The 56128-nt window shown below is 44.2% G+C and carries 62 protein-coding genes (2 of these 62 only partly in view); 42 read left to right on the top strand and 20 right to left on the bottom strand.

Annotated features, from left to right (window positions below; all coding sequences use genetic code 11):
- Both R7Z47_RS17990 and R7Z47_RS17985 read left to right on the top strand, forming a co-directional pair.
- A protein-coding gene (locus tag R7Z47_RS17990) for a sensor histidine kinase (protein WP_170890282.1) crosses the window boundary here: on the top strand, positions 1-1109 show its 3' portion. 511 nt of this gene lie to the left of the window's left edge; only the last 1109 of its 1620 coding nucleotides appear in the window; the start codon falls outside the window, past its left edge; it ends in the stop codon at positions 1107-1109.
- The gene (locus tag R7Z47_RS17985) at positions 1106-1792 is read left to right on the top strand and encodes a response regulator (protein WP_167415241.1); all 687 of its coding nucleotides are present in this window, start codon (positions 1106-1108) and stop codon (positions 1790-1792) included. Before R7Z47_RS17990 ends, R7Z47_RS17985 begins: the two co-directional genes overlap by 4 nt.
- Positions 1793-1883: 91 nt before the next feature.
- Here R7Z47_RS17985 and R7Z47_RS17980 read toward each other — a convergent pair whose 3' ends face one another.
- Positions 1884-4019 (bottom strand): TonB-dependent siderophore receptor, encoded by a 2136-nt coding sequence (locus R7Z47_RS17980; protein WP_170890281.1) that lies wholly within the window; start codon positions 4017-4019, stop codon positions 1884-1886.
- Positions 4020-4118: 99 nt separating this feature from the next.
- Positions 4119-5084, bottom strand: coding sequence for a helix-turn-helix domain-containing protein (locus R7Z47_RS17975; protein ID WP_033906176.1), 966 nt, complete (start codon positions 5082-5084; stop codon positions 4119-4121).
- A gap of 537 nt (positions 5085-5621) precedes the next feature.
- On the opposite strand from R7Z47_RS17975, the gene zwf reads away from it, so the two are divergent.
- From zwf to R7Z47_RS17955, 4 genes are all read left to right on the top strand, one after another.
- The gene (gene zwf, locus R7Z47_RS17970; protein WP_017634563.1) at positions 5622-7124 is read left to right on the top strand and encodes a glucose-6-phosphate dehydrogenase; all 1503 of its coding nucleotides are present in this window, start codon (positions 5622-5624) and stop codon (positions 7122-7124) included.
- On the top strand, positions 7121-7837 hold the full coding sequence (pgl, locus tag R7Z47_RS17965) for a 6-phosphogluconolactonase (protein WP_017634562.1): 717 nt from the start codon (positions 7121-7123) through the stop codon (positions 7835-7837). The genes zwf and pgl overlap by 4 nt, the downstream gene beginning before the upstream one ends.
- A 38-nt stretch (positions 7838-7875) precedes the next feature.
- Positions 7876-9324: a decarboxylating NADP(+)-dependent phosphogluconate dehydrogenase gene (gnd, locus tag R7Z47_RS17960; protein WP_005377160.1), complete on the top strand. Its 1449-nt coding sequence runs from the start codon at positions 7876-7878 to the stop codon at positions 9322-9324.
- Positions 9325-9550: 226 nt separating this feature from the next.
- Positions 9551-10078, top strand: a complete 528-nt coding sequence (locus R7Z47_RS17955; protein ID WP_033906174.1) for a hypothetical protein — start codon at positions 9551-9553, stop codon at positions 10076-10078.
- 10 nt (positions 10079-10088) lie between these two features.
- Here the strand turns inward: R7Z47_RS17955 and R7Z47_RS17950 are convergent, their stop codons facing one another.
- On the bottom strand, positions 10089-10292 hold the full coding sequence (locus R7Z47_RS17950) for a hypothetical protein (protein WP_005377162.1): 204 nt from the start codon (positions 10290-10292) through the stop codon (positions 10089-10091).
- A 578-nt stretch (positions 10293-10870) separates the two neighbouring features.
- Here R7Z47_RS17950 and R7Z47_RS17945 point away from each other — a divergent pair.
- Positions 10871-11008: a hypothetical protein gene (locus R7Z47_RS17945; protein WP_005377165.1), complete on the top strand. Its 138-nt coding sequence runs from the start codon at positions 10871-10873 to the stop codon at positions 11006-11008.
- Between the two features lie 61 nt (positions 11009-11069).
- Here R7Z47_RS17945 and R7Z47_RS17940 read toward each other — a convergent pair whose 3' ends face one another.
- The gene (locus R7Z47_RS17940; RefSeq protein WP_318130352.1) at positions 11070-12836 is read right to left on the bottom strand and encodes a sigma-54-dependent Fis family transcriptional regulator; all 1767 of its coding nucleotides are present in this window, start codon (positions 12834-12836) and stop codon (positions 11070-11072) included.
- A 239-nt stretch (positions 12837-13075) separates the two neighbouring features.
- On the opposite strand from R7Z47_RS17940, the gene R7Z47_RS17935 reads away from it, so the two are divergent.
- Positions 13076-14596, top strand: a complete 1521-nt coding sequence (locus tag R7Z47_RS17935) for an aldehyde dehydrogenase family protein (protein WP_005377169.1) — start codon at positions 13076-13078, stop codon at positions 14594-14596.
- Between the two features lie 126 nt (positions 14597-14722).
- On the opposite strand, the gene exsE2 is transcribed toward R7Z47_RS17935, so the two are convergent.
- On the bottom strand, positions 14723-15028 hold the full coding sequence (exsE2, locus tag R7Z47_RS17930; RefSeq protein WP_005377171.1) for a T3SS regulon translocated regulator ExsE2: 306 nt from the start codon (positions 15026-15028) through the stop codon (positions 14723-14725).
- Positions 15029-15036: 8 nt separating this feature from the next.
- Positions 15037-15483 carry a type III secretion system regulatory chaperone ExsC gene (exsC, locus tag R7Z47_RS17925; RefSeq protein ID WP_005377174.1) on the bottom strand — a complete coding sequence of 149 codons (447 nt, stop codon included), beginning with the start codon at positions 15481-15483 and terminating at the stop codon, positions 15037-15039.
- A 388-nt stretch (positions 15484-15871) separates the two neighbouring features.
- On the opposite strand from exsC, the gene R7Z47_RS17920 reads away from it, so the two are divergent.
- From R7Z47_RS17920 to R7Z47_RS17825, 20 genes are all read left to right on the top strand, one after another.
- Entirely contained in the window at positions 15872-16285 is a 414-nt protein-coding gene (locus tag R7Z47_RS17920; RefSeq protein WP_318130350.1) for a YscW family type III secretion system pilotin, read from the top strand.
- Between the two features lie 609 nt (positions 16286-16894).
- Positions 16895-17755: an AraC family transcriptional regulator gene (locus tag R7Z47_RS17915; RefSeq protein ID WP_005377191.1), complete on the top strand. Its 861-nt coding sequence runs from the start codon at positions 16895-16897 to the stop codon at positions 17753-17755.
- A gap of 148 nt (positions 17756-17903) precedes the next feature.
- Positions 17904-18884, top strand: a complete 981-nt coding sequence (locus R7Z47_RS17910) for a T3SS regulon anti-activator ExsD domain-containing protein (RefSeq protein WP_005377193.1) — start codon at positions 17904-17906, stop codon at positions 18882-18884.
- A 12-nt stretch (positions 18885-18896) separates the two neighbouring features.
- Positions 18897-19325, top strand: coding sequence for a YscB family type III secretion system chaperone (locus R7Z47_RS17905; protein ID WP_318130348.1), 429 nt, complete (start codon positions 18897-18899; stop codon positions 19323-19325).
- Positions 19322-21196, top strand: a complete 1875-nt coding sequence (gene sctC / locus R7Z47_RS17900; protein ID WP_064353990.1) for a type III secretion system outer membrane ring subunit SctC — start codon at positions 19322-19324, stop codon at positions 21194-21196. Before R7Z47_RS17905 ends, sctC begins: the two co-directional genes overlap by 4 nt.
- A gap of 5 nt (positions 21197-21201) precedes the next feature.
- Positions 21202-22503, top strand: coding sequence for a type III secretion system inner membrane ring subunit SctD (sctD, locus tag R7Z47_RS17895; protein ID WP_169629060.1), 1302 nt, complete (start codon positions 21202-21204; stop codon positions 22501-22503).
- Positions 22490-22693 (top strand): EscE/YscE/SsaE family type III secretion system needle protein co-chaperone, encoded by a 204-nt coding sequence (locus tag R7Z47_RS17890; RefSeq protein ID WP_005377198.1) that lies wholly within the window; start codon positions 22490-22492, stop codon positions 22691-22693. The genes sctD and R7Z47_RS17890 overlap by 14 nt, the downstream gene beginning before the upstream one ends.
- An 18-nt stretch (positions 22694-22711) precedes the next feature.
- Positions 22712-22960 carry a type III secretion system needle filament subunit SctF gene (gene sctF, locus R7Z47_RS17885; RefSeq protein WP_005377199.1) on the top strand — a complete coding sequence of 83 codons (249 nt, stop codon included), beginning with the start codon at positions 22712-22714 and terminating at the stop codon, positions 22958-22960.
- Positions 22961-22963: 3 nt separating this feature from the next.
- Positions 22964-23323, top strand: a complete 360-nt coding sequence (locus R7Z47_RS17880; RefSeq protein ID WP_017634556.1) for a YscG family type III secretion system chaperone — start codon at positions 22964-22966, stop codon at positions 23321-23323.
- Complete coding sequence (locus R7Z47_RS17875) at positions 23320-23955, top strand: YopR family T3SS polymerization control protein (RefSeq protein ID WP_054575039.1); 636 nt, start codon at positions 23320-23322, stop codon at positions 23953-23955. The genes R7Z47_RS17880 and R7Z47_RS17875 overlap by 4 nt, the downstream gene beginning before the upstream one ends.
- Positions 23956-23963: 8 nt before the next feature.
- Positions 23964-24308, top strand: a complete 345-nt coding sequence (sctI, locus tag R7Z47_RS17870) for a type III secretion system inner rod subunit SctI (RefSeq protein ID WP_005387149.1) — start codon at positions 23964-23966, stop codon at positions 24306-24308.
- Positions 24308-25054, top strand: coding sequence for a type III secretion system inner membrane ring lipoprotein SctJ (gene sctJ / locus R7Z47_RS17865; protein ID WP_086012989.1), 747 nt, complete (start codon positions 24308-24310; stop codon positions 25052-25054). Before sctI ends, sctJ begins: the two co-directional genes overlap by 1 nt.
- Positions 25047-25712: a SctK family type III secretion system sorting platform protein VscK gene (gene vscK, locus R7Z47_RS17860; protein ID WP_137282060.1), complete on the top strand. Its 666-nt coding sequence runs from the start codon at positions 25047-25049 to the stop codon at positions 25710-25712. The genes sctJ and vscK overlap by 8 nt, the downstream gene beginning before the upstream one ends.
- A complete protein-coding gene (locus R7Z47_RS17855; protein WP_005387146.1) occupies positions 25691-26329 on the top strand; it encodes an HrpE/YscL family type III secretion apparatus protein in 639 nt (212 codons plus the stop codon). The genes vscK and R7Z47_RS17855 overlap by 22 nt, the downstream gene beginning before the upstream one ends.
- A 185-nt stretch (positions 26330-26514) precedes the next feature.
- Positions 26515-26946 carry a type III secretion system chaperone gene (locus tag R7Z47_RS17850; RefSeq protein ID WP_239939239.1) on the top strand — a complete coding sequence of 144 codons (432 nt, stop codon included), beginning with the start codon at positions 26515-26517 and terminating at the stop codon, positions 26944-26946.
- 3 nt (positions 26947-26949) lie between these two features.
- The gene (locus tag R7Z47_RS17845; protein ID WP_239939240.1) at positions 26950-28113 is read left to right on the top strand and encodes a VopS family T3SS effector adenosine monophosphate-protein transferase; all 1164 of its coding nucleotides are present in this window, start codon (positions 26950-26952) and stop codon (positions 28111-28113) included.
- Between the two features lie 255 nt (positions 28114-28368).
- On the top strand, positions 28369-28815 hold the full coding sequence (locus R7Z47_RS17840) for a type III secretion system chaperone (RefSeq protein WP_033906168.1): 447 nt from the start codon (positions 28369-28371) through the stop codon (positions 28813-28815).
- A 10-nt stretch (positions 28816-28825) separates the two neighbouring features.
- The gene (gene vopR, locus R7Z47_RS17835; protein ID WP_054579503.1) at positions 28826-29803 is read left to right on the top strand and encodes a type III secretion system effector VopR; all 978 of its coding nucleotides are present in this window, start codon (positions 28826-28828) and stop codon (positions 29801-29803) included.
- 230 nt (positions 29804-30033) lie between these two features.
- A complete protein-coding gene (locus tag R7Z47_RS17830; protein ID WP_005387141.1) occupies positions 30034-30492 on the top strand; it encodes a CesT family type III secretion system chaperone in 459 nt (152 codons plus the stop codon).
- A gap of 9 nt (positions 30493-30501) precedes the next feature.
- Complete coding sequence (locus R7Z47_RS17825) at positions 30502-31980, top strand: cation transporter (protein ID WP_104979257.1); 1479 nt, start codon at positions 30502-30504, stop codon at positions 31978-31980.
- An 89-nt stretch (positions 31981-32069) separates the two neighbouring features.
- Here R7Z47_RS17825 and R7Z47_RS17820 read toward each other — a convergent pair whose 3' ends face one another.
- The 10 genes from R7Z47_RS17820 to vscN form a co-directional block, all read right to left on the bottom strand.
- Positions 32070-32972: a DMT family transporter gene (locus R7Z47_RS17820; protein ID WP_411913055.1), complete on the bottom strand. Its 903-nt coding sequence runs from the start codon at positions 32970-32972 to the stop codon at positions 32070-32072.
- A 106-nt stretch (positions 32973-33078) separates the two neighbouring features.
- Positions 33079-33789, bottom strand: coding sequence for a helix-turn-helix domain-containing protein (locus R7Z47_RS17815; RefSeq protein ID WP_239945629.1), 711 nt, complete (start codon positions 33787-33789; stop codon positions 33079-33081).
- Between the two features lie 102 nt (positions 33790-33891).
- Positions 33892-34941, bottom strand: coding sequence for a SctU family type III secretion system export apparatus subunit VscU (gene vscU / locus R7Z47_RS17810; RefSeq protein ID WP_005387129.1), 1050 nt, complete (start codon positions 34939-34941; stop codon positions 33892-33894).
- Between the two features lie 15 nt (positions 34942-34956).
- The gene (sctT, locus tag R7Z47_RS17805; RefSeq protein ID WP_031778955.1) at positions 34957-35742 is read right to left on the bottom strand and encodes a type III secretion system export apparatus subunit SctT; all 786 of its coding nucleotides are present in this window, start codon (positions 35740-35742) and stop codon (positions 34957-34959) included.
- On the bottom strand, positions 35739-36005 hold the full coding sequence (gene vscS / locus R7Z47_RS17800; protein ID WP_005377227.1) for a SctS family type III secretion system export apparatus subunit VscS: 267 nt from the start codon (positions 36003-36005) through the stop codon (positions 35739-35741). Before vscS ends, sctT begins: the two co-directional genes overlap by 4 nt.
- Positions 36006-36018: 13 nt before the next feature.
- A complete protein-coding gene (gene vscR, locus R7Z47_RS17795) occupies positions 36019-36669 on the bottom strand; it encodes a SctR family type III secretion system export apparatus subunit VscR (protein ID WP_005377232.1) in 651 nt (216 codons plus the stop codon).
- The gene (gene vscQ, locus R7Z47_RS17790) at positions 36666-37634 is read right to left on the bottom strand and encodes a SctQ family type III secretion system cytoplasmic ring protein VscQ (protein ID WP_025768125.1); all 969 of its coding nucleotides are present in this window, start codon (positions 37632-37634) and stop codon (positions 36666-36668) included. The genes vscR and vscQ overlap by 4 nt, the downstream gene beginning before the upstream one ends.
- Positions 37631-38842: a type III secretion system needle length determinant gene (locus R7Z47_RS17785; protein WP_256903287.1), complete on the bottom strand. Its 1212-nt coding sequence runs from the start codon at positions 38840-38842 to the stop codon at positions 37631-37633. The genes vscQ and R7Z47_RS17785 overlap by 4 nt, the downstream gene beginning before the upstream one ends.
- A gap of 9 nt (positions 38843-38851) precedes the next feature.
- Complete coding sequence (locus R7Z47_RS17780) at positions 38852-39313, bottom strand: type III secretion protein (RefSeq protein ID WP_258479985.1); 462 nt, start codon at positions 39311-39313, stop codon at positions 38852-38854.
- Positions 39310-40632, bottom strand: coding sequence for a SctN family type III secretion system ATPase VscN (gene vscN, locus R7Z47_RS17775; RefSeq protein WP_054575030.1), 1323 nt, complete (start codon positions 40630-40632; stop codon positions 39310-39312). The genes R7Z47_RS17780 and vscN overlap by 4 nt, the downstream gene beginning before the upstream one ends.
- Positions 40633-40817: 185 nt before the next feature.
- On the opposite strand from vscN, the gene sctW reads away from it, so the two are divergent.
- The 14 genes from sctW (at position 40818) to R7Z47_RS17705 (ending at position 52429) form a co-directional block, all read left to right on the top strand.
- Positions 40818-41711 (top strand): type III secretion system gatekeeper subunit SctW, encoded by an 894-nt coding sequence (gene sctW, locus R7Z47_RS17770; RefSeq protein WP_064376729.1) that lies wholly within the window; start codon positions 40818-40820, stop codon positions 41709-41711.
- Positions 41692-41976, top strand: a complete 285-nt coding sequence (locus R7Z47_RS17765; protein WP_170893405.1) for a TyeA family type III secretion system gatekeeper subunit — start codon at positions 41692-41694, stop codon at positions 41974-41976. The genes sctW and R7Z47_RS17765 overlap by 20 nt, the downstream gene beginning before the upstream one ends.
- Positions 41963-42337, top strand: coding sequence for a type III secretion chaperone SycN (sycN, locus tag R7Z47_RS17760; protein ID WP_005377240.1), 375 nt, complete (start codon positions 41963-41965; stop codon positions 42335-42337). Before R7Z47_RS17765 ends, sycN begins: the two co-directional genes overlap by 14 nt.
- Positions 42334-42711 (top strand): type III secretion system protein VscX, encoded by a 378-nt coding sequence (vscX, locus tag R7Z47_RS17755; protein ID WP_167415228.1) that lies wholly within the window; start codon positions 42334-42336, stop codon positions 42709-42711. Before sycN ends, vscX begins: the two co-directional genes overlap by 4 nt.
- 5 nt (positions 42712-42716) lie before the next feature.
- Positions 42717-43058 carry a type III secretion system chaperone VscY gene (gene vscY / locus R7Z47_RS17750; protein WP_005377248.1) on the top strand — a complete coding sequence of 114 codons (342 nt, stop codon included), beginning with the start codon at positions 42717-42719 and terminating at the stop codon, positions 43056-43058.
- Entirely contained in the window at positions 43042-45168 is a 2127-nt protein-coding gene (gene vcrD, locus R7Z47_RS17745; RefSeq protein WP_086013006.1) for a SctV family type III secretion system export apparatus subunit VcrD, read from the top strand. Before vscY ends, vcrD begins: the two co-directional genes overlap by 17 nt.
- Complete coding sequence (locus R7Z47_RS17740) at positions 45168-45581, top strand: LcrR family type III secretion system chaperone (RefSeq protein WP_053304394.1); 414 nt, start codon at positions 45168-45170, stop codon at positions 45579-45581. Before vcrD ends, R7Z47_RS17740 begins: the two co-directional genes overlap by 1 nt.
- Positions 45582-45641: 60 nt before the next feature.
- The gene (locus R7Z47_RS17735; protein ID WP_005395092.1) at positions 45642-45926 is read left to right on the top strand and encodes an LcrG family type III secretion system chaperone; all 285 of its coding nucleotides are present in this window, start codon (positions 45642-45644) and stop codon (positions 45924-45926) included.
- Between the two features lie 10 nt (positions 45927-45936).
- Entirely contained in the window at positions 45937-47760 is a 1824-nt protein-coding gene (locus tag R7Z47_RS17730) for a virulence-associated V antigen (RefSeq protein ID WP_318130344.1), read from the top strand.
- Positions 47761-47772: 12 nt separating this feature from the next.
- On the top strand, positions 47773-48258 hold the full coding sequence (gene vcrH / locus R7Z47_RS17725) for a SycD/LcrH family type III secretion system chaperone VcrH (RefSeq protein WP_005377258.1): 486 nt from the start codon (positions 47773-47775) through the stop codon (positions 48256-48258).
- 7 nt (positions 48259-48265) lie between these two features.
- Positions 48266-49465 carry a type III secretion system translocon subunit VopB gene (gene vopB, locus R7Z47_RS17720; RefSeq protein ID WP_005377260.1) on the top strand — a complete coding sequence of 400 codons (1200 nt, stop codon included), beginning with the start codon at positions 48266-48268 and terminating at the stop codon, positions 49463-49465.
- Positions 49466-49475: 10 nt separating this feature from the next.
- Positions 49476-50480, top strand: coding sequence for a type III secretion system translocon subunit VopD (gene vopD, locus R7Z47_RS17715; protein ID WP_262606991.1), 1005 nt, complete (start codon positions 49476-49478; stop codon positions 50478-50480).
- A 353-nt stretch (positions 50481-50833) separates the two neighbouring features.
- Positions 50834-51199, top strand: a complete 366-nt coding sequence (locus R7Z47_RS17710) for a hypothetical protein (RefSeq protein ID WP_062730563.1) — start codon at positions 50834-50836, stop codon at positions 51197-51199.
- Between the two features lie 258 nt (positions 51200-51457).
- Positions 51458-52429 (top strand): TAXI family TRAP transporter solute-binding subunit, encoded by a 972-nt coding sequence (locus R7Z47_RS17705; RefSeq protein ID WP_005388171.1) that lies wholly within the window; start codon positions 51458-51460, stop codon positions 52427-52429.
- Positions 52430-52722: 293 nt separating this feature from the next.
- Here R7Z47_RS17705 and R7Z47_RS17700 read toward each other — a convergent pair whose 3' ends face one another.
- The 4 genes from R7Z47_RS17700 to R7Z47_RS17685 form a co-directional block, all read right to left on the bottom strand.
- Positions 52723-53493, bottom strand: coding sequence for a sulfite exporter TauE/SafE family protein (locus R7Z47_RS17700; protein ID WP_047102688.1), 771 nt, complete (start codon positions 53491-53493; stop codon positions 52723-52725).
- A gap of 81 nt (positions 53494-53574) precedes the next feature.
- A complete protein-coding gene (locus tag R7Z47_RS17695; RefSeq protein WP_054728525.1) occupies positions 53575-54090 on the bottom strand; it encodes an adenylate kinase in 516 nt (171 codons plus the stop codon).
- A gap of 279 nt (positions 54091-54369) precedes the next feature.
- Positions 54370-55896 (bottom strand): tripartite tricarboxylate transporter permease, encoded by a 1527-nt coding sequence (locus R7Z47_RS17690; RefSeq protein ID WP_005388177.1) that lies wholly within the window; start codon positions 55894-55896, stop codon positions 54370-54372.
- 19 nt (positions 55897-55915) lie between these two features.
- Positions 55916-56128, bottom strand: the 3' end of a protein-coding gene (locus R7Z47_RS17685) for a tripartite tricarboxylate transporter TctB family protein (protein ID WP_170890265.1). It continues 282 nt past the right edge of the window; 213 of the gene's 495 nt are visible here — the last part of the coding sequence; its start codon lies off the right edge, out of view — the gene reads right to left on this strand; the stop codon is at positions 55916-55918.

Here is a 56128-nt window from a genome sequence, read left to right as displayed (position 1 = left end):
TGGCCTTTTTGATTTTAATGGTCATCGTAGTTGTCGTCGCTAATGCCATTGTATCCAATTATGCGTCGAGAAAGTTTCAGCGCGCCATTTTAGGCTTTGAGCCTGAAGAGATAGGGCGGTTGTACGGCGAATTAGAAGTGACGATGAGCACCATCAAAGAGGGCGTGTTAAGCATTGATGCCCAAGGGATACTTCGCTCGATAAATCGTAGTGCCTGCCAGATTCTCGGTATTGATAGAGAATCAGCGCTCAATAAACCTTTGACTGACACGCTGCGTGATAGCGATCTATATACAGTATTAGAAAGCGGGCAGGAAGATCATGATATTGAAATATTCCTTAATCATAAGCGCCTGATTGCAAATCGCTCTCCAATTTATGTTGATGGAAAAATCGTGGGGGCGGTATCGAGTTTCCGTTTAAGGGATGAAATTAATGATCTAACCGAGCAGCTATCACAAACCAAGGAATATGCAGATTTGTTACGTTCGCAAACCCATGAGCATCGAAATAAGCTCAACACCATTAGTGGGCTAGTACAAATGGGTGAGCTTGATGCGGTGCAAAAGTTAATTGGACAAGAAACCGCACACTATCAAGCAATGATTGAGTTTTTAAGAGATACCGTTAAGGACCCGCTAATTGCAGGTATGTTGCTTGGAAAAACTGAACGTGCTCGCGAGTTAGGCTTACAACTGGTGGTTGAGGAAGGCAGTCGTCTGGAGCCCCTACCTGAGTGGCTAAATTCGGAAGACCTTGTCACAATTTTGGGTAATTTGATTGATAACGCTTTCGATGCCACGTTAACTTCAATTCGCGATGAATCAAATGTTGCGTCAGAACGCAGAAACATTGATGTGTCCGTTAGCGATTACGGAAATGAAGTGATACTTGAGGTGATAGATCATGGCTGTGGCCTCCCAAAAACAGTGGATCCACAAACATTATTTACAAAAGGCGTTTCGACGAAATCTCGTCAAAATCGAGGTGTTGGGTTACACCTTGTCAATCAGCTTGCTACTCGATATCACGGCCATGTTGAGATGATACCCAATACAAATTATGGGACAAGAATAACGGTGTACTTACCCAAGGAAGAACAAATATGAGTATGGCGACTCGCGTAATGATCATTGAAGATGATCTGGCTATTGCTGAGCTGCACCACAAATACTTAAGCCAACTGACAGGTTTGGAAGTGGTTGGAATTGCGACCACGAGAATGGAAGCAGAAATGCAACTCGACATTCTTAAGCCAGATTTACTATTGATGGATGTCTATCTTCCCGATGGCACAGGGCTTGAGATACTAAATACACTGCGTGCAAGTAACCAAACGTGTGATGTCATTTTGATTACAGCCGCAAGGGATGTCGATACGTTACAACAGGCGATGAGGGGTGGCGTTGTCGATTACCTGTTAAAACCAGTGATGTTTCCACGTTTAGATGCCGCACTGAAAAAGTATGTGTCCCAACGCCAACAACTAGACATCGTAGAGAGTTTGGATCAGAACCTCGTTGATAAAATGCTGCAGTCTCACGCCAATCAAGACAACTTGCCGAACCGATTACCAAAAGGGATTGATGGTGTAACCCTAGACAAGATCAGAGAGTTGTTCCCAAATGGCAGTGTGCTGACCGCTGATGAGGCAGGTGAAAAAATCGGAGTGAGCCGAACAACCGCTAGACGTTATCTTGAGTTTCTTATCAGTACTGGTGAACTAGAGGCTGATTTAAACTATGGGTCGGTAGGTAGGCCAGAAAGGTGCTATAAAAAAGTGACACGGTAGCGTTTATATTGATGCTCTATGCAAAATAAAAAGCGATGGCTTGTTTTAGAAACCATCGCTTTACAAATTACTGCTGTTCCGTTCTAAGAGGCTAGAAGTTGTATTCTAACATCGCTTCGATAGAGCGCTCAGCGCCAAACCAACAGTTATTTTTGTCGTAACAAGAATAGTATTCTTTATCGAATAGATTGCTTGCAGAAAGCGTGACGCTAGCCCCTTTCATTGATTCAGATACCGTTGAGAAATCGTAACTTGCTGCTAAATCAAACAAGGTGTAGTCCGGTACTTTTTGACTATTCTGTGCATCAATTTGTGCTTCCCCGACATAGCGAACGCCAGCACTGGTACGAAGGCCTGAAAGATTTCCTTCAAAGAAGTAATTTGCCCATAGAGAAGCCGTTTGCTCAGGTACCCAAACCGGCGTTTTACCTTCTTGGTTGTAATAACTGTCCTCGGTAATCTCCATATCGGTATATGTATAGCCTAGAGTGAAATCAGCTTGTGCTGTAACTTGCCATTTTGCCTCAAGTTCAATACCTTGTGATACCACTTCGCCCGCTTGATAGTTCGGTGCATAAGGATTATTCGGATCGGTCAAGATCGCGTTTTTCTTCGTAATATGGAAGAGTGCTAAGTTACCTGAGATATCACCAGATAATGGGGCGTATTTAAAGCCTAACTCCCATTGATGACCGGTTGATGGCTCAAATGCTTTACCAGAAGAGTCGGCACCCGCAATTGGCTCAAAACTTTCCGAGTAAGTAAGGTATGGCGAGAGACCAAAGTCTAGCTCATACAAACCACCGACTCGGAAAGATACGTTGGTATCGTCTAACTCTTCCTTGCTCTTGGATACTGTTCCTAGATAATCGCTAACGGCGTCTGTATTTGAATCGTATTTATCCCAACGAAGACCTGCAATCATTACAAGTTGGTCGTAACGAACTTGATCTTGGAAATAAACGCCAATCTGCTTCGTTTTGATATCCAAGTTTTGTTTGTATTGGAAATTCAGTGCATTACGATCAATGCTGTTGTGGTCAGGATTAAAAATGTCCTGAGTTAGCGAATACCCAAGCGTGTCTTTGTATTTTACATCTGAATCTAGATACTGATAATCAAGCCCGAACAATAAGTTATGTTCAAAATTTCCTGTTTTAACGTAGCCCGATAGTTGGTTGTCAATCACAAAGGATTTGGACTTTTCATCGGTTAAATAGGCATTTCGACCAACGGTACGGTTATCCGCTTCAAGTGCACCGTTATATGTGTTTTCCTGATAGGCATCGGCGGTCATGTAGCGGGCATTCTGTAGAAATTGCCAATTGTTGTTAAAGTCGTGTTGGACTTTGTAACCCATCATCAGAACTTCGCGTTCGTAAGTGTTCCAGTCCTCATCCCCCAAATAGGTGCTTGGTGACATCGAGCCAAGTGGGTTTTTAATCACTGAGCCAGATGCAGGCACAGTCGTGTAGATACCTGCTGATGGATCATTTTGATAGTAAACATTCACGTTCACTAATGTGCTTTCTGTCGCTTGCCAATTGAAAGATGGGGCGAGTACATAACGTTCGTCTTCAGACGTATCGGCTTGACCATCTCGCTGTTTTGCCAGGCCGACGATACGGTAATCAACATTAGAATCACCAATTTGTCCTGTGGTGTCGAACGTCAGTTCTTTTAGGCTGTTAGTCCCTGTACTAATCGAGACAGAGTGCGAGGGTGTTGACTGAGGCGCCTTGGCGATAATGTTGACCATACCTCCTGGTGGAATATTGCCGTAAAGAACAGACGTTGGCCCTTTAAAAACCTCGATTTGCTCAAGAGCAACGGAATCGACCTGCGGTTGAAGGTTCCAACCGTTGTACAGCAAAGGAAGACCATCATAAAAGTTGGTGTAGTTAATAAAACCACGAATATTGAATAGGTCAAGTCGGGAAACGGCACCACCACGCAATTCTGTATTTACGCCAGGCGCATAACGCAATGCTTCGCTCACCGAGTTTACGCCGCGTAGGTCCATGTCATCTTTAGTGATTACCGTGATCGCTTGCGGTGTTTCCTCCGGTTCTAAAACGGTTTTAGTTGCGGTGTTTCGGTATGTTTCTCCTAGCACCGTAATCGTTTCGTGTTGGGATATGCTCTCAGTTGCATTGGCGTGGCCAGCGAGCAATGCGGATACGACGATAGCAACCGCTGAACGATGAAATCGAATCGGACTTTCCATATTTATAAATTCCACTACTTTTTCTATTTATTGATAATGATTGTTATTTGTATTCTATATTCAAAGAAATAGGAAAAGTTAACAATTTGGTGCAAAACACTAATCTTTGGAACTTATTCTTCTGTTCTTAGGTTTTAAAGATAGCGCGTCGTTTGGCTCGACAGGAATCCAATACTGCATTTGTGCTTGTTCGCTATCAACATCATAACCTTCTGGATAAAGCTCTAACTCATAACCATCGATAGCATGATAATTAGAGTAGGGTAGCCAATGTAAAATAAACCATTCTAGCGTTGAGGCGAGCTCTGATGCTTTGCCTATGTGTGTAATGACGGCGTAGGTTTGCTCAGGAACAGCCAAGAGGTCTAACCCCGAGTTGGAAGAGTTCGTTGATCTTGGTGCGTTTGCTGTTGGACTGCACTCATAACCTGCCCAATACTCAAGTTGTTGGTTGTTTGAATACGCTTGAGTCACATCAATCACGCCAAAGTAACTACTTTCCGAATTGTTAAGGTTTTCAGATGAATAAAGACGTGACCAAAGTGACGGTACTTTGGATTGGAAATCGGGCGTAGCGGAAAACAATCCGTGAATAGGTTCATGATAACCAGCAAGTTCAAAAGCCGGTTTTGTTTCTATTCGAACTTCAATAAAGCGCTGATGTTTTTTCTCTTCTTCTGGTGTCTTACGCAGCGTCAAAGGTTGCCTCAACCCGGAGAGTTGTTGCGTTTTTCGATATTCGCGGGGGCTTTTTGAAAACATATTCCTGAACGCACGGCTAAATGCGTGTTCAGATGTAAATCCCATTTCTATCGCTATATCTAACGAGCGGTCAGAAGTATGGATTAAGCGCTCAGCCGCAAGGCTAAGTTTAAGCTCTCTGATGTAGTGAGCGACGGATACGCCAGTGTGTTGTTGAAATACGCGTTGCAGTTGCCAGCGCGACCAACAACTTGCTTTCGATATTTCATCTACGCTCAGAGTGCTGTCTAAGTTGGTGTGAATGTAGTCAAGCACCGATTGTATTCGGTTTATGGGATGTGGGTTAATGGCGCTTGATTTCATGGCGTTCTACTTTCACATTAATAGTGATTTCATTATCTTTAATTGAGTATCATTATCAATAGGATGATGAAATAAAAAGTAAGTAACACAGATCACGATAAAACTGTAATGGATTGCAAGGATGAGTAATTATTGTCCATATTAGAGTTTTTGCTTAAATTTTGGAGCGTTCAGATGAAACTTTTTTTATCAATAAAATACAATCGCTTATGACGTTTTGTGCAACTTATTTAAACGTTTGCACTGGCAAGTGTTGATGTAAATCAAATAGTCGTAGACAATATTGCCCCGTGTCGGACTCTCCTCCAGCGAGTACAGTGTGTACTTTTGAGACATAAGTGACTTAAATGACCTCAATACGTCGTGTTTCCAAGAATCGGAAATGCAACTTCTTGAGGTTCTTTGGGCCCATAGACTTTACCTATCAACGTAATAGGTAAGACCAATTTTCTATTTTGAGGTGCCATTGATAGGGTTGGCTCATTCTCTAGCCGTATCCGGGCACACAATAAGTACCTCGTTTTTAAGGGAAAGATGATGGTAATACCAGAAAACAGCAGCATCGTTATTTTTGGTGCTTCAGGTGACCTTACGTACCGTAAGCTCATTCCTGCTTTATACCACCTCTACGCGAACAAGCAGCTTCCAGAGAATTTTGCCATTCTGGGTGTAAGTCGCACTGAATACAGTGATGAGTCTTACCGCGCGAAGCTGAAAAAATCGCTTCAGGAAATGGAAAAGACTGAGCCAGAAACGCTTGATGCATTTATTAACCATCTGCACTACCAAGCAATTAATACTTCTGACACACAAGATTACGGTAAGCTATCTTCTCGCTTAGACCAACTTGCGGACGAATATCAATTCGAGCAACGCAATACGCTTTTTTACTTAGCAACCCCACCAAGTTTATACAGTGTGATCCCTGCAAGTCTTGCAGCACATGGTCTTAACAGTGAAGAGGATGGCTGGAAACGCCTGATCATTGAGAAACCATTCGGCTATGATCTTGAATCGGCGCGTATTCTGGACAAAGAAATTCACGAGCACTTCCAAGAGCATCAAATCTACCGAATTGACCATTACTTAGGTAAAGAAACGGTACAAAACCTACTTGTGCTTCGTTTCTCTAATGCGATGTTTGAGCCGCTTTGGAACCGTAACTTCATTGATTACGTTGAAATCACAGGCGCAGAATTCCTTGGCGTAGAGGAGCGTGGTGGTTACTACGACAACTCTGGCGCTGTGCGCGACATGTTCCAAAACCACTTGCTACAAGTATTAGCAATGGTAGGTATGGAACCACCAGCGCAAATCAATGCAGACTCGATGCGTGATGAAGTGGTAAAAGTGCTTCAATGCTTAAAGCCATTAGACGAAAACGCTCTGCGCAATGACCTAGTATTAGGCCAATACACGGCGTCTGAAGTTCGTGGGCAAAGCCTACGCGGCTACCGTGAAGAGCCGGGAGTTGCAGACGATTCTCGTACAGAGACTTACATCGGTTTGAAAGCGTACATCAACAACTGGCGTTGGAATGGCGTGCCATTTTACGTGCGTACTGGTAAGCGTCTTCCAACACGCGTTACTGAGGTGGTTATCCACTTTAAACAAACACCGCATCCTGTGTTTGGTCAAAACGCACCAGAAAACAAGCTGATCATTCGTATTCAACCAGACGAAGGCATTCAAATGAGCTTTGGCTTGAAAGAGCCAGGCGCAGGCTTTGAAGCGAAGGAAGTGAAAATGAACTTCCATTACGCTGACCTGCAAGAAACGCAAATGCTAACGGCATACGAGCGTCTTCTACTTGATGCTTTGAATGGTGATGCTACGCTATTTGCACGTAGTGATGCGGTGGAAGCGTGCTGGCAATACGTACAGCCAATCTTAGATTTTAAGCAAGATCCACAATCCCTCTTCGGGTACGCATGCGGCACTTGGGGACCTAAAGAGTCAGATGACTTGTTACAGCGTGATGGCCGCGCTTGGCGTTTCCCATGTAAAAACTTAACAGATACGGATTACTGTGAACTATGATCAACCATAAGATCTACCAAACAGCAGAACAGGTAGTTGAAAGCCTAGCTAACGATATGAAAGCGTTTAGCGAAATGGGCAGACCTGTTCACATCTCTCTTTCTGGCGGCAGCACTCCTAAAATGCTGTTTAAACTACTGGCTTCAGAGGCTTACGCAACCTCCATTCAATGGGAAAACCTCCACTTTTGGTGGGGTGACGAACGTTGTGTTGCCCCTGACGATGCAGAAAGCAACTACGGTGAAGCGAACACGTTGTTGTTTAGCCAAGTAAATATTCCTGCAGAAAACATTCACCGCATCCGTGGCGAAGATGAGCCTAAAGCAGAAGCCGAGCGTTTTGCAAAAGAGATGGCAGAGGTGATCCCGAGTGAAAACGGCACACCTGTGTTTGACTGGATCTTATTAGGCGTTGGTGCAGATGGTCATACAGCTTCTCTGTTCCCTGGCCAAACGAATTATGATGATGCGAACCTATCTCTTGTGGCGTCGCATCCTGAATCGGGCCAACTTCGTGTGTCGAAAACCGCACGCGTATTAGAAGCAGCGAAACGTATTAGTTACTTAGTGCTTGGTGCAGGAAAAGCGGACATTGTTGAAGAAATTAACAGTTCACCAGCACACGCACTGCCATACCCAGCGGCTAAGATTCAAGCGAAATCGGGCCTAACGGAATGGTATTTAGATTTAGACGCGGCGGCAAAAATTGCTTAAGACGCTGCTCGTCGATGAAATAAAATTGGAGAGAAACAATGAAAGGTGATATCGGTGTAATTGGCCTAGCAGTAATGGGTCAAAACCTTATCCTAAACATGAACGATCACGGCTTTAAAGTGGTTGCTCACAACCGTACTGCTGCTAAAGTAGACGAGTTCCTGGAAGGTCCAGCAAAAGGCACGAACATCATCGGAGCATACTCTCTAGAAGAACTAGTAGAGAAGCTAGAAACGCCGCGTAAAGTAATGTTGATGGTTCGCGCTGGTGACGTTGTAGACAAGTTCATCGAAGCGCTAGTACCTCTGCTAGACAAAGGCGACATCATTATTGACGGTGGTAACACTAACTACCCAGATACAAACCGTCGTGTTGCTGCACTACGTGAAAAAGGTATCCACTTCATCGGTACTGGTGTATCTGGTGGTGAAGAAGGTGCGCGCTTCGGTCCATCTATCATGCCTGGCGGTGCTGCTGAAGCATGGGAAGCGGTTAAGCCTATCTTCCAAGGTATCGCTGCGAAAACTGACGCTGGTGAGCCATGTTGTGACTGGGTTGGTAACGACGGTGCAGGTCACTTCGTTAAGATGGTACACAACGGCATCGAATACGGTGACATGCAGCTTATCACAGAAGCTTACCAGTTCATGAAAGACGGTCTTGGTATGTCTGCAGACGAGATGCAAGCAGTATTCGCTGATTGGAACAAGACTGAGCTAGACAGCTACCTTGTTGAAATCACGGCTGACATTCTTGGCTACAAAGATGAAGACGGTGAGCCTCTCGTTGAAAAGATCCTAGACACAGCAGGCCAAAAAGGTACTGGTAAATGGACTGGTATCAACGCACTAGACCTAGGTATTCCACTAACGCTTATCTCTGAGTCTGTATTCTCTCGTTGTCTATCTGCACTGAAAGACCAACGTGTTGAAGCTGAATCTCTATTCGGTAAGACAATCACTCCAGTTGAAGGCGACAAGCAAGAGTGGGTTGATGCACTACGTCAAGCGCTACTAGCTTCTAAGATCATCTCTTACGCTCAAGGCTTCATGCTAATGCGCGAAGCATCGAACGAGAACGGTTGGGACCTAAACTACGGTAACGTAGCCCTAATGTGGCGTGGTGGTTGTATCATCCGCTCTGCGTTCCTAGGCAACATCCGTGATGCGTACGAAGCGAACCCAGACATCGCATTCCTAGGTTCTGATGAGTACTTCAAAAACATCCTACAAGGCAGCCTAGCAGCATGGCGTAAAGTAGCAGCGAAGTCTCTAGAGTCTGGTATCCCAATGCCATGTACGATTTCTGCACTATCTTTCCTAGACGGTTACACAACAGCTCGTCTACCAGCGAACCTGCTTCAAGCTCAACGTGACTACTTCGGTGCTCACACTTATGAGCGTATTGACCGTCCACGTGGTGAATTCTTCCACACTAACTGGACTGGTACAGGCGGCGACACAGCGTCTACAACTTACGACGTGTAATCGTTTTAAGTAAACCGACTAAATATAAAGATATAAAGGGATGCCCAAGTGGCACCCTTTTTTGTGTCTGTAAGATATTGGTAGATTTAAAAGTTACATTAAACGTTGATTCGTCACGCACTTCTCAGAAATGGGAGAGCATGCATTTGCTAGCAGTTTAATATTTCTCTTCGAAGAGTGAAGCTAAGCAGCTCTCTGTCGTCTCCTCAACTATAAGGTAATAGAAATGACACAACAGAAGCATCCATTTCACACAGCTTTCGTGTTGCTTATGTTCATATTACTGATTACTTACTCTATCTATCGCCTTTATCATCATTTCGTTTTCGAATCTCTACCGCTTCAGCTCAGTAGTGGTTTTCAAGTGCTCTACATTGATGCGTCATATGTTTTAAGTATCGCAAGCTTACTCTTATGCCCTACATTATTGGTCTATATTTTATTTGATCGAATGACTCAGTTAGTCAAAGTGCCGATTAAAGTGATAACTATAACAATTGTCTTGTCCCTTATCGTTGCTATTCCAGGTCAAATTTTTGAATTTGGGCGATTGAAATATATTGCAGAAAGTAATGGTTACTCAGCGTGTCCACCTTTCACAATTGCATCAAGCGGAATGTTTGTAGAAGCTATGGTAAAAGAAGAAAAATACTGTATAGAACCAGAAATTAATCGTATTGGTATGTATGGTTATTTTCACGAACTCGAACGGATTGATAACTATATCAAGTCACACGGAAATGACATCCAATAGAAAAGAGCGCCTAGGCGCTCTTTTCAGTGGTCGTTTTCTTGTTTTGATAAAACCTGTCTTTTAGGTAGAGAATTGCACTGACCACAAGAGCCACTAAAGAAACAGTAAATAGGGCGTACATGCTGAGAATCCATGCGAATGTGGCCGTCAAGAATGCAATGAAGGAAAACATCCTGCTGAAAGACATCACATGGCCAAGTTTGTTACTTTTCATAAACGCCTCCCGATGCTAAGTGGGGATAGACAATTGTGGTCATATGCCACACTTTTAATTGTCTGCTCTTTTGGGGCGTTTCACACAAAAAAGTGGCTAAAGATTTCTCAAAAAAGGTGAAATATTGAACTGGTAGACAAATCGTTAAACTGAGTTGCACAGATATGACTTCGGTTGTCTATCACTTCAAAGTTTTTAACTACGCAGATTAAGGGCATGTAGCGTTATTATTATCGTATTCGAACTCTACGATACACAATTGCAAGTGAACCTACACTCGTAAGCTCATCCCTGTCGTCAGTTACAGTAAAAGCTTTTTTCTCTTTTTAACAATACCTTAGTAACTACGGGCAATTAAACCCGTTTTTCGATCGAAACTCAGATTGCACAAAAGGTGAAAAAGAGTGCTAGGTAAGCCTTTAAACTACGCCTATAATTAGCGCCCACATGGAGGATGTTTATTATATGAACATCCTTTATTTTTTGAAACTAGCAACAAGGATCCAGTAAAACATGTTTTTCTGGTTTTGTTTACGTCGACCAAGAAGGTAATTAACACAGCAAATTGAGGTTCTAAGATGACTCTTAACAAGTACTTTGTTTTCATTCCAGCAGAATTGGAACAGGAAATGCACAAGGACAATCAAGTGATCTCTGAGAAGGAAACTCAACGTCAGGCATTAGTAAAACAGGCACAACAACAAGGCGGCCTGTAAGCTAGGTTTCAAAGAGAAAGAGCACCGCAACGGTGCTCTTTTTATATCTGAGGTCGTAGAATTAACTTAATATGCCAAGGCTTTTCAATTTTCTGTAAATGGTATTTCGGCTCACACCAAGCATACGAGACGTTTTGCTAATGTTCCCCTGGTTGGCTTGATATGTTTTGAGCAACTTATCTTCGACGGTTGCACGCAGTTCTGAAGTTGGTTCAGCCGATGCTGCTCCTTCTTGAGCTTGGCTTAGTTTCTTACTTAGGTGGGCTGGGACGTGTGTGAGTTCCAATATTTCTTCACCTTGCGCCATTAAGGCGGATACTTTGATTAAACTATCGAGTTCACGCAAATTTCCTGGCCATGAGTAAGACAGCATCAGAGAAAGGAGGTGAGGGCAAAGCTGTTGTTCAGATTCGGCGTGACGCCGATGAATGTTCTCAATCAGTTGTCGTTTGTCATCACGTTCCTCAAAGCGAGGTAGCTCAATGATCAAGCCATTAAGGCGATAATACAAATCTTGTCGGAACAATCCTTCGCTGACCAAATGTTCCAGATCTTTATGCGTGGCTGCAATGATTTGCGTATCGACTTGAATGCTTTGGTTGGAACCCACGGGAAGCACGGTTTTATCTTGCAATACATGGAGCAATCGGCTTTGAGCTTCAAAGGGTAAATCTGCGATTTCATCTAGAAACAAAATCCCTTTGTGTGCTTGGCGAATTTTTCCCTGATAGCCTTTGCTGTTTGCGCCAGTAAAGGCACCGGCTACGTAGCCAAATAATTCAGATTCAACCAGATCTTTTGGTAGCGCTCCGCAGTTGACGGAAACTAACGGTCCCGTTTTTCTCTGGCTGTTTTTATGGAGTGCTTTCACAAACTCGTTTTTGCCAACACCAGTCTCTCCGAGAATCAACAAACTGATGTCTTTATCGATGACGCGATTGGCTTGCTGCCAACAGTGCTCAACAGCGGAGTCGCCATAATGAAGATCATTGGACGCCGCTACAGCACGAGACTTGACCTTGCTATCTTTATCGGTAAGCGGTTTTGTTTTGAAAACGAAAGGGTGCTCATTTCCCCGAGTGGATAGAATGTCGTCTAAGGATTGCCCAATGATACTTTTTTGCGCAAAAAGTTGAGAGGCTACTTGATTGTGAGCCAAAACTTGTCCGTCTTCATTTGCAATGATAATTCCTTGCCAACCACTATTCAGTAAACCTTTTTCGCACGCTAAATCCACACGAATATGCCCTTGTGGAATCAAGTTAAGTAGTTGATTCTCCACTTGCTGGACCATGTTTTGTACTAGTACTTGCGTTGAGAAGTCATGTCTCTTTTGCTCGCTCGTAATATCTAATACGCCAATGAGGTTACCAAGATGATCGAAAATAGGATTAGCCGAACAGCTAATAAAACGATGGTGTTGGATAAAGTGCTGATCACCAATAACAGAAACGGGCTTTGCTTCAACCAAGGCTGTACCAATAGCGTTGGTGCCTTTGACCTTTTCTTGCCAGCATGCTCCAGAGCTTAGCGAGATTTCCGTCAACTTCTCACGAAATCTAGGCTGTCCCCAACTGCCGATGATGACACCATCTGAATCCGTCAAAATTAAGCGACTGTCGCTATGAGCAAATAGCTGATTAAACAGAGGGAGCGCAAATTGAGTGACTGCCTCTAGCAAAAAATTGAGTTGGTGACGCCTATCTTGGAGCGTTGCTGGCGTTACTCGAATATCTTCAGGGCGTCGACGCTGTTTTAAACCCGCTTGTTCACTTCTGACCCATGAAGTTGAAAGCCAATTGTTATCGCTAATGTGTTGAAGTTCCATGACTGTACCATTTTGTCACAGTGAGGGTGTGCCATTTTGGAACACTTGAACATTGGTGTTCACACCATACATCCGCTCAAACATCGCTCACTTGGTTTGTTATCGCTTGGTAATCATAGTTTTACATTTAATTAACAACAAGTGTGGCGTAGTTGGCGTGTGACTTGCGTAATGCTCTTTGTGAACAGTGCGATACGACACTGCAATAACACATTGAACGAGAAACAAAAGGAAGAGTTATGATCTATGCACAGCCAGGTAGTGAAAATGCCATTGTTAACTTTAAATCGCATTACGATAACTTTATCGGTGGGGAATGGGTAAAACCAACGGGTGGTGAGTACTTTGACAATATCTCACCAATCAACGGACAAGCGTATTGTAAAGTTGCTCGCTCTGGCGAGGAAGATATTAATTTAGCACTGGATGCCGCGCACAACATCAGAGCAAAATGGGCCAAAACCAGCGTGACAGAACGTTCGAACATCTTGCTGAAAATTGCTGACCGTATTGAGCAGCATCTAGAAGAGCTTGCAGTTGCAGAAACTTGGGAAAACGGCAAACCAGTTCGCGAAACCTTGGCGGCAGATTTACCTTTAGTAGTGGATCACTTCCGTTACTTCGCTGGCTGTATTCGCGCACAAGAAGGCAGTGCGGCAGAACTGGATGAGCACACCGCAAGCTACCACTTCCCAGAACCGATTGGTGTGGTTGGTCAAATTATTCCGTGGAACTTCCCAATGTTGATGGCGGCTTGGAAACTAGCACCGGCACTAGCGGCGGGTTGCTGTGTGGTATTGAAGCCAGCAGAGCAAACCCCAACATCCATTCTGGTTCTGATGGAAAAAATCGGTGACCTTCTTCCTCCTGGTGTCATCAACGTTGTAAACGGATATGGTTCTGAAGCGGGTCAAGCATTAGCAACCAGCAACCGCATTGCGAAACTCGCTTTTACCGGGTCTACGCAAGTTGGCAACCACATTCTGAAATGTGCAGCAGACAACTTGATCCCATCGACAGTTGAGTTAGGTGGTAAATCTCCAAACATCTACTTCTCAGATATCTTCGATTACGAAGATGAGTATCTTGATAAGTGTATCGAAGGTACGTTACTTGGTTTCTTCAACCAAGGTGAAGTTTGTACTTGTCCATCTCGCGTACTGGTTCATGAAGCGATTTATGACAAGTTTGTAGAGAAACTGACGGAACGTGCACAGCTGATTAAACAAGGTAATCCGCTCGATACCGATACTCAAGTTGGTGCTCAGGCTTCTCAAGAACAGTTTGATAAGATTTTAAGTTACCTGGAAATCGGCCGTGAAGAAGGCGCAAAAGTGGTCTTTGGTGGTGGAGTGTCAGAACAGCCAGAGTCTATCAACCAGGGGTACTACATTCAGCCAACCATGTTGGAAGGCCACAACAAGATGCGAATCTTCCAAGAAGAAATCTTTGGCCCAGTGATCGCTATCACCAAATTCAAAGATGAGGCTGAAGCGTTGGAAATCGCAAACGACACTGAATATGGCTTAGGCGCAGGTGTTTGGACACGTGATGCGAACGTTGCATATCGTATGGGCCGTAATATTGAAGCTGGCCGGATCTGGATTAACTGTTACCACGCTTACCCTGCACACGCAGCGTTCGGTGGTTACAAAAAATCGGGTATCGGGCGCGAAACGCACAAGATGATGCTGGATCACTACCAGAATACTAAGAACTTGCTGATTAGCTACAGCATCGACCCGTTAGGCTTCTTCTAGTGAAACTAAGTAATTAATAAAGAAAAAGCAGTATGAATCAAAACCCCGAATCTTCGGGGTTTTTTATTAGCGTGAGCTTGTCGGCTGAAGGTTAACTTAGATGTTTAACCTGCTTATATTGTGATATCAGGAACGTTGAATTATCGCCACTTTTCGTTCCATAAGCTTTTCTACGGCGGCGTTTTGCTTGTCAATGTTGAGTTGCGGATCAAAGTCCAAAACGCGATTGCAAGATTCGAGACTGGCAAATTGATTTAAACATTCACCAAGCTCTCTTTTAGAGCTTGTTCGCGTCATGCTGCTTTCTGATGAGGAGAGTAGGGTGACTTTACGGCCATGAAACGTTCCTTGCGGCACTGCATCACTTTGCTGCGCTTGTTGAACGTCATGAACCGATGAATTGGTGTATGTGGATTGGATGTCATTGGACATAAAGACACCTAAACTCTCAAGTCTAAAGTTTGTGGCATCGGTGGTGCCTCATCAATGGTTACATGCGAAGACAATAACGCTTCCCACGACTCGCTGTGCGTCAGCAATTCTGCTAAAGCTGTTTCAAAATATTCGTAATCCAGTCGCCTAATGTTAATGAGTCGGTTTAAACATAGGACATGTCGGTGGTTATCTAAACTAAAAAATAACTGGTGCTCAGGCCAGTGATAATTAAAGGCCAAGAAAGAGCGATAGAGATCGGAATTTACAATTTGAAGGCCAACAATCTCAGCTTCGAGTTGCAGAGTTGTCGATTCAGGATGAAAGATGATATGCACCCTTAGATTATCATCAAAGGCTAAGCTTACTTCATTTTCCGTTAGATGCAGTGCAGGCAAGCCTATTTGATGAGCAAACTTTAGCAAAATCTCATCGATAGTTTGGCGTGCTGACATAGGAGTAGTCCCTTTTGAAATTTTATCAAGGAAAATATTAGATGTATCTCTTCATGTTTATCAATATTAGTCGGTTGTTATTATATTTTGGCTTTTAAATGTGTTGAGAGAAATAGAACGGAAAAATTAAATGTGTTCAGATGCATATCTTAATGGCAATGATATATATGAATATCACTTTTCTCTAATGAACTTCAATTAAGGAAGGAATGAAAGAGAACAGAAACTGCTTTTGAAATTACAGTCCATGTTAACTACGTGTTGTTGAAAAATGCGATTTATTGTCCGCTTGTAGTATAAATATAAGTTGATCTTTTATATTTTTACATAAAGAATTGTGTGAATTTCAAATGAGCTAGATTATATAAAATACGTTTATGGGGTCATAATGAACAATTCTATATGGGCTGGTTTTATTGGGTTATTCATACTGAGTGGGTGCAGTCAGACTGTGTCCGTCAATGGGGTGGATGGCTTTGATACACAGAGTCAGGCATCAATCTATGGTTGGGTTTCTGTCGACGGCTACTTTCCACCTTCGATTACTTCTCTTGAAGTGGAAATATGTAAAGTTATTGATAATCAATGTCTTAAATCGGCGTCTCAGAGCTACCAAGGCGTTCAGTTGCCTGTGCAGTATTCGTTTTTAATTGCACCAATTCAAGCTGGTGAAGGAAAAATGAAGATTATTGGAAAGCTTTATTCAAACGGTGAGCTCGTTGCGGAAAAAGAAAAGAGCTATTTATTTTTAGAGGGAAATAAACAAGAAAACTTGATTCTTGTTCCAAAAATAAACAGATAAAATTTTAAGCACTACATTTTTATTAGAATTTTCTAATTTATAAAAATAAAGACTATATCTTTCCTTTTGTGAAAGATTTGTTGTCTTTTATAAACATTAATTACATGACTTTGAAGTCATCGGGTCAGTTGTTTTTTAGACTCATACTTGTTGCAAAAACAGTATTTTTTATGATTATATCTCGCTCCTTGAACACGTTGGCTTGGCGTTTTAGGCTATAAAATATACATTTTTATGATTTTGGAAATTTAATTTTGTTCTCGAAACGATGCCGAAATCTAATTAATTGTATTCTAATGTATAACAAAAAAACCAAACTTAAATAACCAAATGATATTTAAGTTTTGGCTAATGATAAACGCTATCTGATAAAAATAATAAAGACGGACAGCAGAAATTTACTAAGTCAAACCTTTACCTTTAGGTAAAGGTAATGCTTGGGTTATTCGCTAATTATTCGGGGGGTATGGTAAGTGATAGAACTTCTATGCTCTTTTCTTTGCTTCTTTAATTCATACAGCAGTACTTAGAAATAACAACAATCAAAGTAGTGCTTTGAAAGTTTCTCAACATTTGCACTGAGAAACTCAAAATAATGAAGGGTAGAAAATGGATGTGTCAGGCCAACTAAACTCAGAAAGGGTCGACTCGAGTTCACGAAAAATTCGTAGTTTTTCCTGCTATGAAAAATCTGACGAAGTATTTCACTCAGACCAGTCTCACATTGTTGTCGTTCACAATGGTCAGCTTCGAGTTCAAACAGGTGATTGCACAATCGATGTTGCTGCAGAAAATGGGGTATTTCTATCCCAAGGGGATTACCTGTTAGAGTACTCTCCGCTAGATGGGGCATACAAAGCGTCGATTATTGCCTACGACAATGAACTCGTTAGTCAGTTGCTGCAAAAACACAGTGATCTCTTGATGATGCTGCCTAAGGTAGACAAAGTTTGTTCTGGTTTGTTTACTTTTGGTTTGAACATACTCGTTGAACAAGTGCTTTCTAGCATGCAGACGCTTGAGCAACAAGCGTACCCTGATGCCATTATGTGCCTAAAATACGAAGAACTACTCATTCTCTTGCTACACAGCAAAGGAGGAGAATCACTGTATGCGTTGCTGTCACAACAAACAAACCGTACGTCGGAACGGTTACGTCGATTTATGGAACAGCATTACTTAAAAGAATGGAAGTTGACAGACTACGCGCAGGAGTTTGGTGCCAGCTTAACCACTTTTAAAGAGCTTTTTAATGAGCACTATGGCATTTCTCCAAGAGCCTGGATCAGTGAGCGTCGACTACTGCATGCTCATAAACTGCTGTTGACGAGCAAGATGAGCATCGTAGATGTGGCGATGGAGGCAGGGTTTTCCAGCCAGTCTTACTTTACGCAGAGTTACCGTCGTCGTTTTGGAACGACCCCAAGCCGCGTACGTTCGGGAGACGATCAAGTGGCTATCGCGAAATGAAATGACTTGGGACTAAAATTTTCTGACTAATTTTGAAAGTCACTCACCAGTGTAAATTCTATTATGTATCGTGTAACAACGAACGATTAAAAATTATTACATCTCTTTCTTTCTGGATTGTTCGAAAGGGGTGCGGAGACGAACATAAATGAAAAAGCAGCATTGGCGACGCCGTTCGCTTTTTCCAGACAGCATAGTGACACAGCGGAAAGTGACTGTTTTACAAAGAGGAGCTCGTTATGAAAGCGCCTCGAAACCTACGCAGGATCTCAATGTTGTGCACGTCAATCACCGACAATTGTTGAGTGAAGGCGTCATAAATTATGAGCAGTTATCTTTACTTCAACGCTTGTTGGATAGAAATGTCGTCGATAGCCTATGCGCTAGCCAGTTAGTTAAAACGTATCAAAAACTTGGTGCTTCGATAGACCGGTTTGCCATGCGTTTATTTTTGGAAATTGGATCGCAGCTCAGTGATAGCAGCACAATCACAACGTTCGAACAAAGGCTGGACTACATCAACTCTCGTCTGGGCTTTCGCTTTAATTTGGCTGTCCCAAAAACGTTGATGCTTTGTTTCCATTTATCACTCAACGAGTGGATTAACCGACAAGTCGATCAAAGTGCTCTTCATGCTTCGATTAAAGTTGAACAACTTATCAATCAACTCGATATTCAGAAGGAATATTGGTCGAAGCTATCAGGGGAAGACACCAGTGCCGTCTTTGTTCAACAGCAACTCGATCTTATTAAGAGCCAGCAGCATCAACTTAAAAAGCAACTTGGGACGTTAAGCGAACAACAGTTGCAAGTGATTGAATGTCATCGTTTGTTAATTGAAAAGTGGCAACCGTCTTTAGACGAGCTGAAAGGGTTCGCGGAGTACACCTCGACAACCGAACAATTTATTTCTGAGTGGAAAAATTGGTGTTCGGAAGTACGACTTGAAGCCCCTGAGCTGAACGAAGTTTGGGATGCATGCGATGTGGTTTACAACGACCAAAATGCAGTTGCGAAAGTATGGCAATGGTTCAAGAACATGCAGACTGTTGGTGATATCGATCACTACTATTTTGATACTCAAAGTGGTCAGTGCGGCCAGGCTTGCAATCACCTCAGCCAGATCTAAATAGGGCGTTAAATGTTAGATAAGATGATGAAATCTTTAGCGGAAGCGCTAAAGGTAGGGGATTTTATTGCCTCAGAAAATGGTTCTTACAACATCGAGGTTGACCAGTTATCACTGACCATCAAGCAACATGCGTCATGGATTTTATGGGAAGCGACGTTACCCTTCCAGTTTAAAGAGCATCTAGATTATCAACAAGAACAAGCGTTACAACGTTGCATGCAGCTCTCATTAAAAACCATTCGTGAGGATAGCGGCGTACTGACAACCAATGATGATCAGCAATTGATTTTGCAAAGTAAAGTAAGGGTTGAGGACTGTTCCGTGGAACGGTTCTCTGCTTTGCTTTCTAAGCACGTCAATCTATGTGAGCGTTACATTGCATTATTGGAACAAGAACGCGTGAACCACACAATCAACCATACAGTGTGGTTACCATGATGCTAAAAATCTTTCCCAACATTAGACGTGCTGCAACAAAGGCATTGTTATGCGCAGTGAGTGTTGTTCCTTTGGGATACGCGCAAGCAACAGACTTACACTGGCCCGAACAACCGTTCCGCTACTATGCAGATAACGACTCATTAAAAGAGTTGTTGAATAACTTCGGTGCAAATTATCGTGTCTCGGTTTCTGTTAGTGACAAAGTCAACGATCGAGTGAATGGGCGTTTTACCCCTGAAGATCCGGCGGAATTCCTCGATTACTTATCGCAAGTGTACAACTTGATGTGGTATTTCGATGGTGCCGTCTTACATGTCTATAAGGCGACAGAAACTCGCTCACGTTTACTTCAATTGGAATTACTTACGGCTAGAGAGCTACGCAGTACGTTAATTTCCACCGGCGTTTGGGATTCTCGTTATGGTTGGAGAGCTGCTGAGAGCAAAGGGTTAGTCTATCTTGCGGGTCCTCCACGTTATGTCGACTTAGTGGTACAAACGGCGGAGGCATTGGAAACGCGCTTGCTGCAGAAATCAAATTCAACCGACGAATTATTCGTTGAGATAATTCCTTTGAAGTACGCTTCTGCAACGGATAGAGAAATTGCATATCGAGATCAGACAATTACGGTCCCGGGCATCGCATCGGTGTTAAAACGGGTCGTGTCTGGTGTTCAAACGCAAGTGGCGAGTGCGTCTAGCAAAGAAGTTACCAGTCCAGATAAGCCTGTAAAAAGTAATAAAACCGCCTCAGTTCATGGTGGCGCAACAGTTGAAGCAGAGCCGGGTCTTAATGCGATTATCGTTCGTGATACTCAAGCACGATTACCGCTCTATCGTAAACTGGTCGCGCAATTAGACCAGCCGCAATCAAGAATTGAAGTCGCGCTATCGATTGTCGATATCAGTGCCAACGATTTAAGTCAGTTAGGCGTGGATTGGCGAGCGGGAGTGTCTGTCGGAAACAACCGCATTGTCGATATCAAAACAACAGGTGATGTGAATTCGGGGGATGTGACGCTCGGCAGTGGACAGAACTTTAAGTCCTTGCTTGATTCAACCAACCTAAATTACTTGCTGGCTCAAATTCGTTTATTGGAATCCAAAGGCAGTGCTCAAGTGGTTTCAAGACCAACATTGTTAACTCAGGAAAATGTCGAAGCGGTACTGAACAACAGCAGCACTTTTTACGTCAAGCTGGTTGGTAAAGAAACCGCAGCGCTGGAAGAGGTCACGTATGGCACGTTACTGAGAATTGTCCCACGTATCGTTGGTGATAGATTTGCTGCACGACCTGAAATTAACCTGAGCCTTCATCTCGAAGACGGTGCAAAGATCGCTGATGGTGGCGTCGATGATCTTCCTTCCGTTCGTAAAACTGAAATCAGCACCTTAGCGACGGTTAAACAAGGGCAAAGCTTACTTATCGGTGGTGTGTACCGAGATGAAGTGAGCCATCAGTTACGTAAAGTGCCATTGCTAGGAGACATCCCATATTTAGGCGCGCTGTTTAGAAGTAATACCAATACTAAGCGCCGCACAGTACGAATGTTTATTTTAGAACCTCGAATTGTTGTGGATGGTATTGGCGATAGTGTGTTGATTGGCAACGAATATGACTTGCGACCAAGTATAGGCAGGCTTAACAACATCTCCAACAATAGCGCTGAATTTAAATCGGTAGTGGAAGTATATAGCTGCACATCGAGGGTTCAGGCCGAGCGCTATCAACAAGACTTATTGTCACAGAAAAAGTCGTCTCAATTAACGCAGTGCCAATTACCAACAGGGCAAAAGGGTTGGCGGGTGAAAGTATTGGAATGTGATGACTCACAAAGTGAGTGTGTGCGCCCTTCAGAGGAGTCTTAACCGCGATGCAGCAATGGAAAATTCGTATTTTATCAGGCGTGCATACCGGAGTAGAAGTCACCTTACCTGAAGGTGCTCTCGTGCTTGGCAGTGACGACTTTATTGCTGATCTTGTACTGTCTGATGCTGGGGTCGAAGCGAACCATTTCAACCTCGTTTGCCAGCAAGACTCGGTCATTTTACGAGGCTGCGAAGAGGCAAATATTAACAGTGAAGACATCGCTGTTGCAGGTGATGGTATCGAGTTGTCACGCCATGCTGTTGTCTCGGTCGGCGTTGTGAAGTTCGCTCTGGGATACGCGGAAGATGCGTTAATTGTGAGTAACATCAGCGACGAATCTAGCCAACAGAATACACCTGTGGTTGCTGTGCAACGCTCTAGCTGGAAAAAAACAACGCTCATCGCTTTGCTCTGTAGTTTTGTCCCGAGTGTCATTTTTGCCGGTATGTGGTACAGCCAAGCTAACGGAAACAACAATGAAATTGTTACAGAAGCAGAACCCATTGTTTTGGTACGTAACATCTTAGGCGAGCTCAAACTTAGCGACGTTCGTGTGGAATGGAATGCCGCCGCACGCCAAGCAGTCTTAGAGGGCTATGTTGAAGACCGAACACAGAAACTCGATCTGCTTGGTCGAATTGATGTATTGGGCATCAATTACAAAAGTGACTTAAGAACGATGGAAGAAATCCGTCGCGGGGTTCGATTTATTTTGCGCAACCTCGGCTATCACCAAGTGAAAGTCGAAAATGGCGATGAGACCGGAACACTGCTGCTGACGGGCTATATCGATGATGCAAGCCGCTGGAACCAAGTTGAACAAATCTTGGAGCGAGACGTGCCGGGTCTTATTGCGTGGAAGGTTGAACTGCAGCGAGCGGGTGCCTACATGGATACGCTAAAAGCGTTATTGACGGATGCGGAGTTACTGAAAAAAGTCCAGTTGGTCACCAGCGGTGATCGCATCGAAGTTCGTGGTGAGCTTGATGATATCGAAACGACTCGATTTTACGGTGTGACCCGAGACTTCCGGGAACAATATGGTGAGAAACCGTACTTAGTTTTGAAATCCATACCTAAGGTGAGTAAAGGCACCAACATCGATTTCCCGTTTCGTAGCGTTAACTTTGGCCAGGTTCCATATGTGATTCTGACCGATAACGTTCGCTATATGGTCGGTGCAAGAACGCCTCAGGGCTACCGAATATCCAGTGTTACACCTGCTGGTATTGAGTTGGTTAAAGGCGGGCGGGTGATAACAATAGAACTTGGATATGAAGGCGAGACGAACAATGACAAATCTTGAACAAATTTTAAATAACGACACAAACGGTGCGGAAGTGCACAAGATTAAGAGCAAGCTCTTAGAAGCACAAGCGGTGGTGAAACGTCAGTTGGATTTAGGGTGCTCACCACAGCAGTACCAATTGCTACTCAAACAGTATGAAGCTTACACCGCCGCCCATGCGGTCGTTGAATCATACGAAGCTAACTAAAAAATACGAGGAAGTCTTATGTCATTTTACGATGCTAGTAACAGTGTAAACCTTGATGATGTTAAAGCTAAGTTAGAACAACAAGCGAAAGATGCCAACACAGAAGTGACGGCAGCCATCAAGAATCTAGAAACCAATGCCGATGATCCATCAAAGCTTGCCGAGCTTCAGCACGCGATCAACAAATGGTCTGTTGTTTACAATATCAATGCGACCACTACTCGTGCGATTAAAGATGTGATGCAGTCGATTCTCCAGAAGGTGTAAAGCATGGAACGAGAAACGCGCCAACTGCTGGCTGAAATCGCGCTGATGGCAACAGGTATGCATCGTCATCAAGAAGCCAACACGATTGCAGATGGCCTTGAAGCAAGCTCAGGTTCTGAAGAGACCGTTGCGATGATTCGTGCAATGAGCCTCATGAATAAAGGCTTGTATGAAGAGGCTCATCAATTACTCGAACCACTTTGTAACGCCTATCCAGATCTGATCAGCTTAGCGGCTCTTGCTTCTGCCAAAGCCGGTTTACTGAGCAAAGCGGAAAGCTGGGTAGAACTTGCGTCACAAGGAAGCGAAGAAAGCCAAGCATTTGCTGCGAGCTTTTCTCAGGAGATTAGGAATCTTGGATGATCATTGATTCGAGTAACCTAGGTCTTCAACACCAATCTTTGCGCCAGTCGGAGTCGCGCCATTATGAGCGGAGCGATGAAGACAAGATGAAAGCACTCATGGAGCGAAGTGACAAGCAAGAGCAAGTTTCACATGTTTCTCCAAAAGAGACGCTAGAGAAAACAGAAGCGAAACTGGCGGAGATCAAAGCGTGGTATGAATCATTAAAAGACGCAGAGGTTGTCAGTAAACAAAGTGTCTTATCGTCGTTAAATGAAGCGTTTTCCGACCCTCAAGTTAAACGAGAGGCAATGTGGTACGCCTTTCATGAGGCGAAGAGTGCAAAAGGCAACGAACAGCCACAATCTGATTTGTTAAAGGTGTTGAAGCAGGAGTTACTAGGGAGTTTTTCGGGACAGCTTATTGCCGAACCACCTGCTGATAAAACAGCACTAAAAGCAATGCTAGCGCAGCATTTTCCACTGGGTGCCCAGAAAGAACAAGCCTTATGGCATTGCTGGGCAGAGTTGAAGTCGTTACCTGATATGGCATCAACACTGGACATGGTTCGTGATGAACTTAGCTTCATGATCCAAAAAAATGCGATGGTGAAAAACATCATGACTCACAGTCACAAGTTAGATTTATCTTAGGAGTACATATGATAAACACGCAGTACACCGAGGTGATGCAAACCAACATTGATAAGTTACAGGATGCGCAAGTCGAAGACGGTTTAAGCGAACGTTTTGAGCAAGCCATGTCGGTTCCCGAGGCAAGTAATGGCCTGGAGGGAGGTTTGCTAGAAAACATCAGCGAGTTGAAAAACACTATCGATAACGCGAAAAGTAACCTGCAAGACAACATGAAGATGGTGGGTGATGATCCGGCGCAATTACTGCAAATGCAGTGGGCGCTGACACGCATTACTTTTCAAGAAGAGCTGATCGCGAAAACCGTGGGTAAAACCACACAAAACGTAGAAACCTTATTGAAGGCACAATAGTGATGATGAATAAAATGAGAGCAGTTTTCATCATGCTCACGTTGTTTCTGGTAGGTTGTCAGACCGAGTTATACACCAACGTTACTCAGAAAGAGGGTAATGAGATGTTGTCGATCTTACTATCCGAAGGTGTCGTTGCAACAAAAGAGCCTGACAAAGACAACACCGTCAAGTTAATGGTAGACAGTTCTCAAATCGCCTTCGCGGTAGACGCGCTAAAGCGAAAAGGTTATCCAAGAGAGCAGTTTTCCACACTGAAAGAAGTGTTTCCCAAAGACGATTTGATCTCGTCACCATTAGCAGAACGAGCACGTTTGGTATACGCGAAATCTCAGGAGCTCTCCTCAACCTTATCTCAGATTGATGGCGTGCTAGTGGCACGTGTTCATGTTGTTTTGGAAGATCAAGATCTGCGTCCAGGAGAGCGCCCAACTCCAGCTTCTGCCTCCGTATTTATTAAACACGCAGCAGATATTGCGCTTGATTCATATGTTCCGCAGATCAAATTATTAGTGAACAATAGCATTGAGGGGCTGAACTACGATCGAATCAGCGTAGTGATGGTACCCTCATCAGAGGTTCGAGTTGCTACTCAAAACAATCAATTTAAAAGCATTTTGTCGGTTCAGGTCACCAAAGAGACGGCGAATAATCTTATCGCCATTTTGGTGTTCTTGGTAGCGGCACTCATCGGCTCGAATATCGCTACTTTTACATGGTGTCGTAGGAACACGAAGCGTGGTTAAACCAGAAACACCACTCGCGCAGGTACAACACCAGTTTAACTATGCGCCTTGCCAGTACATCCATAGAAGTTGGATAGAGCAAAAGCAGCCTTGGTTACTAAATATCGAAGGCTGGAGAGATAACCCCATGTTTAACCAATGGTGCATAAATGAGTGGGCGTTATCTCCCGTTCCTGAGACGGCTTTTAACAAACCTTGCCATAGCTTGGCGTTGCTCCCAGCGGATGCGTTGAACCAACTCGTATTGATGGTGGGCGGAGCTTTACATTGTGTGGCAATGCGAGGCGTTGTTTTAAAACATCCTAAACAGGTTCTGAACAACGTATTTGGTTTGGAAGGCGCTCGGTTCCTAATTCAAAACGGGCCTATGCTGTTATCCAGCTGGCCGCAAGGCTGGCAGCGTTCGTTACCAGAACTACTGGATGAAAGGTCTGTTGAAGCAAGCATGAGGGCGCTGGGATATTTTTGGATGAGGTTTATTTTGATTAACTCACCGGAAGATGTTGTTCTTCGTTGGCAATTCAAATTAGAAAAGCAACTTAGCGAAAACGCGGAAACAGCTAACTGGTTGGAAGCGGATCAACGAGATCTGGCGTATCGACTCACAAAAAAAATCGCAAAACAGGTTATTCCTCAATGGTTTCATTTGTTGAAATAAAAACAGACAATTTGCAGCTGGCACCTGGCTTAAAGGTGCTGAAAGCGAAAGATTATGCCAGTTATCTGGATTCGCAACACTTAGTTGAAGCCGCGAACTCCAAAGCTGAAAGCATCATTGCTAATGCCCAGCAAGCCTACGAAACCGAAAAACAACGTGGTTATCAAGATGGCCTTGCACAAGCCAAGATTGAAAATGCGCAAACGATGGTTGAAACCTTAGCACGTTGTAATGACTACTATCAGCAAGTCGAAGAAAAAATGACAGGTGTGGTGTTAGAAGCAGTACGCAAGATCATCGATACCTTCGATGATGTCGATACCACGGTGAGTGTAGTTCGAGAAGCGTTGCAACTGGTGAGTAACCAAAAGCAGGTCATTTTACATGTCCACCCAGAGCAGGTTGTTGAGGTGAGAGAAAAGGTGGCTGGAGTATTAAGTGATTTCCCTGAAGTCGGTTACGTTGACGTGGTAGCAGATGCGCGCTTGAAAAATGGAGGCTGCATTTTGGAAACAGAAGTTGGGATCATCGACGCCAGTATTGATGGACAGCTGCATGCGTTAAAGCAAGCTATGGTGAAGCAGCTCAGCGAGCGTAAAATTACGATTCATGAATAAACCTTAAAAACTCAGCACTTGCTGAGTTTTTTCATTTTAATGCCTTTAAACAAAAAAAATCCGACCATTTCTAAAATATTCACTGCCATAAATCCTTAAGAATACACCTAAGAAAGCTGCTTAGTTGATAAGTGTTGCAACCAAGCAGCGCCTCTAAAACAACAAAAATAGGATTATTTAGTCGAATGGCTAATGGATTTATAACTTCTTTACTGACAGATTTTGCCAGCCGCTGCCAATTGGAGCCGTTGGTTTTTGATGAAGATGATTGTTGCCATCTACTCGTTGAGCAAAACACAGCAATCACAATTCGTGCACAAGAAGATCGTGCGACGCTTATCGGGCTGATTTCAGGTGATGAACCGAGTGCTGATATTTTGCATCAACATATGAAAGATGCCTTAACGCAAGGTTCTCCAGCGGTATGCTGGGAGGAAGAGACCGGATACATCGGTTTCATACACCTGCCTCAGCAACTGCTAACTGCATCTTTTTTCGATGAGTCATTTGCGAATTTCATCGAGTGGTTAAAAAGTGCGAATACACAAGAAGTAACCAACAAAACAACCGAAGTACCGGAAACGAATACCACTCATTTTTCCACATTAAGGGTTTAAAACATGATCAGTTTTGGAAGTGTTAGCGCGTTGCAGGCCGCCATGCCGCAAGCTCGTAACGAGATACTTAACGAAGGTAAGCTGAGTATTGGTGGCAAAGAATACCAAATCAACGCAGCGACCCAAGAATTTACTCGTACCAATCCTACTAATGGTGCGGTAGCGCGATTTTTTGAAGCGACAGGAAAATTGTTTCGCGAAGGCAGCTCACAATCGGTTGCGAAAGCCCTTACAAAAGCCGTATTTGATAATGAGCAAGGCCAAGCTCAGCGTTTACGAGCTGCTTCTTCTGTTGAGCATGGACAAATGTTCTTCAAAGATGGAAACATAAAAACCGCATCAGATGTCTTAAATGCCTTTGCGAAGTTAGACAGTAAATCAGTTCAGTCGAACTCTGCTGAGCTAAACCAGTTAGCAGAGCGAGCGATGACAGAGGCAATGTTAGAAACCGATTCTGGTAAAAACCTCACATCACTGATTGGCGAAAGTGCAGCGAAGTCGCTTGCTGGACGTGTAGTAAAGGACTACGGCGGTGGTATATCTGCAGCGCAGAAAAATCCGGCAGGTAGCATCAATCAAATGCAAGCGGTGTTTGATATGGAGGTGATGCATCTTAAATCGGCGCAACGTCATATCGAAGGTCTAGCAAGCACCGATCTAAACCAAGGTGTATACGCTGAAGGACTGGCAGAGGACGCGTTTAACAAAAGTGGCGTAACCAATAATGTTGAAAGAGCTGCGGCGTGGATCATTAATGCTTCTAACTCTAAAGGAAACGATGCCGAAAATATTACGTCTTTACTGAAAGAATACGCGTCTAATGGTAAAGACTTATTGAATATGGAAAACCTAAAAGAGCTACACGCTCGATTGGTGCCTAATGTTGAGCGTGATTACCGAGGGCCAAATATTTCGGGTGGCACTTTGCCGTCAAGTATTGGCGGTGAGGGCATGTTAAAGCAGCACATTGAAGGCTTTTTGAAAGAGAACCCTGTAGAAGATAAAGACTTAGGTAAACATTTGTTCGCCGGAGTTATCGGGTACCATGGCTTTACCGATGGAAATGGTCGCATGGGGCGCATGCTATACGCGATAGCAGAACTTCGTAACGACTCGTTCAATCCTTTAGCTATGGATGCAGAAAATAGCCTTCACGGTATTAAGTGATTTTCTACTTCTATTTAATTTTCGGAGCGGCGATTGCCGCTCTTTTATTTTCCAGCTTAACCTTAATTTTTCTTCTCAATAAAACGGCTAATAGCAATAAAAATGAGACGTTGAAATAAAGTGTCGGTTTCTATCTCGCCATAAAATCTCTTTTATCCTTATTCGCTTATTTAAATGAGCCGTTATACCCAAGTGGCTTCGCTGAAATAAATATATCGATGTCACTTAGTTATAATAAATTAGACAGGACACAACATGGATACAGGAAAGATTAATATGCTTCTCTCTGAGCTAGGAGAAGTGCTGAACCTTGAGCGCGTGACAGCGTATGACGATCAAATGTGGTCACTGCATTTTGCTGAAAACAACAGTGTCGATGTTCTGCTCGTAGAGGAAAAAGGCGAGTTATTGATTTCCAAAAACCTGCTTATAGAACAAGATGATATTACGCTAGATAAACTTCAAGTTTTACTTGAATACAACTTTTTGTATCGAGAAACAGGTGGTGTGCAGTTTTGTGTGAATCCAACACGCAAAGACGTTGTTCTTCAAGTTGCTATCGCGGCTGGAAGTGAACTCACCAACATTGCTAACTTAATCATTCAGTTGAATGAATTAGTTGATACTTGGGGACAGTTATTTCAAAACAACACGGTTGTAGATTTTAGCCAAACAGACGTACACGCATTTATTCAAGTTTAAGGCATCACACATGGTCAATATTAATACATCGCACATGCACTCGTTGAGTCAGTTAACGTCACATTTGGCGACACAAAATCAGGCTGACGACAAAGAGGTTCGAGCACACAACGGCAAAGATATTTTTGTTAAAGAGGGTGCACCAAAAAATAAAAGTATCAGCGCGCGTATTAGCCACCAGAATAAAGCGAAAGATATTGTAGTGAACCTGCTTACTAAGCAGGGTATTCCTAAAGATGTTGCGAAGCTCATGCTGAAAAATGTGTTGAACGGTGAAAACAAGTTAACGCTTGGGAGCCTGAAAAATCTTGAGAGATTGTCGTCTGGTCCTAGCTCAAATTGGCCCACTGCACAAACGGCAGCCTCTTCTTCCAAAACCAATAAAGCCTCATCGAGTGTCGCGCTTATCAACGAACATAAAGCCAACCTTCAAAAGCTTGGTGATTTTGCCTGTACGGACTTAAATACGTTCGGTGTTAAGGGGTCACAGTTTTATGAAACAAAAGGAAAGCCACGACTAAAAGAGCTTCACGCGGATCAAGCGCGAATCATGCAAGATCACAGAGCGACGATGTCCGCAAACGGAGTTCAAGCTGCAGCACAAAGAGGAACCGCACCGCAATTAAGCACTCTACAGAACATTGCTAAGGCAGTACAAACCGCGAAAGCCGGCTGCTGTACTACATTTGCCTTTGCTGCCGCCGCTGAGATGATTCAAGGCATGTCAGGAACACCTGAAAGTGAACCCAAAGTAGAAGTGGTTGCGTTTAAAAAGGGTCATTCAGGTACACACCTTTATGTACTGGTTGGTCGACAAGAGGGGAGCGACATAAAAGATCCATCAACGTGGAGTAAGGATGTGAAAATTGTTGACCCGTGGGCGACATCTGCATTCGGTGCACCAATGTTTGGAGATGCACAACGACCACCTGTTTCGAATATGTTCCCGCCAACAGAAGTCATTTTTGATAGCCATAAACTGGGTTAGTCAATCTGCAAAAGAAGTGAGCAAATACACCATGCTAAGCATCTAACCTTTATTGAAAGAGCAGCCCTGAGCTGCTCTTTTTTATTACTCTGGAAACTCGTTTTTAGAGCGAGATTTCTGCGGAAAACCTCACAATGCAGGCGAAAAAGTGACAAAAATAAAGCCATTACCGACATCGTTCAATCTGCAATCGTTGTTCAATAGAGTTATTGAAACAAAAGGAAAAAGTTATGAACACGATTCAACAACTGCTCTTGGAGTTTTGCCAACTCAATGAGTTGCCCGAACTGAATTTTGAAGAAAATGAACGTTGTCAGCTACTGGTCGATGATCGCTACATGTTGTATTTCATCGCGACAGATACGGATGATTTGATGTTGTCTGTAACGTTCGGAGGGTTAGAAAAATCCGGTGAACAACGACTAAAAGGTTTAGAGCTTCTTGCTCATGCTAACTATCAAGGAATAGGTAGTGGCAGCCTCGCACTTGCTTTGGCTCCAAACGGTCGACAGCTTGTCTTAGCAGGACGTAAACCCGTTGAGCATCTAAATACGACGAACCTTACCGCTTGGTTTCACGAAGTTATTGAACAGGCCGAGCTGTGGCAAGCGCGTTTCGCAATGTTGGATCAAGCGATTCCAACCACCTCTAATCATGAACAAGCTCATGTTCAATCACTTCGTGTGTAGGAGAGAAAAATGGTTAATACAACACAAAAAATCAGCCAAAGCCCAGTACCTGATCTAGAGCAGTTTCGTGCAGTTGCTGCGCAAAAAGATGACCGAGTGATCAGTAAAAGAGGTGAAGTAAAAGAACCTTCCACATTCCACAAAGGTCACAAGTTTGCTTCTATTCACGAAGGCGTATTGAGAAGCAAATACACTAAGTTTTTCCAAGAAAACATCAAAACTCACCTTGATTTAAAGCAGGCGCTACTTAAGCAAGAAAAACCTGAGGTTGCGCTGTTGGCTTACTCCCTAGTGAGTCCTTCAGGCTATCGCGGTGAGCCACTTACTGAGCGTAAAATCTTAGAAGTTGTCAGCCTATTGGATGAAATAAAAGTGAGCAGCGATACGTACCAGCAGCTTAAAAATACGTTTGATTCGATCAGCAAAGATCCGCGTATGCAGGTGAGTTTAGAAGCCCAGTATCCAGGAAAAATGGATGGCTTCGCTGCTGAACTGCTACAGATGGGCAAAGAAAAGCTAAAAGGTTCTGGTGTTAACGCCGTTATTAACTTGGCATTACCTGGCGTTGGCTTATTGATTTCTACAGGTCGAGAGTTGCACAAAGCGGCCGTAAATGGTGATGCTGAGGCTTACCATCATCAGTTAGAACAAATTTCACAGCTGCCAGGGCGAGATCAACGTCTTTCTATGCCGATGCAGCAAACCTTGGCTCAAGGTCATGCGATACTGTCGGCTGAAGGTGGCATTGGAGCTACGTTAGGTATGGCGACGGGGAGCCTGGGCACGTTCGGTGTTAGCTCTGTAGCAACGGTGGGCGTCACACCGATAGCAAAAGAGGCAATCGGTTCTGCGGCAACGACTGCTATCATGAGCGGCGGTGGTTTTGTGGCGAACCAAGCTGGGGCATACGGGTTAAATACGGAAGTAAAAGAGCAACTTATGCAAGGTGAAATGTCTGGTGTTTTACCTAGACTTGAAGTTTCCAATGCAAAAGGAGACTTTACCTTCAGTATGCAAGATCCGGCTTCTGTCCGTGCATTAATGGCGTACCTTGGTCCTAAGGAGAATACTGCAATGACTTCTCCTCAAGCGCCTAAAGAGGCACAAGAGATGGAAGCCGCGCGATTAACACTGAAAAAGATGTTGGGTTCAGAGCCAAGTGAGCACTTGGTTCCTGACGTAGACTCTATCTTGAAGCTAAGCCCAGAGGATGCACCAAGTAAAACCGAGTCTATTGCTAACGGGGCGTTTAAAAAACTGTTAGGAGAAGATTGGGATTGGCTCATGCCAGCTGTTCGAGCGATTGACAAAGGGGAAGCAAGTAAAATAAACGAAAAGCTCACCTACAAGCTCCCCCTAGATGCAGCAAACGGACGAGTTTATCTTGATAAATGCCCAAACCTGAGTGACGTCCAGTTAGATGCGCTAGAAAAATTAGGCTCACCAAGTCAATTGCGATTGATGTACTTGGCAGAAGGCTGGGTGTAATTTCAAATGGTAAAGTAGGGAGTAGGTGCTGCTCCTTACTTTATCTACCGTCAGCGTTCCTTTTTGGGGCTGGCTCATGTCCATTGAATTTAACTTTTCGACTGAAGAAACAAACACACAAGTGTCAACGCTATACCAACCCAACCAATGAAAGAAATTTCTTCCCCAACAATCGCAACTGCTAGTGCTGCTGCGATAACAGGTTCAAATAGCGTGAGTATGCTAGCTCCACTGGCTGTAACAAACCGTAGCCCAAACCCAAAAGCGACGTAACCTAACCCTATTGGAATCAAGGCCATGTAGAGCATGACCGTCGTATTAGTTGATGATGCAAATAGATTATCGCCCGTGATGAAAAGTGTTGGTAGAAGCAAAACTCCACCAATACCAAAAACACTTCCCATGGCCGTTTGCGATTCAATGCCGTGGTCAATCATAGCCTTTACTCCCCATGAGTAGATGGCGTACGTCAGACCTGCCAATAGGCCAAGTAATACACCCCAATGCTTCATATCCTGATCAAATAAGCTATTTGCGGATGACTCAGAAGCCAGCAACAAGGTAATGCCAATGACCCCGATTGCGAAACTCATCATCCAGCGCTTGGTTATGGTCTGATTTCGGCTAAAGAGACACTCTAACAAAGCAGAAAAGAAAGGTGCAGTGGAGATAGAAACAACCGTACCAATAGCCACACCGGCGAATCGCATTGATGAATAAAAAGCCAGTGGGTAGGTGGCTAAGGCGATAATACTAACCAGTAACGTTTTCTTCTTATGTACGACTTTTCGAAAATCTCTCTTCAGTGACTTCGCAGACAGACATGCTTGCATAAATCCACCAATACCCATAGAAAATGCGCCAATGGCGAGAGCACTGACATCCGGTGCCAAGCTGGCAGCGGTGCCCGTCGTTCCCCACAGGGTTGAAGCAAAAAGTATGGATAAAGTTCCTAATTGATAGTCGGTGAAATGTTTTTTTAACACTGTAATTTCTACCTAGTGAATGGCTGTTTTAGGGTAGAAAGAATAAAAGAAAGCGATAGAGGTTTTTGTGCTGAAAAGACGGAATACTTGTTCCAGAAGACTATTTTAGTGACTATCGGGAAAACTCTCTAGGAGACATGCCAAAATGCATTGAAAACCGTCGACTAAACGCGGAAAGGTCACTATAGCCAACTCGTTCAGCTATCAACTGAACTGGAAGGTCTGTATGAGTCAATAGTGCTTTGGCTTTTTCCATACGTTGTAGTGTAATGTACTTATGGACGCTCATTTTTAGCTGCTCTTTAAAAAGCTTTTTAAACTGCGTCGGACTCAAGCAAGCGGCATTCGCTAATGAGGCAATGGTGAGTGGCTGATCAAGCTGCTCGGCGATCACAGCCTGTACATCTCGAATACGCGAATCCACGGAGCGAGACCGCTTTTGCTGCTCCAGCAACAGATAGAAGGTTGCAACCATTGAGTTTTCAATTTCATCATTAACCTGATACTCAAGTTGCTTTTCGACAAACTGGATAAAGCTCAGTAGAGGCGGGCTAATCGAAAACACAGCCACACTACTATCCATCAAATGAGTGGGCAAAGTGGTCATATCCGCAACAATAAAGCGTGATGACTCTTCGGCATTAAAACCGTGAGCACAACTTTTGGGGATGACTATGCAGTCGCCAACCGCCACCTTTCCGACATAACTATCCATATCAATCTGTATGTTGCCCTGGAGAGGAAGCACGAGTTGATGATAATCACTATGAGTATGTCGGCTCATACGTTTCGTGTAGGAGCGAATGCTTAAGCTAGATTTCATAAAAACAACATACAGTTAAAGGATACCGCATTATAGCGTGGAAAGTATCGAGGTTGAAAGCTGGTCAGTTGTAAGCCCAGATCTTGAGTGGGATGTGGTTTGTTAGTCCGCCTCGGATTCTAACGAGGCCAACCAACGAAGTACTTCGGCGGTTGCTTCAATAAGATCACTTGGGATGTACTGGTCGACGTTGCCGTCCGCGTATAGTGCACGAGCAAGAGGGACTTTTTGCATCACAGGCACACCTTCCTCTTTGGCGATTGCGACCATACGTTTGGCTACCGCATCGGTTTCCATCAAAGTGATGACGGGCAGGGGCGTTTCGCCTTTCTTGTAATAAAGGCCAACCGCGATATGTGTTGGGTTTGTAACTAATACATTAGAACGTTTAACGTTTTCGCGTTGATTGGAGGCTTGTAGCTCTTGGTGCAACTGACGACGTTTGCTTTTTATTTCTGGACTGCCTTCCATCTCTTTGTATTCGCGTTTCACTTCGTCCTTGCTCATTTTGAGCTTTTTCGTGTGATCAAATTTCTGGTACGCAAAATCTGCGGCAGCGATGACGATGAAGCCTACCGAAGAGATAATCATTAATTGTTTAATCATGACGCCAGTAATGGTCGGGACACATTCTAGCCCACAAGTTGGAATTTGCATTAAAGCGTTGATGTTACCGCGTAATGTCACCCAGATAATGCAGGAAAGAAGAGAGACTTTAAGGATCGACTTGATAAACTCAATCACACTCTTGAGGGAAAAAATGCGTTTGGCCCCTTCGACGGGATTGATCTTTTTGATGTCGGGTTTAACGGACTCACCACTAAATAGGAATCCGAACTGCCCCATATTGGAAAAGATGGCGACGAGTGCAGCAACCAGAATAATCGGAGCGAGTAGATAGGCAATTTCTTTTGCGATGGCGATAGCGACATCGACTAGCGCATCTTGGAAACCCTGATAAGCAAGCTTACTTGGTAGGAGAATAAGCGCTGAGATGTGCGACATGTAATAATCGGCGAACGCAAACAGTACAATTATGAGCGCCAAAATTAATGCAGACGATACGATTTCTTGGCTTTTGGCAACCTGACCTTTCTGTCGAGCATCGCGTAACTTTTTTGCGGTGGGTTGCTCTGTTTTTTCTGCACTCATAAAGAATCCTAAGCGTTATTGCCAAATGGTATTGAGTTGTTCTGCGAATCGGGTAATGCCGTAAAACTGTACTTCAAAGTGATCCATCATTATTCCGAGATACACGATCAGTAAAACACTCGCGATGGCACTTTTTATTGGCATGGCAAGGAAAAAAACATTCAATTGCGGTGCAAAACGACTGATAAGCGCCAGACCAAACTCAGCAAGAAACATTGCCAACACTAGTGGAGCGGACATCAACACACCAAGCCACATAAGCTGTTCAAATTGCGCGTAGAAGAAGCTCACCCATGCGTCGCTAACGGTTGGGAAAAAGTCCACGATCGGCCAAGATGTATAGCTTTTGAATAACGCATAGATAAAAGTGACAAAGCCCCCGCCAGAGAAGAACAGGGTAATCAACGTTTGGGTCAGTAATACCGCTGTTGGTGTGGATTGTGAGCCTAGCGTTGGGTTAAACATACTCGCCATGGCAGCCCCACGTTGGTTGTCGACCAGAAAGCCGGCCGCTTCTATCGCCCAAAAGGGGATAGCAGCAACAAACCCTATCAATAGCCCAATTAATACCTCCTTACCCAAAATCATTATCAGCCAAATGCCGTCGGTTTCTGCGGGCAAGCTTTGCTGATTAATCATCGGAAATATAAACAGTGCGAGTGAGCAAAGCACACCATTTCTCACCATGGTGCCGCCTAACATTTGCTTGCTCAAAATAGGCAAAAAGATGAAGCATGCCATTAACCTAGGTAACGTCAGGCTGTACAAAAATAAAGCCTGGTGTAAGTCGTGATAACTCATCGTATTTGAGGAATTTTATCCATAGCAAGCGAGGCGAAGGCGTGGAGCTCTGCCCCTAGCCATTGCGTTGTGACGAACAGCGTAATAATGACCGCGATAAGCTTGACCACAAAGCCTAACGTTTGTTCTTGGACCTGAGTTAACGCCTGAATAAGCGACACCAATGTACCAACCAATGCTGCGACTAAAATCGGCGGTAATGACAAGTACAACACTAGGGTTAATGCTTGAGTCGTGAAATGAATGATTTCAGCAGAATGCATACTTTCTCCGTGATTAACCGTAACTCAACACTAAGCCGTGGGTGAGCTTTGTCCAGCCGTCAAGCAAGACAAAAAGCAACAATTTGAAGGGGAGGGAAATCGTCATTGGCGATACCATCATCATCCCCATCGCGAGTAGGATATTCGACACAATTAGGTCAATAGCGATGAACGGTAAGTACAACAGAAAGCCAATTTCAAAAGCGCGAGTAAGCTCGCTGACGGTAAATGCGGGCAGTAAGAGCAATAAGCTGTCCGACTCTAAACGGTCTACGTACTTCTGTGGCCACAATGTGCGTGCAGCATCAGTGAAGAATATGGCTTCGGTTTCCCGAATATGCTTTTTCAAAAATTCTCGATAAGGCTGTAAACCGCTTTCAATGAGGCCTTCTACACTTGCAGAATCTTCAAGGGAGATATCATGCTGCTTTACGTAGTCGTAGGTTTCAAACCCGACGGGAGCCATGATGAAAATTGACAGAATGATAGCCAATCCGTAAAGCGCCATATTCGGCGGAATTTGCTGTACACCGAGAGCGTTACGCAACAGTGAGAATACAACGGCGAGTTTCACAAACGACGTCGCCATCATGGCGATAAATGGGATCAGTGCCAGCAGTGCTAAGCTGACAATGAGATTGAGCTCGTCGGGTAACTGGATCATGCTGGCTCCTGCGTGCCACCGAACAGCTCCAGTACGCGCACACCTAAATGTTCGTTAACATTAACCAGTTCACACTCACCAATGATTTTGCCGTTGGCACGCAATGTTACCGGCTTAGATACAGGCTGGTTTAGCTCGAATACGTACCCTGGCTGAAGCTGGTTAAGCTGCTCTAGCGTGATGGTTTGATGGCCGATATCAAACGTGAGTTCCACAGGCAGTTGCTGGTGGTCGGTTAACATTTCTGAAGTGTTTACGTCATTCATATTGGTTTCTTTTTCAATAATGTGAAGAGTTTGGTCATCTAGCTGGCAGCGCCAGAGATTCTGGTTAGATACTTGAAAAATGGCTTGTTGCTTGGCGATGTAACCATCGTCAAAAAAGATGACATCTCCCAGCTCGAGCGAATTAAATTCGCTTAACGTCAAATGGGTCCTTCCAAGACTTAACCACACAGGTAAAGCGAGGTGTCGAGCTTGTAGAGCAGCGCTGTTTGGTAGCGCATCCAACAACACGTCTGATCCTTCGCTAACCCACAAACAAAGAGAGCCGTTAGGCTTATTGAGGGTTAACATTAAAGTATGCTCTTGGGCCTGGCTCGCCTCTAACGGCTGTAGTTGACTAAGAATGGGTAACTGACCAAATAGCGCTTTGATTGCCTCACTATGCGGTTCTATCTGTGAGCTCAAAAGTGCTAACTGGAGGGAGTTAGGCAGGGACTCAAACGCAGTAGCATTTAAGGTCGATTTCAGCCAATGTTGGAGCTGCGCACGAGAAAAGTCTACTTGTAGGGTTTGCCCTCCAATCAACGTGGTTAAACGGAACCCTTCAAATGAAGGGATTTGAGCAACAGTAATCGATACGCTCTGACCATCAGTCCCTTGGAAGTGGCACTGTTTTGCACAAAGTTGATTGCTGAGCGCGATACTTTCTGCATCCACTTTGGGTATTATTAACGGCGTCATAGGTCATTCTCCGCTTGCCATTCTTCATACACGCTGCGTTGTTGGCGTGAGTGTTGTTGTTCATGTTGTTGTTGATCGAGCTGTTGAGTTTGTTCGCTGATCGCTAAGCGAAGTGGCTGCTCACCGCCGAATCGGTTTAGCCGTTCAGCAAGATCTTGTCTAGCTTGCTGGCTAATAATGGAAAGGGCATGCTCTTGTCGAATCGTCACGCTATACCCTTGAGCGTCCAACTTTATGTGGATTTCACCACCTTTTAATTGCCCTTCACTTAGAAACAGCCGAACCTCTTTGTTGTCCGATGCGGTTGGTAGAGCAACATAGATTTTGTCCACCAATTGCTGGAGTAATTGGTTTACGTCTCGCGTTGGGCTTGGTTGAGCCTGCGAAGCAACACTTTTTAGGATGACATCGCCTTGTGTTACCGCACTTGCAAAGGGTTGAGAAGGCACTTTTTCTTCATCCGTTTTAACGGCGACTAGTGCGCTTTTCGTCACGATTTTTTCAAGAGGCTTGGTTTCAGGCAGGCCACCAGTTTGGTCTGGTCGTTTGCCTGTATTCTGTAGCGGCGGAGTTGCACGCTTATTGTGCGTTTTTTCAGTTTGCTTTTTCGTTAAGCCAACAATGTTAATCCCATATTGAGCGAGCTCTGTCTCTGTCGCACTTTGGGGAAGCAAGCCAGATTCAAGCGTAGAGAGACAATCCGGCGAGGTATGTTTATCCATCGGCGTCGGTTTATCATCTTTCAAATGAGCTTGAGCTTGAAAGTGAGGATCAACACGCTCGGTAGAAGGGGAGCTTAGAACTGTGTCGCCATCGCTTTTTCCATCATTTTTAAGCAATTTATTGTTTTCGCTAATTATTTCTTCGCTATTTGCTGCGTCGTCTTGCGGTTTCTCTATATCTCTCTTAGTGACGACGTCACTTTTACCTTTTAAAGTGGAGGTGTTTTTGTCAGCGTTTGCTTCTTGGTTCGATGAGTTAGGTTTCTTATCTAGACCTTGAGATGTCTTATGCCTTAGCGGTATGTCTTCTTCGCCAGTATGATTTTTTTGGGGATTCGCAACGATAGACTCCTTTCCCTTGCTAGGCTTCTTCCTCATTGCATGCTCGAATTGTGATTGAAGCTCGGCCTCCTTCTCGAGAGGCACTTGTTCCGGCGTTGATTTGTGCAGCGTATTCGATGTTTCAGTTGTTGGGGTAATGCGCATAGTGAACCTTTAGATAATGTCGACAGTGCGAAACTCTTCCTGTTCGAGTTCTTCTTGGTATTGCCTTTCTCGCGATTTTTCCGCGACTTCTTGTTGCTGCAACTGAACGAATTTTTCTTTGGTTTTATGGGCTTGTCGCGCCTCTTTTTGCTTTTCTTTAAGTGCCGAGCGTTCGATTTCAAGCGCTTTTTTTGACTCGGCCACACGTTGTTTAAGTTCGGCTTCTCTCTCTCTTAACAACGCGATTTCTTGTCTTAATGTTTCCAGCTCTTTAAGAACGAGCGTTTGTTGTTTTGCTTTAGCAAAACGTCGCTCTTCTTCTTCCTGGCGCCAAACGTGATAGTCCGCGACAGAACGTTCGGCCTTTTGAACCTGTGCTGCGGCGTTTGACACTCGGTATTCTTGACGCTTGACGGCTTTATCCGCACGGTCAGAGCGAATTTTTTTGATTTCTAATAAGCGTTCTATCATTGTTTCGCCATCCCTTTAAGTTGAGCGATAGCGCCATCAAGATCGCTTGGTTCATGAGTGCCTTGGCGTAAAAAGGCGCGTATATCATCACTTTGTGCAATGGCCATATCCGCTCGGCTATCTGCGCCATGTTGGTATTCGCCAATTTTGATTAGCAGTTCAACTTCTTCATACTTAGCTAACATTTCGCGAATATGAGCAGCAGACGCCTGATGATCGGATTCAACGATTTGATTCATCACTCGGCTTGCTGAGCGAAGTACATCAATGGCGGGATAATGGTTCATTGCCGCAAGTTTACGCGAGAGAATGATGTGCCCGTCTAGAATTGAGCGAGTTTCATCCGCGACAGGCTCTGTCATGTCGTCACCTTCCACCAACACGGTGTACAGTGCTGTAATTGATCCTTTGTCTGATTGTCCAGCTCGTTCCATCAGCTTTGGCAAAGCGGCAAAAACGGAAGGCGGATAGCCACGTCGTGTTGGTGGCTCGCCTGCGGCTAGTCCAATCTCCCTCTGTGCGCGGGCGAAACGCGTTACAGAATCCATCAGCAGTAGCACGCGTTTACCTTGGTCACGAAAATATTCTGCGATAGAAGTGGCAACAAAAGCGGCTTTGGCGCGCTCCATTGCTGGGCGATCAGAGGTAGCGACCACTAAAACCGATTTGGCCATTCCTTCTTCGCCTAGGTCATGCTCAATAAACTCGCGTACTTCGCGTCCGCGTTCACCAATTAAGGCGAGAACGGTCACGTCAACTTCTGCGGAGCGAATCAGTTTTGCCAGTAGGGTACTTTTACCCCCACCAGCCGCTGCAAAAATACCCATGCGCTGACCTTCACCACAGGTCAGTAGCCCATCAATGGATCGAACGCCAAGAGAGATTGGCTTTTCAATTAGTTTACGTTGCATTGGTGGTGGCGCATCGCGATAAACAGGATACCAAGCACTTGGTTCCTGACTCTGCGTACCATCGAAAGGACGTCCAAGCCCGTCAAGCGTTGTACCTAACAGGTGGTCGCCAACACCCACTTCGTGCATTTTGCCCATTGGGCTTACTTCTGTATTTGAGGAAATCCCAAACATATTTCCTAACGGGGTGAGCAGAGCGTGATGCTGCTGGAAGCCAACCACTTCCGCTAACAAAGACAGAGTTTGATCGGGATTACGCAACTCACACAGTTCACCTACACGAACGCCAGGGACGACAGCTTTGATAATGGTGCCGGTGACTTGTGTAACGCGCCCGCGAATTTGGATCAAACGCGTGTGTTTAATCGCAGATTGTTGGATATCAGTGATGTATGAGAAATCGTTCAAGGTAAAAATATGCGCAATGATTGATGCTGAGAGGATAGAAAGTATAAGAATCAATTTATAGTGAATATCAGTCGGGAGTTTTTAGAAAACTGAAAGCGCACTAAAAAAACACGTCTGATTTTGACAGCTTCAAAAAAGCGCACTTCCTATAATTCGCCTGTATTGTGCGGAAGGAGTGCAAGTGAATGAGTATTATCAACAATCATATCGCAACAAATCCAAAGTTTGATGCGTCTATCCAAAACGGGTTGGAATCGTCTCGCCCCGACGTTTCACAAAAAGGCAATTATCGCGGTGAAACCGTCCGTGTTCACAATGCCACACAATCACTTTTTGATGCGATGGAAGAACTCACTTCACTCGGTTCCGAAAAAGCAGAGAAAGATCTGACCAAGCGCAAAGTGAAAGACAGTGGTGTTCGAGTTAATGAAGCACATGAACTCGTTTCGGACTATTTAAGAAAAGTCCCTGATCTTGAAAAGAATCAAAAGATCAAAGATTTGGCTACAAAAATGGCGGGAGGAAATATCTCGACCATCGCGCAATTACAAGCCTACTTGAATGGGTTTTCCGAGGAGAAAAGCCATCAATACCTCGCGCTAAAAGCCGTTAAAAAGTTTTTGAGTGCGAGTCCAGAAAGTAAACACCTACTAGCGCTGATTGACCAAGCACTTCTAAGAATCGAGCAAAACCCAGATACATGGTCTCAAATCGATACGGAAATCCGCGTCTCAAATTTTGCTGATGAATACAGCCAAGAGCAAGAGTTTAGCTCTTTGCATCAGCTGCGCGGCTTCTACCGCGATACCGTTCATAGTTATCAAGGGCTCGGCGCGGCTTATCAAGATGTTGTGGCGCGCTTTGGTGAGCAGGAGGTATCGACCGCTGTTGACTTTATGCTGCAAGGCATGAGTGCAGATCTTAGTGTTCAAGGTAGCAGTATCGATTCGGTTAAGTTGAAGTGGTTGATGTCCGATATGCAAAAACTCAAAACTCTAAATACGTTGCAAGATCGTGTGAGTCAGCTGTTCCAAATGTTTAAACCGGAAAGGACGAATTATGGCTTATCAAGTTTCTAATTTGATGGCTGATGTGATTGCGTTGGTAGAGCAGCGATGGGTAAGCAGTGATGAGATATGGAAAGTCGTCAACGCAATGGAATTGACGGCGGTAGAACAAAAAATCGATTTTTTTCGAGAGTTCCATAAGTTAGTTCGCGCAATCCCAATTGACGTATTCGCCGATGAAGAACAACGACAGAATTTAATCCAAGCGGTACAAAAGGCGCTAGACGAAGCCATTGATATAGAAGAAGAGGAAGCGTGGGAAGATGAGTTGGATTGATGCATCCGTCGATGAATTTTGCCGAGGAATGGGGCTCGATGCCGTCGATTTCTCATCAGCTGGACGGGTGCAGCTGGATTTTGAGCAAAGTGGTACGCTGCATATTGAGCGACAGGGTGAGCAGTTATTCTTGATGTTGTCTCGAGCGTTATCTTGGCATCAAACCAGTGACATTATTCAAAGTGCACTGTGTTTGTGTCATGCCGATCAAGGCTGGCCTTTCGAAATTAAAACCGGCTTGTTAGATGAGCAAACTCTGGTTTTTTCAGCAAGGCTAAAAGGAGAGGAAGTAACACTTCCGACCTTAGAGCAAGCGTTTACGCTTTTGGCTCGTCTGCATAACGATGTGGCAGGCTCATGACTCGAGTAAGCACTTTAAACGTAGGCATAGAAGCCTTCACGCATGTTACTCATAGTGAGGTTAAGGCCGATTTCCCTGAACGGTTTCAATTACTTCCGGATGGACAGGCGGTCGCTACGCATTTAGAGAAGCTCTATGACCTCAGGCCTTCAGACCAATACCTAATCGCGTTAACCAAGCCAAAATTGTTGCACTCAGAATTGTTGCGTCCAGAAAAGTACCGCCAACAGTTCGATGAAACGTTAGCTCAGCTGCAAGTTCTTGCACATGACTCAGGCTCCGTTTCTTTTATCAAAGCATCCGAAACGCTACAAAGTACACAACTTGATCAGCGTTACCTCACTATGGCGCTCAATCTCCTTATTCAGGTCTAACCAACATGTTGAGATCCAAAGACATTGAACTCTTACTTGTTCACGCTGCGCTACAAGTTCAATACCAAAAGCCAGAGCATGCCATTTCTATTCTCGATGCGGTTCTAGAAATAGAACCGCAGCACAAAGAGGCGATGCAAACACTTGCTGTGGCATGTTTACAAAGTGGTCGATATACCCGGGCGATTGAGGTGTGCGAGCACTTATTAAAATCCGACCTTCATCCTGACTCGGCAGGACTCTGGTTTTGTTTAAGCCAAGCGCGTTGGAAACAAAATGACGTCGATGGGGCACGCCAAGCGCACCGACGCTATCTGCAATCTTTAAATAGTGAATCACATGAATAAGTTGATCGATATTCTAAACAAAGTAGGGCAACGCAAAGACATCATGCTTGCGGTGATGTTACTCGCGATCGTCTTTATGATGATATTGCCACTTCCTACCGCACTGGTGGATGTGCTGATTGGCACCAACATGAGCATTGCGGTGGTGCTGCTTATGTTAGCGATTTACATCACCACGCCACTTGAGTTCTCTGCATTTCCTGCGGTGCTATTGATCACGACATTGTTTCGTCTGTCTTTGTCTATCACGACAACCCGCTTGATCTTGCTACAAGGCGATGCTGGTCAAATCGTTTATACATTCGGTAACTTCGTTGTGGGCGGTAACTTAGTGGTCGGTATTGTTGTGTTCCTGATCATTACCATTGTTCAGTTTATGGTGATCACCAAAGGCTCAGAAAGGGTAGCAGAAGTTAGTGCGCGCTTCTCACTCGATGCGATGCCTGGTAAGCAGATGAGTATTGACGGTGACATGCGTGCTGGAGTAATTGACGTACACGAAGCTAGGCACCGACGATCACTGATTGAAAAAGAAAGCCAAATGTATGGCTCGATGGATGGCGCGATGAAGTTCGTTAAAGGCGACTCCATTGCGGGTCTGGTCATCATTGTGGTCAACATCTTAGGTGGCGTCACGATCGGGGTAACGCAAAAAGGCATGAGTGCTTCTGAAGCACTTGAGTTATTTGCGATTTTGACCGTTGGTGATGGTTTGGTGTCGCAGATCCCGGCACTCTTTATCGCGATTACCGCCGGTATTATCGTGACGCGTGTTTCTCATGAAGACTCTTCTGATCTTGGATCGGATATTGGTGGGCAGGTGATTGCTCAGCCACGTGCGCTTCTTATTGGTGGTGTGCTTTTGGTGCTGTTCGCACTCATCCCTGGGTTTCCAAAAATCACTTTTCTGGTCTTGGCCGCCGTGGTTGGTGGTGGTGGTTTCTTCCTTTTCTATCAACAGAAAAAACAAGCGGAATCAGATAGCACCGACTTATCAAGCTTTGTTTCGCAAGGGGCCGGTTCGCCAGCAGCGAAGCCAAGCAAACCCACGCCTTCTAGAAACAGTAAAGGTAAGTTAGGTGAGCAAGAAGAGTTCGCCATGACGGTCCCGCTGTTGATTGATCTTGACGCGAGCCTTCAGGAAAGCTTGGAAGCGGTCGCATTAAATGAAGAGCTAGCAAGGGTTAGACGCGCACTATATCTTGACCTAGGCGTGCCTTTCCCAGGCATCCACCTGCGCTTTAACGAGGGGATGCAAAATGGCGAGTACTTAATTCAGTTACAAGAAGTCCCGGTTGCACGAGGACGAATTGTTAAAGATCAACTCTTGGTGACAGAAGGGAATGAACAGATCGATTTATTAGGCGTGCCTTATGAGCAAGATGAAGATTTTCTACCTGGTATTTCTAGCATTTGGGTGGCACAGAGTTATGAGCAAAAACTCGTAGCCAGTCATGTAGGTTTTCTCACACCCGACAGAATTTTAACGTACCACTTGTCTCATGTTCTCAAGGAGTACGCACAAGACTTTATTGGTATTCAGGAGACGCGTTATCTGTTGGAGCAGATGGAAGGCAGTTATTCGGAGCTAGTCAAAGAGGCCCAGCGTATTGTTCCGTTGCAAAAAATGACGGAAATCTTGCAACGCTTGGTTTCTGAAGACATTTCTATCCGAAACCTTCGCGTGATCTTGGAAGCGATGGTTGAGTGGGGCCAAAAAGAGAAAGATGTTGTACAGCTGACGGAGTACATTCGTTCCAGCTTAAAACGTTACATTTGCTACAAATACGCAAGCGGACAAAACATGTTGCCCGCTTACTTATTGGATCAAAATCTCGAAGACACAATACGCAGCGGTATTCGTCAAACCTCAGCAGGGAGTTACTTGGCGTTAGACCCGTCAGTAACGCAACAATTTGTCAGTGATGTGAAACAGACCATTGGTGACTTAAGCCGCATGCCGAATAAACCTGTGCTAGTTGTGTCTATGGATGTACGCCGATATGTGCGAAAGCTTATTGAATCGGAATACTACGATCTGCCCGTTTTGTCATTTCAAGAACTAACCCAGCAAATCAATATTCAGCCACTTGGAAGGGTGGGGATGTAATGAAAACAAAACTAATACTCTCGCTGGCGCAAGCGGGGATCGAAGTGACGCCATACTTTTGGCAACAAAGTGAAATTCAACTTGGTTATCGAATTGAAGTTGAGGGCTTAGAGCTCGTTTTTCGGGTGGAGGACGGTGAAATCATCATCGTTCTTCTGAAACGCGTTCGTCCAAAATTGGGGTTGAGTAACCCCTTTGCCGGCTTATTTCTCTTGGCTGAACATGCCATTCAACTTTATCCCTCCGATTGGGTCATTCGCGGCAACGTCGATGTGTTACGTGGTAGCAACATGAGCAGCCAGCGATTGGCACAATTCTATCTAAAAGCATGCGGTGCAAGCCATGATGAGCTAGACGACTGGTACTGTTTACGCCTAGCAGATTATAGACCTTTGAAAAAGTTGAAAAAGTAAAAACTCACGACTGTTACTGACAGCACCGATGAGATGACCCGCTTTAAGATAGGAATCAAGATGAAGCAACCGTTTACCGATGCGATTGAGAACGCTGAGCTTGCCATTAGAAAAGCTGAAGACAGAACCGATATTTTTAACGAGCTATTGGAAGGCTTAGGTGTTGGTCCTGTTGCGGGTGATGTTTTACTTGGCGGCATAAAAGCACCAGTAGATACCATGAAACGTGCAGAGCAAGAGCTAATAGACGAAGTCCAGCGCCGCCGGCAACAACAAAATCAGCTACAAGGTACGTCAGGTAAACGCAGAAAGCGTCCCACAGTGATGCGCGGCATGATGATTTAGAGGTTTGGAAATGACGAATATGAAAACGACTGGCTCTACGACAGGAGCAACAGACACAGCTGCGAGTAGTGCACCATTACCCACTTTCCAACAAAACGTGATAGAGGCATTTACCCCTGTACTGGGTGAAGCAGAGACTCAACAACTTGCCTCTCTAATCTCTTCATTGCCAACTATCTCGGGACAAACGGAATCACAAAGCATCGCGCTTTATGTTGATACACTTGAAAGCCTAAAAGCGAAAAATAACGCGTTTGCTGGTATATCATTGACCGACACCGCATCTGTCTGGATAAAGTCGCTACAAAGTTCTAACTCAGATGGCGAATTAACCGCAGCCGAGTTTAATGCTCAAACAAACCAAACGCTATCAAATCAGTTTCAGGCTTGGTTTAGTAAGTTACTGACGGAAAACGTAGATAGCTCGTTGTCTACTGAGTTTGTTAGTCAATTTAATCTGGGCACTCAGAGTAACCAAGCGGAGCAGATCGCCAACCTCTCCGAGACAGGTCTGGCTAATGCCACCAAAGAAATTTCTCTTTTTGTTGCAGAGCTTGCTAATCAAATGGGCTCCCGTGAAGTGAGAGATGCTTCTATTTCTTTTCTTCGCAATGCCTTTAGTAGTTTAGGTTCCGTTAATCTCGCGCAGCTGAAGAGCTCGGATTTTCTGTTGACTAAAGAGAGTTTCGCTCTTCAAGTCTCAGCTCAATTAAAAAGTAGTTTTCAAGGCATCGGTATTACTTTAAGCACCGATGACGCAAGTGCGCTAGCTAGCAGAATTACCTGGACTCCTGGTATTTCTAAACAGCAGCTTAAAGAAGCGTTAGATGAAATGGCCGCTCAAGTGAAAGGCCAATATAGTGCAGCTTATGGTGAGGCGACTGGAACGAACAATCTAAAAGCAGCACTTAATACTGTCATTGGTGGAACTGAGCCTTTGACCCTTTCTAGTCTGTTCGCCAACTTCGCGGTGAGTTTAACAAATATAGAAATCGACGACTTTTACCAGGACAGAGCGATAGCCGATGTCCAAAAGACACAAATAACGGCAGCTCAAGTTAATTTGATCAAAGAAAACACCGAACGAGATATCCGATTACAGTTTGAAAAAATAGTAAAAGGTGAATCTACCGGGGCTTCATTTACTGAGCGATACGAGGCATTGCGCAAGAACTTAGGGGCATTGAAAGAGCGTCTACTCAATATCACCGATAAAGAGAAAGCGGATCGCGAGGTGAGAGCAGAGCACTCTCTAACGGCTCGTGATTTGTTGGCCGTTGTTGAGTCCAGCATTGGAGACCGTTTTGATGAGCAAGTGCTGCTTGCACTAAATGAGCGTCGTGTTAACCGTTTAGAGAAACGTAATGACCAGAAAGAGGCATTAGAGGATCTCACAATACAGCTTAAAGTTTTTGGTGTTGTGCAATCAAAAATTCACTCTACGCAAAGTGTTGATGGGGTTTATAAACCGGGATATCCAGAAAGTAACTTCAAAGCGAGTGACTTTAACTACAGCAATCAAACGGATTTTGAAGCTTCACCTGAGTACAAGTATTTGACGGATAATAAGATAACAAACCATCGAGACTTCCTTCAAACACAAGGTATTACTATCGGTGATGGTGCGTCGTACCAAGACGAAGAGAAGTCGAAAAAACTGTCTAATTTTTCTAGTTCTGTCAGTGCTAAATCCAAGTTGCTTAACGATGAAGTGCAAATCAAAACCACTGAGCTGAACGACACCAGTTCTCAATACAACTCGACCGTTGAAGCGATGAACAAGTTTGTTCAGAAGTACCACAGTATTTTACAAGAAATCCTACGAGCCATTTAAGGATAACCAACCATGACTAAAACAAACGCGACCGATCCATCTCAAATGCAAGCAGAAGAACTGCTGTCTTTTTTGGAAGAGGGAGGCACGTTAAAAATGTTGCACGATGTGTCTCAGGACACCATCGAACATATTTATGCCGTAGGTTACAACTTTTTCCAATCGGGAAAGATTGAGCAAGCAGCGAAAGTATTTCAATTACTCAGCATGCTTGATCATTATCAGGCGCGATTTTTCATTGGCCTTGGCGCGGCTCGTCAGGAGTTGGGTGAGTATCTGCAGGCAATAGACGCCTACAGCTACGCAGCGCTAGTGGACGTAAATGATCCACGCCCACCTTTTCACTCTGCTGAATGTCACCTTAAACTGGAACAACTGACAGAAGCAGAGAGTGGGTTTTACAGCGCGAAGGAGATGTCTGCCGGAAAATCACAATATGCAGATTTGCATGAGCGTGCAGGCATCATGTTAGAAGCGGTGAGAAATAAAAAGGAGTAATTAGACTATGAGTTCTATTGCACTTGACCGCATCCAGACACAGGTTTATAGCCCTGAATCTGGCCAAGCCACGTTAGATAACGTGCAGAAAACGGCGTCTACAGCGACGCCTTCTGTGACGGTAGAAAACGTGAAGAGTAAAGATGCAGATGTACTGAACACCGGAAAAGTAAAAGTTCAGTTAGATGCACCTAACGCAGCTGTTAGTGACAAAGTGAATGATTTGACGCTAAAAGCCATGGCACAGCTGCAAAAGATCGTCGATACCATTGCAAAATCTCTCCATGCAGTTGCAGACCAAACAGGTTCGATTGCCGTCAAAATCATCGCAGGATCTGCTGATGATTTTGAAGTAGAGCTTGCTGCTATCACGGATAAACTGAAAAGTGCTCAAAACGAGCTGAAAATTCAGGAAGTGAAGGTCGCAAAAGCTAAGCACGAAAAAGAGATGGTGGAAAACCAAGACAAAATCAAAGAATCGGAAGCCGCTGCAAAAGAAGCCCAAAAATCAGGCTTAGCAGCGAAGATCTTTGGTTGGATCAGTGCGGTGGTTTCTATTGTTGTTGGTGCCGTAATGGTGGCAACGGGTGTTGGTGCAGCAGCCGGTGCACTTATGATCGCTGGTGGCGTCATGGGAGCAGTGAGCATGGCGTTGCAAGAGCCAGCCGTTCAAGATGCGCTAAAAGAAGCGGGCGTAAATGTCGATGTGCTAAACAAAGTCGTAATGGCATTAGAAATCGCCGTCGCGGTTATTGGAGCTGTTGTGACGTTTGGTGGTGCAGCAGCTGGCGGTATCGCGAAACTTGCAGCAAAAGGTGCTGGTAAGGTAGCTCAAAAGGTCACGGAAATCGCTACGAAAGCCGCTGCAAACATGGCGAAAGTGGCGGATATGGGCACAAAAGCTGCGACAACAACAGCGAAAGCGATTCGTTATGGCGCAGAAACCGTCGATCTTGCCGTCAATGTGGGTAAAGGCGCAACGGACAGTGTCCATGCTGCTAACAATGCTCACGTAACAGAGATTCAGGCTGATATCACAGACCTTCGAGCCAAAATGACGTTAAGCCAGGCTGTCATTGATAAGCTCAAAGAAGAGATTGGTAAGTTGATGGAAGACTTCCAAGAGCTGATGAGCCTCATCATGCAAATGATTCAAGCGAAAAGTGAAACTATGCAAACGGTGTTAAGCCGTCCTGCAACGGTATAAGGAGTTTATTATGCTAGATAAAGTAGGCGGAACGGGTCGTGGTGAACTATACGGTTTAGGCGATACCATTAAAACCAACAAAGCAGAAAAAGCGCCGGAAACAAAGCTTGAAGCGGGTGCCGTTAAAAGCCAAAGTGAGTCAGGTGTTTCTGGTGCAGCACGCTACCAGTTAGAGACGCCTAAAGCTCCTACAGTGAGTAACCAAGCTCAAGTTGTTGCAAACTTAATGAGTGCTCTTGCGCCGACGGTGAGCTCATTAATGAGCACAACGATGAAAGCGCTTAACGGTGAGGAGGTGATCAAGTCACCATCAGATGCGGTATCACAATCGTTGACGCTATTAACATTGTTGTATCAAGTATCAAAGCTGAGCCGTGAGCAGCAAGTGCTACAACGTGAAATTGCTGTTGAAGCAAACGTCGCGAGTTTAGAAAGCCAAGCGGCAGAACTAAACAACTCGGCAAGCGCAATGATCGCGATGGCAGTCGTTTCGGGTGTATTAGCGGGTGCTACCGCAATTATTGGTGCCCTTGGTTCTTTCAAAGCAGGGAAAGAAATCAAGAATGAAATGGCGAGCAATAATGTACTGAAGACGCAAAAAGCTGGCTTCGATCAAGCAGAAGAGTTATTAAATAACAATAGCTTGTCTAAAACTCAGCAAGATCAGGTTAAGCGTGCGCACTTACTAGCGAAAGACAATATCGCAGACACGACAGCGCAGCTGACAAGTGGTGGCCGTAAGTTCGATAAGTTGATGAGCTCAAACCAAGCGAAGAACGCGATTCTTCAAGCTTTGGGCCAGATGGCAAACTCAGCATCGAATGTAGAGCAAACCAAAGCGCAAGCGCGCAGCAAAGATGATGAAGTACAAGCGACTCGCGCACAAGCAGCCAAACAGAAAGCCGATGAAAACATTGGTTTCCAAGAAGGCTTATTGAAAGAACTACGTGACTTGTTCCGATCTATCTCAGATAGCCAGAACCAAGCGTGGCGAGCATCAGTCCCAACGGTGTAACCATCCGTTTCACTAACTACAAAGCGTTGTTTATACAACGCTTTTTTTATTTCAGCTATCTAAACTAGATACGGATATTTACTGGGTGATTTGTTTGTAAAGCAATATAACGTAGTGAGTTACATTGCATAAAAGTTACTGTTTTTGTTGAACTCAGCTCAAAGCTAACAACTTCATAGTAGCCTTGTTGCGTAAAATTAAGTTAAAGTGCCATTATTATTCACAAAAAGTGTGTTTAAGAATTTTTTGTAGTGAAGGGTGTAATTAGATACTCAATAACAAAATATGGTAGTTCGACTGGTGAGTATTTGGGAACAGAATTATATAAAACTCAACTTAATAAGTAGTCGAAGATGGAAGATATCAGTTTAGCATCAGATTTAGTGATTTATCTGACTACGGTTGGAATTTTAGGTATATTTGCTTGGTTTTTGTTTGTTATTTATTTGAAATCCAAGTGGTTGAAGTATCTTGAAGATGCTCTTGATAATGGAGTTCGATACTACACTCTGAATATATTCTTATCAGGTCACGGAGTACTACAATATGGAACTGTTTTTCTGAGCACTTTTCATGCGAAACGATATAAAATGTTAGAGAAGAGGGATAAGGTTCCAATTCATATTCAACGATTGTTTGTTCTCTCATTCGTATTATTTATTTCAAGTGCATCATGTCTTTTGGCTGGAGTTATAATTCATCATATTTATATAGAATAAAGGTTATTTAACAAGATTATAGTAATTTGACCTGAATATTTCTATTTAATAGATAGTTTAGAATGGGCATATCAGTCTAAAGATTTAATTTTCTAGACTGTACGGTTTAAGCTTATATAGAGCCTTATATGATGGCTGAATATGCCGATAAAATGGTTATTACTAAGCTAACCGCCAAGGATGAGAACTCAAACGTTATCAAATTGTTAACGGTTGCTATACTTAAACGGTCATCAACACAAGTAAAAGGGATGTTCAATGTTTAAGTTTAAGCAAATCGCACTTGCGGCTTCTTTGGCGGCACTCACAACAGGCTTTTCTGCGTCTGCGGAGGAAACGTTTGTCACGATTGGTACCGGTGGAGTAACAGGGGTTTATTATCCGACTGGTGGCGCTATTTGTCGCTTGGTTAACAAATCGCGAGAAGATCACGGTATCCGTTGTTCGGTAGAAAGTACTGGGGGATCGATTTATAACATCAACACTATTCGTGCTGGTGAATTGGACCTCGGTATCGCGCAATCAGACTGGCAGTATCATGCTTACAAAGGAACCAGTAAGTTTGAAGAAAGCGGGCCTTTTAAAGAGCTGCGCGCCGTATTCTCCGTTCATCCAGAACCGTTTACTGTCGTTGCACGTAAAGACGCGAACATCAAAACTTTTGATGACTTGAAAGGTAAGCGCGTCAACATTGGTAATCCTGGTTCTGGTCAGCGAGGTACTATGGAAGTGCTAATGAACCAGTATGGTTGGAGTAACGACGACTTTAAGCTTGTCTCTGAGTTAAAAGCAGCAGAGCAATCAAAAGCACTTTGTGATAACAAAATTGATGCGATGATTTATACCGTTGGTCACCCAAGTGGAGCGATTAAAGAAGCCACTACGTCGTGTGATAGTAATATCGTAACGGTAGCTGGACCTAATGTAGAAAAACTGGTTGCAGACAACAGCTTCTATCGTGTCGCAAATGTCCCGGGTGGTATGTATCGTGGCACAGATAGTGATGTTCAAACCTTTGGTGTGGGCGCGACGTTTGTTTCCTCTACTGCTGTACCAGAAGATGTGGTTTATAACGTGGTTAAAGCGGTATTTGAAAACTTCGATGATTTCCGCCGTCTCCACCCAGCGTTTGCAAACTTGAAGAAAGAGGAAATGGTAAAAGACGGTTTATCTGCGCCTCTTCACCCAGGTGCGCTCAAATACTACAAAGAAGTAGGGCTGATTAAGTAAGCGTTACCTTCTCTTATTATTGATGTAAAACGCCATCTTTCTCGATCAATGCCACTCGTTTAACTGCGAGTGGCATATTTCTATCTCTCGTCATCCTGTACAGCGACGAAGGAGCGTGATACAGGATCTTCCATCCGAGCACTTTGTGATCAAAATGGTTTCATTAGCCGCTCAGTGTAGTGCTATTAGATTCCTAACCTCGCTGGAGTGACACAAAAAATCGTTAAGCCATCTGCATTAATCTTTCGCGCTGTCGTTTTTGTAGGAGTGTTATCCACTTGTACAAGTTTTGCTTAAACATAAACATCAATGAAAAAGTAGATAGTGATGAGAATAGAAGAAAGAGCAACAAACCCTTTAACATGATTAGGATTCAGTTGACGAGAGACACGAGCTGCAAGATACCCACCTACCAACGTACCGACCAAAACAACACTACCTGTGTGCCAGTCAATGGAGCCATTGGCAACAAAAATCACGATAGCAATGAGTGAAACACACGTAGATACGAGCAATTTCAAACCGTTCATTAAATTAATGTCTTGGTGGCCAGCTACTACCAGATAGCTCAGAACAATAACCCCTAAACCTGCGTTGAAAAAACCACCGTAAGCAGAGACACCAACAAGTAGTAAACCCAACGCGATTGCTCCGAGTATGCCAGCATGTTTGTGCTCTTTCGCGACAGTTTTGATTAGCATTGTTAAACGAGAACCGGTGAGAAAAAGCACGGTGGCAAATAAGAGTAACCAAGGGATAGCTTCCATAAATAGCGATTCTGGCGTGTTGAGCAACAGATATGCTCCGACAGCGCCGCCGACTAAACTGAATGAGACTGTGAACAGCAGTTCATGCTTGTTCTTCATGATCTCTTCTCTGAACCCGACGGCTCCACTAATGTAACCCGCACATGAAGCATATGTGTTTGTTGCGTTAGCCATAATAGGAGGAACACCAACTGCCAATAGAGCCGGAAAAGTAATAAAGCTTCCGCCTCCCGCTATGGAGTTAATGATCCCACCAATTACGCCAGCAATGAATAAAAGTGAGAGTTCTAAAAGCATAAACAATCCTTGTTATGTTCTTTTTTATTGTTAGAGCTTCAGATGATCTAACCTACATGCTCTAATGTTCTGATATGAGGTTTACTTTACCCGCTCTAAAACAAAATTGTTCAGTTCTGTAACGTTTTTGATGACATGAACGGCTTTACTTTGAGAGTACCCTTCGAGGCGATACATAAAGTCATCATTCCAGAATGCGGGGCATTGCTGAAGAACTTTGTAGCTTTGTAACGTTCCTTTCAGTACCGAACTACCATCAGGCCAACCTTCAGGTTTTATGAATAGTCCTTTAAGGAGACGTTTCGTCACAAACCAATAGCTTACGGAGTATGGTAGATCAATATAAATGAGAGTATCGGCTGCATCTAAACGAGCGTTGAAAGAGCTGATCGGTCCAAGGCCATCTATAATCCAACGATCTGAGCTTAGTATATTGCTATGGGCTTCATCAAAAACGTTACGCTCAACGGGATCACCGTTTGGTTTATATACTATTGAATCTAATTGATGAAGAGGAAGACCGGTAGCAGACGCGATTGCTTTACTTACCGTCGATTTTCCACTGCCGGGTTTACCAAAAACTGCTATTTTTTGCATTGTGACCGCCTCCAAGAGAGCTTTTCCCATACGGTAGAGACAGAAAACCCACCGCTATGGGTGGGTTCGATAAATACTGAGCGCATCAAAAAATCCCACCATTCCTATGGAATGATGATAATTCGTTGGTTAAGTTGCGCTAAGTGTGTGTTCATACAATCACCTTCATATAACGACAGTGATTTGTCAATACCATCTGCACAATAAGCGAACGATTTGGAGGGCGGAAGATAAAGCCATCACGATGGATGGCTTTATCTAGGTTGAAAGAGACAGCGATTACTGCTCAACGCTGACTGGCTGTGCTTTAAACTTTTGAATCAGCTTTACGATTAGTGGACTTGCCAATACCAATACAGCTAAAACAGTAAAGGTAAGGGTAATAGGACGCTCCCATAGGAAACTCAGTTCTCCATCTGAAATCATTAATGCGCGGCGTAAGTTCTCTTCCATTAATCCTCCAAGGATGAAGCCCAGCAATAAAGGTGCGAGCGGGAAGTTAGCGAGCCGAAGTGCAATGGCAGCCATAGCCACAATCAGCATCACGAACACATCCATAGTGTTAAAAGAGACCAAATAAACCCCGGTGATTGAGAAGAATAAAATCATCGGTAGAAGCACCGTTCTTGGAACCGCCAAAAGCTTTGAAATGTACGGAATCAATGGTAAGTTCAGGATCACAAGTACGATGTTGCCGAAGTACATGGAAATGATCACTGACCAGAACACATCTGGGTGTTCAACAAACAGGCGAGGGCCAGGTTGAATACCATAAGCGATCAGAGCGCCGAGCATTATTGCTGTTGTACCAGAACCCGGAATACCAAGCGTTAGCAGTGGAACAAATGAACCACTAGACGCTGCGTTGTTTGCTGACTCTGGCGCAACCAAGCCACGGATACTGCCTTTACCGAACTCATCCTTTTTCTCTTTAGGTGCGAGGTTGCGCTCCATACCATAGCTTAAAAAAGCAGCAATGGTTGCCCCTGCGCCAGGAAGAACACCAGTGAAGAAACCTAATATTGAAGAGCGAATTGAAACAGGCGCAACATCTTTGATTTCTTCCTTGGTCACTTTCATTGAGCCAATGTTGCTCAGCTTTTCTTGTTCTTCATCGCTGGTGTCTTTTGATGGTTTAAGAATGCCCATCAATGTTTCACCCAGTGCGAATGTCGCCATTGCAAGCAACAAGAAGCTAAAGCCATCCATTAAATCCGTTAAACCGAAGGTAAAGCGTTCAACGCCTACGCCTTTATCGATACCAACTGTAGATAGCATCAAACCAAGAATGGTCATCATCCACGCTTTGATTACCTGACCTTTCCCCGCAAAAGCCGCGACTGCTGATAACCCAAGTAGCATCAACGCAAAATAGTCCGACGATTGGAAGCTAAGGGAGACGCTAGCCAATGCTGGTGCGGCAACAAGCAACATAATGGCAGATAGCGTACCGCCAGTGAAAGATGAATAAGCTGCCAAAGCTAATGCTTTACCTGCCTGGCCTTTTTGAGCCATTGGGTAGCCGTCGAATGCTGTGACCACGGTTGAAGAACAACCCGGCGCGTTAATTAAAATCGACGATGTAGAACCACCAAATACCGCACCGTAATAAACACCCGCCATTAAAATAAGGCCAGAGGAGGGCTCTAGGCCATAAGTAATTGGGATCATCAAAGCAATGGCTGAGATCGGCCCAAGTCCAGGTAACATGCCGATAAATGTACCGACGAAGCAACCAACGATCACCATCATAATGTTCATTGGCATTACTGCGGTGGATAAACCTTGTAGAATTCCATCTAACATAATTCAGTCCTTTCTTTGACTACCAGATGGTGAAAATCAAACCCGGTTCGAGATAGATGTCCAAACCTTGAGTGAGTAATAAGTAGAACGCGATCACGAATGGAAACGACGCGCCAAACAGAACGGGTTTACGTCTTTCCCCGAGCAGATAAAAGCCAGCCAATAAAAAGAAGCCAGTAGCTATCACAAAACCTAAGTAAGTCAGGCCCACGCCGTAGAGCGCCATTAAAAT

It is taken from the genome of Vibrio sp. 1641, assembly GCF_033339995.1.
Lineage (GTDB): Bacteria > Pseudomonadota > Gammaproteobacteria > Enterobacterales > Vibrionaceae > Vibrio > Vibrio alginolyticus.
This window is presented reverse-complemented; position numbering and strand designations above follow the sequence as displayed.

Excerpts from the sequence above, each read along its gene's own strand:
- R7Z47_RS17985 (WP_167415241.1), top strand. The coding sequence starts at position 1,106 with ATGAGTATGGCGACTCGCGTAATGATCATTGAAGATGATCTGGCTATT.
- R7Z47_RS17980 (WP_170890281.1), bottom strand. The coding sequence starts at position 4,019 with ATGGAAAGTCCGATTCGATTTCATCGTTCAGCGGTTGCTATCGTCGTA.
- R7Z47_RS17975 (WP_033906176.1), bottom strand. The coding sequence starts at position 5,084 with ATGAAATCAAGCGCCATTAACCCACATCCCATAAACCGAATACAATCG.
- zwf (WP_017634563.1), top strand. The coding sequence starts at position 5,622 with ATGGTAATACCAGAAAACAGCAGCATCGTTATTTTTGGTGCTTCAGGT.
- pgl (WP_017634562.1), top strand. The coding sequence starts at position 7,121 with ATGATCAACCATAAGATCTACCAAACAGCAGAACAGGTAGTTGAAAGC.
- gnd (WP_005377160.1), top strand. The coding sequence starts at position 7,876 with ATGAAAGGTGATATCGGTGTAATTGGCCTAGCAGTAATGGGTCAAAAC.
- R7Z47_RS17955 (WP_033906174.1), top strand. The coding sequence starts at position 9,551 with ATGACACAACAGAAGCATCCATTTCACACAGCTTTCGTGTTGCTTATG.
- R7Z47_RS17950 (WP_005377162.1), bottom strand. The coding sequence starts at position 10,292 with ATGAAAAGTAACAAACTTGGCCATGTGATGTCTTTCAGCAGGATGTTT.
- R7Z47_RS17945 (WP_005377165.1), top strand. The coding sequence starts at position 10,871 with ATGACTCTTAACAAGTACTTTGTTTTCATTCCAGCAGAATTGGAACAG.
- R7Z47_RS17940 (WP_318130352.1), bottom strand. The coding sequence starts at position 12,836 with ATGGAACTTCAACACATTAGCGATAACAATTGGCTTTCAACTTCATGG.
- R7Z47_RS17935 (WP_005377169.1), top strand. The coding sequence starts at position 13,076 with ATGATCTATGCACAGCCAGGTAGTGAAAATGCCATTGTTAACTTTAAA.
- exsE2 (WP_005377171.1), bottom strand. The coding sequence starts at position 15,028 with ATGTCCAATGACATCCAATCCACATACACCAATTCATCGGTTCATGAC.
- exsC (WP_005377174.1), bottom strand. The coding sequence starts at position 15,483 with ATGTCAGCACGCCAAACTATCGATGAGATTTTGCTAAAGTTTGCTCAT.
- R7Z47_RS17920 (WP_318130350.1), top strand. The coding sequence starts at position 15,872 with ATGAACAATTCTATATGGGCTGGTTTTATTGGGTTATTCATACTGAGT.
- R7Z47_RS17915 (WP_005377191.1), top strand. The coding sequence starts at position 16,895 with ATGGATGTGTCAGGCCAACTAAACTCAGAAAGGGTCGACTCGAGTTCA.
- R7Z47_RS17910 (WP_005377193.1), top strand. The coding sequence starts at position 17,904 with ATGAAAAAGCAGCATTGGCGACGCCGTTCGCTTTTTCCAGACAGCATA.
- R7Z47_RS17905 (WP_318130348.1), top strand. The coding sequence starts at position 18,897 with ATGTTAGATAAGATGATGAAATCTTTAGCGGAAGCGCTAAAGGTAGGG.
- sctC (WP_064353990.1), top strand. The coding sequence starts at position 19,322 with ATGATGCTAAAAATCTTTCCCAACATTAGACGTGCTGCAACAAAGGCA.
- sctD (WP_169629060.1), top strand. The coding sequence starts at position 21,202 with ATGCAGCAATGGAAAATTCGTATTTTATCAGGCGTGCATACCGGAGTA.
- R7Z47_RS17890 (WP_005377198.1), top strand. The coding sequence starts at position 22,490 with ATGACAAATCTTGAACAAATTTTAAATAACGACACAAACGGTGCGGAA.
- sctF (WP_005377199.1), top strand. The coding sequence starts at position 22,712 with ATGTCATTTTACGATGCTAGTAACAGTGTAAACCTTGATGATGTTAAA.
- R7Z47_RS17880 (WP_017634556.1), top strand. The coding sequence starts at position 22,964 with ATGGAACGAGAAACGCGCCAACTGCTGGCTGAAATCGCGCTGATGGCA.
- R7Z47_RS17875 (WP_054575039.1), top strand. The coding sequence starts at position 23,320 with ATGATCATTGATTCGAGTAACCTAGGTCTTCAACACCAATCTTTGCGC.
- sctI (WP_005387149.1), top strand. The coding sequence starts at position 23,964 with ATGATAAACACGCAGTACACCGAGGTGATGCAAACCAACATTGATAAG.
- R7Z47_RS17855 (WP_005387146.1), top strand. The coding sequence starts at position 25,691 with ATGGTTTCATTTGTTGAAATAAAAACAGACAATTTGCAGCTGGCACCT.
- R7Z47_RS17850 (WP_239939239.1), top strand. The coding sequence starts at position 26,515 with ATGGCTAATGGATTTATAACTTCTTTACTGACAGATTTTGCCAGCCGC.
- R7Z47_RS17845 (WP_239939240.1), top strand. The coding sequence starts at position 26,950 with ATGATCAGTTTTGGAAGTGTTAGCGCGTTGCAGGCCGCCATGCCGCAA.
- R7Z47_RS17840 (WP_033906168.1), top strand. The coding sequence starts at position 28,369 with ATGGATACAGGAAAGATTAATATGCTTCTCTCTGAGCTAGGAGAAGTG.
- vopR (WP_054579503.1), top strand. The coding sequence starts at position 28,826 with ATGGTCAATATTAATACATCGCACATGCACTCGTTGAGTCAGTTAACG.
- R7Z47_RS17830 (WP_005387141.1), top strand. The coding sequence starts at position 30,034 with ATGAACACGATTCAACAACTGCTCTTGGAGTTTTGCCAACTCAATGAG.
- R7Z47_RS17825 (WP_104979257.1), top strand. The coding sequence starts at position 30,502 with ATGGTTAATACAACACAAAAAATCAGCCAAAGCCCAGTACCTGATCTA.
- R7Z47_RS17815 (WP_239945629.1), bottom strand. The coding sequence starts at position 33,789 with ATGAAATCTAGCTTAAGCATTCGCTCCTACACGAAACGTATGAGCCGA.
- vscU (WP_005387129.1), bottom strand. The coding sequence starts at position 34,941 with ATGAGTGCAGAAAAAACAGAGCAACCCACCGCAAAAAAGTTACGCGAT.
- sctT (WP_031778955.1), bottom strand. The coding sequence starts at position 35,742 with ATGAGTTATCACGACTTACACCAGGCTTTATTTTTGTACAGCCTGACG.
- vscS (WP_005377227.1), bottom strand. The coding sequence starts at position 36,005 with ATGCATTCTGCTGAAATCATTCATTTCACGACTCAAGCATTAACCCTA.
- vscR (WP_005377232.1), bottom strand. The coding sequence starts at position 36,669 with ATGATCCAGTTACCCGACGAGCTCAATCTCATTGTCAGCTTAGCACTG.
- vscQ (WP_025768125.1), bottom strand. The coding sequence starts at position 37,634 with ATGACGCCGTTAATAATACCCAAAGTGGATGCAGAAAGTATCGCGCTC.
- R7Z47_RS17785 (WP_256903287.1), bottom strand. The coding sequence starts at position 38,842 with ATGCGCATTACCCCAACAACTGAAACATCGAATACGCTGCACAAATCA.
- R7Z47_RS17780 (WP_258479985.1), bottom strand. The coding sequence starts at position 39,313 with ATGATAGAACGCTTATTAGAAATCAAAAAAATTCGCTCTGACCGTGCG.
- sctW (WP_064376729.1), top strand. The coding sequence starts at position 40,818 with ATGAGTATTATCAACAATCATATCGCAACAAATCCAAAGTTTGATGCG.
- R7Z47_RS17765 (WP_170893405.1), top strand. The coding sequence starts at position 41,692 with ATGGCTTATCAAGTTTCTAATTTGATGGCTGATGTGATTGCGTTGGTA.
- sycN (WP_005377240.1), top strand. The coding sequence starts at position 41,963 with ATGAGTTGGATTGATGCATCCGTCGATGAATTTTGCCGAGGAATGGGG.
- vscX (WP_167415228.1), top strand. The coding sequence starts at position 42,334 with ATGACTCGAGTAAGCACTTTAAACGTAGGCATAGAAGCCTTCACGCAT.
- vscY (WP_005377248.1), top strand. The coding sequence starts at position 42,717 with ATGTTGAGATCCAAAGACATTGAACTCTTACTTGTTCACGCTGCGCTA.
- R7Z47_RS17740 (WP_053304394.1), top strand. The coding sequence starts at position 45,168 with ATGAAAACAAAACTAATACTCTCGCTGGCGCAAGCGGGGATCGAAGTG.
- R7Z47_RS17735 (WP_005395092.1), top strand. The coding sequence starts at position 45,642 with ATGAAGCAACCGTTTACCGATGCGATTGAGAACGCTGAGCTTGCCATT.
- R7Z47_RS17730 (WP_318130344.1), top strand. The coding sequence starts at position 45,937 with ATGACGAATATGAAAACGACTGGCTCTACGACAGGAGCAACAGACACA.
- vcrH (WP_005377258.1), top strand. The coding sequence starts at position 47,773 with ATGACTAAAACAAACGCGACCGATCCATCTCAAATGCAAGCAGAAGAA.
- vopB (WP_005377260.1), top strand. The coding sequence starts at position 48,266 with ATGAGTTCTATTGCACTTGACCGCATCCAGACACAGGTTTATAGCCCT.
- vopD (WP_262606991.1), top strand. The coding sequence starts at position 49,476 with ATGCTAGATAAAGTAGGCGGAACGGGTCGTGGTGAACTATACGGTTTA.
- R7Z47_RS17710 (WP_062730563.1), top strand. The coding sequence starts at position 50,834 with ATGGAAGATATCAGTTTAGCATCAGATTTAGTGATTTATCTGACTACG.
- R7Z47_RS17705 (WP_005388171.1), top strand. The coding sequence starts at position 51,458 with ATGTTTAAGTTTAAGCAAATCGCACTTGCGGCTTCTTTGGCGGCACTC.
- R7Z47_RS17700 (WP_047102688.1), bottom strand. The coding sequence starts at position 53,493 with ATGCTTTTAGAACTCTCACTTTTATTCATTGCTGGCGTAATTGGTGGG.
- R7Z47_RS17695 (WP_054728525.1), bottom strand. The coding sequence starts at position 54,090 with ATGCAAAAAATAGCAGTTTTTGGTAAACCCGGCAGTGGAAAATCGACG.
- R7Z47_RS17690 (WP_005388177.1), bottom strand. The coding sequence starts at position 55,896 with ATGTTAGATGGAATTCTACAAGGTTTATCCACCGCAGTAATGCCAATG.